This is a genomic window from Pseudomonas sp. Ps21-P2 (genome assembly GCF_039672565.1).
GTDB lineage: Bacteria > Pseudomonadota > Gammaproteobacteria > Pseudomonadales > Pseudomonadaceae > Aquipseudomonas.
In genome coordinates, this window is the sequence record NZ_JBDFPL010000008.1 from 1 (window position 1) to 57671 (window position 57671).

At 59.8% G+C, this 57671-nt stretch carries 48 protein-coding genes, 1 tRNA gene, 2 rRNA genes and 1 pseudogene; 27 read left to right on the forward strand and 25 right to left on the reverse strand.

Translation table 11 applies throughout. The annotated features are described in order from the left end of the window. Together rrf (ABEH28_RS19795) and rrf (ABEH28_RS19800) are read left to right on the forward strand one after the other, a co-directional pair. Positions 1–96 (forward strand): 5S ribosomal RNA (rrf, locus tag ABEH28_RS19795); the annotation flags it as partial. Positions 97–203: 107 nt separating this feature from the next. After that, a 5S ribosomal RNA gene (gene rrf / locus ABEH28_RS19800) occupies positions 204–319 on the forward strand. A gap of 83 nt (positions 320–402) precedes the next feature. Here the strand turns inward: rrf (ABEH28_RS19800) and ABEH28_RS19805 are convergent. The 11 genes from ABEH28_RS19805 to ABEH28_RS19855 all read right to left on the reverse strand — a co-directional run bounded on the left by ABEH28_RS19805 (position 403) and on the right by ABEH28_RS19855 (position 13766). Next, positions 403–906 carry an SRPBCC family protein gene (locus ABEH28_RS19805; protein WP_244655954.1) on the reverse strand — a complete coding sequence of 168 codons (504 nt, stop codon included), beginning with the start codon at positions 904–906 and terminating at the stop codon, positions 403–405. A 41-nt stretch (positions 907–947) separates the two neighbouring features. After that, a complete protein-coding gene (locus tag ABEH28_RS19810; RefSeq protein WP_346630881.1) occupies positions 948–4406 on the reverse strand; it encodes a non-ribosomal peptide synthetase in 3459 nt (1152 codons plus the stop codon). Further along, positions 4403–5347 carry a diiron oxygenase gene (locus tag ABEH28_RS19815; RefSeq protein WP_192173075.1) on the reverse strand — a complete coding sequence of 315 codons (945 nt, stop codon included), beginning with the start codon at positions 5345–5347 and terminating at the stop codon, positions 4403–4405. The genes ABEH28_RS19810 and ABEH28_RS19815 overlap by 4 nt, the downstream gene beginning before the upstream one ends. A 49-nt stretch (positions 5348–5396) precedes the next feature. Then, positions 5397–6176 (reverse strand): DUF3050 domain-containing protein, encoded by a 780-nt coding sequence (locus ABEH28_RS19820; protein WP_192173074.1) that lies wholly within the window; start codon positions 6174–6176, stop codon positions 5397–5399. A gap of 741 nt (positions 6177–6917) precedes the next feature. Beyond that, the gene (locus ABEH28_RS19825) at positions 6918–7673 is read right to left on the reverse strand and encodes an alpha/beta fold hydrolase (protein WP_192173073.1); all 756 of its coding nucleotides are present in this window, start codon (positions 7671–7673) and stop codon (positions 6918–6920) included. A 152-nt stretch (positions 7674–7825) separates the two neighbouring features. After that, on the reverse strand, positions 7826–8569 hold the full coding sequence (locus tag ABEH28_RS19830; RefSeq protein ID WP_346630882.1) for a GntR family transcriptional regulator: 744 nt from the start codon (positions 8567–8569) through the stop codon (positions 7826–7828). Between the two features lie 227 nt (positions 8570–8796). Next, positions 8797–9801 (reverse strand): aldo/keto reductase, encoded by a 1005-nt coding sequence (locus tag ABEH28_RS19835; protein WP_192173071.1) that lies wholly within the window; start codon positions 9799–9801, stop codon positions 8797–8799. Positions 9802–9973: 172 nt separating this feature from the next. Continuing rightward, positions 9974–11158: an MFS transporter gene (locus ABEH28_RS19840; RefSeq protein ID WP_192173070.1), complete on the reverse strand. Its 1185-nt coding sequence runs from the start codon at positions 11156–11158 to the stop codon at positions 9974–9976. 99 nt (positions 11159–11257) lie between these two features. Beyond that, positions 11258–12079 carry an ABC transporter substrate-binding protein gene (locus ABEH28_RS19845; protein ID WP_282372120.1) on the reverse strand — a complete coding sequence of 274 codons (822 nt, stop codon included), beginning with the start codon at positions 12077–12079 and terminating at the stop codon, positions 11258–11260. Between the two features lie 22 nt (positions 12080–12101). Continuing rightward, a complete protein-coding gene (locus ABEH28_RS19850) occupies positions 12102–12866 on the reverse strand; it encodes an amino acid ABC transporter ATP-binding protein (protein WP_192173068.1) in 765 nt (254 codons plus the stop codon). Positions 12867–12887: 21 nt separating this feature from the next. Beyond that, the gene (locus tag ABEH28_RS19855; protein WP_192173067.1) at positions 12888–13766 is read right to left on the reverse strand and encodes an amino acid ABC transporter permease; all 879 of its coding nucleotides are present in this window, start codon (positions 13764–13766) and stop codon (positions 12888–12890) included. Between the two features lie 304 nt (positions 13767–14070). Between ABEH28_RS19855 and ABEH28_RS19860 the strand changes: the two genes are divergently transcribed. Continuing rightward, complete coding sequence (locus tag ABEH28_RS19860) at positions 14071–15036, forward strand: LysR family transcriptional regulator (protein WP_192173066.1); 966 nt, start codon at positions 14071–14073, stop codon at positions 15034–15036. Positions 15037–15044: 8 nt separating this feature from the next. On the opposite strand, the gene ABEH28_RS19865 is transcribed toward ABEH28_RS19860, so the two are convergent. From ABEH28_RS19865 to ABEH28_RS19875, 3 genes are all read right to left on the reverse strand, one after another. Next, positions 15045–15347 (reverse strand): DNA-binding protein, encoded by a 303-nt coding sequence (locus ABEH28_RS19865; RefSeq protein WP_065990926.1) that lies wholly within the window; start codon positions 15345–15347, stop codon positions 15045–15047. Beyond that, a complete protein-coding gene (locus ABEH28_RS19870; protein WP_346630883.1) occupies positions 15344–15667 on the reverse strand; it encodes a type II toxin-antitoxin system RelE/ParE family toxin in 324 nt (107 codons plus the stop codon). The genes ABEH28_RS19865 and ABEH28_RS19870 overlap by 4 nt, the downstream gene beginning before the upstream one ends. A 143-nt stretch (positions 15668–15810) precedes the next feature. Beyond that, positions 15811–16503: an HAD-IA family hydrolase gene (locus tag ABEH28_RS19875; RefSeq protein WP_192173064.1), complete on the reverse strand. Its 693-nt coding sequence runs from the start codon at positions 16501–16503 to the stop codon at positions 15811–15813. Between the two features lie 215 nt (positions 16504–16718). Here ABEH28_RS19875 and ABEH28_RS19880 point away from each other — a divergent pair, with 215 nt between their 5' ends. Further along, the gene (locus tag ABEH28_RS19880) at positions 16719–18206 is read left to right on the forward strand and encodes a YdgA family protein (RefSeq protein ID WP_192173063.1); all 1488 of its coding nucleotides are present in this window, start codon (positions 16719–16721) and stop codon (positions 18204–18206) included. Positions 18207–18255: 49 nt separating this feature from the next. On the opposite strand, the gene ABEH28_RS19885 is transcribed toward ABEH28_RS19880, so the two are convergent. From ABEH28_RS19885 to ABEH28_RS19895, 3 genes are all read right to left on the reverse strand, one after another. Then, complete coding sequence (locus ABEH28_RS19885; RefSeq protein ID WP_192173062.1) at positions 18256–19386, reverse strand: mechanosensitive ion channel family protein; 1131 nt, start codon at positions 19384–19386, stop codon at positions 18256–18258. Positions 19387–19690: 304 nt separating this feature from the next. Next, positions 19691–20110, reverse strand: a complete 420-nt coding sequence (locus ABEH28_RS19890; RefSeq protein ID WP_192173061.1) for a DUF2628 domain-containing protein — start codon at positions 20108–20110, stop codon at positions 19691–19693. A gap of 264 nt (positions 20111–20374) precedes the next feature. Then, on the reverse strand, positions 20375–20599 hold the full coding sequence (locus tag ABEH28_RS19895; protein WP_244655953.1) for a hypothetical protein: 225 nt from the start codon (positions 20597–20599) through the stop codon (positions 20375–20377). A gap of 708 nt (positions 20600–21307) precedes the next feature. Between ABEH28_RS19895 and ABEH28_RS19900 the strand changes: the two genes are divergently transcribed. Further along, entirely contained in the window at positions 21308–23212 is a 1905-nt protein-coding gene (locus ABEH28_RS19900; RefSeq protein ID WP_192173060.1) for a methyl-accepting chemotaxis protein, read from the forward strand. Positions 23213–23269: 57 nt separating this feature from the next. Here ABEH28_RS19900 and ABEH28_RS19905 read toward each other — a convergent pair whose 3' ends face one another. Together ABEH28_RS19905 and ABEH28_RS19910 are read right to left on the reverse strand one after the other, a co-directional pair. Further along, on the reverse strand, positions 23270–23566 hold the full coding sequence (locus tag ABEH28_RS19905; protein ID WP_346630884.1) for a type II toxin-antitoxin system RelB/DinJ family antitoxin: 297 nt from the start codon (positions 23564–23566) through the stop codon (positions 23270–23272). 169 nt (positions 23567–23735) lie between these two features. Next, positions 23736–23812: transfer RNA gene (locus ABEH28_RS19910), tRNA-Arg, on the reverse strand. A gap of 365 nt (positions 23813–24177) precedes the next feature. On the opposite strand from ABEH28_RS19910, the gene gabD reads away from it, so the two are divergent. From gabD to ABEH28_RS19925, 3 genes are all read left to right on the forward strand, one after another. After that, entirely contained in the window at positions 24178–25620 is a 1443-nt protein-coding gene (gene gabD, locus ABEH28_RS19915) for an NADP-dependent succinate-semialdehyde dehydrogenase (protein ID WP_192173047.1), read from the forward strand. Between the two features lie 193 nt (positions 25621–25813). After that, positions 25814–27094, forward strand: a complete 1281-nt coding sequence (gene gabT, locus ABEH28_RS19920) for a 4-aminobutyrate--2-oxoglutarate transaminase (RefSeq protein WP_192135860.1) — start codon at positions 25814–25816, stop codon at positions 27092–27094. Between the two features lie 162 nt (positions 27095–27256). Further along, on the forward strand, positions 27257–28480 hold the full coding sequence (locus tag ABEH28_RS19925; protein WP_346630885.1) for an HDOD domain-containing protein: 1224 nt from the start codon (positions 27257–27259) through the stop codon (positions 28478–28480). 27 nt (positions 28481–28507) lie between these two features. Here the strand turns inward: ABEH28_RS19925 and ABEH28_RS19930 are convergent, their stop codons facing one another. Together ABEH28_RS19930 and desA are read right to left on the reverse strand one after the other, a co-directional pair. Continuing rightward, positions 28508–29485 (reverse strand): sensor domain-containing diguanylate cyclase, encoded by a 978-nt coding sequence (locus ABEH28_RS19930; protein WP_065990974.1) that lies wholly within the window; start codon positions 29483–29485, stop codon positions 28508–28510. A gap of 139 nt (positions 29486–29624) precedes the next feature. After that, entirely contained in the window at positions 29625–30809 is a 1185-nt protein-coding gene (desA, locus tag ABEH28_RS19935) for a delta-9 fatty acid desaturase DesA (RefSeq protein WP_133775675.1), read from the reverse strand. A gap of 177 nt (positions 30810–30986) precedes the next feature. Here desA and dibA point away from each other — a divergent pair, with 177 nt between their 5' ends. The 6 genes from dibA (at position 30987) to ABEH28_RS19965 (ending at position 37130) form a co-directional block, all read left to right on the forward strand. Beyond that, positions 30987–32909, forward strand: coding sequence for a phosphodiesterase DibA (gene dibA, locus ABEH28_RS19940; RefSeq protein WP_346630886.1), 1923 nt, complete (start codon positions 30987–30989; stop codon positions 32907–32909). Between the two features lie 199 nt (positions 32910–33108). Further along, positions 33109–33291 carry a sulfur starvation response protein OscA gene (gene oscA, locus ABEH28_RS19945; RefSeq protein ID WP_065990977.1) on the forward strand — a complete coding sequence of 61 codons (183 nt, stop codon included), beginning with the start codon at positions 33109–33111 and terminating at the stop codon, positions 33289–33291. A gap of 81 nt (positions 33292–33372) precedes the next feature. Next, the gene (locus ABEH28_RS19950; RefSeq protein ID WP_192173045.1) at positions 33373–34383 is read left to right on the forward strand and encodes a sulfate ABC transporter substrate-binding protein; all 1011 of its coding nucleotides are present in this window, start codon (positions 33373–33375) and stop codon (positions 34381–34383) included. A gap of 68 nt (positions 34384–34451) precedes the next feature. After that, positions 34452–35273 (forward strand): sulfate ABC transporter permease subunit CysT, encoded by an 822-nt coding sequence (cysT, locus tag ABEH28_RS19955; RefSeq protein ID WP_192173044.1) that lies wholly within the window; start codon positions 34452–34454, stop codon positions 35271–35273. Between the two features lie 12 nt (positions 35274–35285). Beyond that, positions 35286–36158 (forward strand): sulfate ABC transporter permease subunit CysW, encoded by an 873-nt coding sequence (gene cysW, locus ABEH28_RS19960; RefSeq protein ID WP_192173043.1) that lies wholly within the window; start codon positions 35286–35288, stop codon positions 36156–36158. Positions 36159–36161: 3 nt separating this feature from the next. Beyond that, the gene (locus ABEH28_RS19965) at positions 36162–37130 is read left to right on the forward strand and encodes a sulfate ABC transporter ATP-binding protein (RefSeq protein ID WP_192173042.1); all 969 of its coding nucleotides are present in this window, start codon (positions 36162–36164) and stop codon (positions 37128–37130) included. Between the two features lie 284 nt (positions 37131–37414). Here ABEH28_RS19965 and ABEH28_RS19970 read toward each other — a convergent pair whose 3' ends face one another. After that, the gene (locus tag ABEH28_RS19970) at positions 37415–37951 is read right to left on the reverse strand and encodes an Mpo1-like protein (RefSeq protein WP_192173041.1); all 537 of its coding nucleotides are present in this window, start codon (positions 37949–37951) and stop codon (positions 37415–37417) included. A 106-nt stretch (positions 37952–38057) separates the two neighbouring features. Between ABEH28_RS19970 and ABEH28_RS19975 the strand changes: the two genes are divergently transcribed. Then, on the forward strand, positions 38058–38768 hold the full coding sequence (locus ABEH28_RS19975; protein ID WP_192173040.1) for a Crp/Fnr family transcriptional regulator: 711 nt from the start codon (positions 38058–38060) through the stop codon (positions 38766–38768). 12 nt (positions 38769–38780) lie between these two features. Here the strand turns inward: ABEH28_RS19975 and ABEH28_RS19980 are convergent, their stop codons facing one another. Then, on the reverse strand, positions 38781–39788 hold the full coding sequence (locus ABEH28_RS19980; RefSeq protein ID WP_346630887.1) for an AraC family transcriptional regulator: 1008 nt from the start codon (positions 39786–39788) through the stop codon (positions 38781–38783). 110 nt (positions 39789–39898) lie between these two features. Here ABEH28_RS19980 and ABEH28_RS19985 point away from each other — a divergent pair, with 110 nt between their 5' ends. From ABEH28_RS19985 to ABEH28_RS20035, 11 genes and pseudogenes are all read left to right on the forward strand, one after another. Next, positions 39899–40969: a fatty acid desaturase gene (locus ABEH28_RS19985; RefSeq protein WP_192173038.1), complete on the forward strand. Its 1071-nt coding sequence runs from the start codon at positions 39899–39901 to the stop codon at positions 40967–40969. A gap of 294 nt (positions 40970–41263) precedes the next feature. Continuing rightward, positions 41264–41845, forward strand: a complete 582-nt coding sequence (locus ABEH28_RS19990; RefSeq protein ID WP_192173037.1) for an alpha/beta hydrolase — start codon at positions 41264–41266, stop codon at positions 41843–41845. Positions 41846–41979: 134 nt separating this feature from the next. Further along, positions 41980–42795 (forward strand): annotated as a pseudogene (locus tag ABEH28_RS19995) (sigma 54-interacting transcriptional regulator); the annotation flags it as partial. Positions 42796–43012: 217 nt separating this feature from the next. Further along, positions 43013–43801 carry a MetQ/NlpA family ABC transporter substrate-binding protein gene (locus ABEH28_RS20000; RefSeq protein ID WP_192173035.1) on the forward strand — a complete coding sequence of 263 codons (789 nt, stop codon included), beginning with the start codon at positions 43013–43015 and terminating at the stop codon, positions 43799–43801. A 304-nt stretch (positions 43802–44105) separates the two neighbouring features. Continuing rightward, positions 44106–44999, forward strand: coding sequence for a TauD/TfdA family dioxygenase (locus tag ABEH28_RS20005; protein WP_346630888.1), 894 nt, complete (start codon positions 44106–44108; stop codon positions 44997–44999). A 53-nt stretch (positions 45000–45052) separates the two neighbouring features. Then, complete coding sequence (locus tag ABEH28_RS20010; RefSeq protein WP_346631024.1) at positions 45053–45895, forward strand: ABC transporter ATP-binding protein; 843 nt, start codon at positions 45053–45055, stop codon at positions 45893–45895. Between the two features lie 39 nt (positions 45896–45934). Continuing rightward, positions 45935–46801: an ABC transporter permease gene (locus ABEH28_RS20015; RefSeq protein WP_122536747.1), complete on the forward strand. Its 867-nt coding sequence runs from the start codon at positions 45935–45937 to the stop codon at positions 46799–46801. 87 nt (positions 46802–46888) lie between these two features. After that, the gene (locus ABEH28_RS20020) at positions 46889–47923 is read left to right on the forward strand and encodes an ABC transporter substrate-binding protein (protein ID WP_346630889.1); all 1035 of its coding nucleotides are present in this window, start codon (positions 46889–46891) and stop codon (positions 47921–47923) included. Between the two features lie 551 nt (positions 47924–48474). After that, on the forward strand, positions 48475–49614 hold the full coding sequence (locus ABEH28_RS20025; protein ID WP_346630890.1) for an efflux RND transporter periplasmic adaptor subunit: 1140 nt from the start codon (positions 48475–48477) through the stop codon (positions 49612–49614). After that, positions 49611–50681, forward strand: a complete 1071-nt coding sequence (locus ABEH28_RS20030) for an efflux RND transporter periplasmic adaptor subunit (RefSeq protein ID WP_346630891.1) — start codon at positions 49611–49613, stop codon at positions 50679–50681. The genes ABEH28_RS20025 and ABEH28_RS20030 overlap by 4 nt, the downstream gene beginning before the upstream one ends. Further along, on the forward strand, positions 50678–53818 hold the full coding sequence (locus ABEH28_RS20035) for an efflux RND transporter permease subunit (RefSeq protein ID WP_346630892.1): 3141 nt from the start codon (positions 50678–50680) through the stop codon (positions 53816–53818). Before ABEH28_RS20030 ends, ABEH28_RS20035 begins: the two co-directional genes overlap by 4 nt. A gap of 71 nt (positions 53819–53889) precedes the next feature. Here ABEH28_RS20035 and ABEH28_RS20040 read toward each other — a convergent pair whose 3' ends face one another. Next, on the reverse strand, positions 53890–54336 hold the full coding sequence (locus ABEH28_RS20040; RefSeq protein WP_346630893.1) for a hypothetical protein: 447 nt from the start codon (positions 54334–54336) through the stop codon (positions 53890–53892). A gap of 306 nt (positions 54337–54642) precedes the next feature. Here ABEH28_RS20040 and ABEH28_RS20045 point away from each other — a divergent pair, with 306 nt between their 5' ends. Then, on the forward strand, positions 54643–56847 hold the full coding sequence (locus tag ABEH28_RS20045) for a glycoside hydrolase (protein WP_346631025.1): 2205 nt from the start codon (positions 54643–54645) through the stop codon (positions 56845–56847). Between the two features lie 43 nt (positions 56848–56890). Here the strand turns inward: ABEH28_RS20045 and ABEH28_RS20050 are convergent, their stop codons facing one another. Further along, entirely contained in the window at positions 56891–57517 is a 627-nt protein-coding gene (locus ABEH28_RS20050; protein WP_192173027.1) for a class I SAM-dependent methyltransferase, read from the reverse strand. Between the last annotated feature and the right edge of the window lie 154 nt (positions 57518–57671).

The window sequence follows — 57671 nt, forward strand, 5'->3', positions numbered from 1 at the left end:
GGAACCACCTGATCCCATCCCGAACTCAGCAGTGAAACGATGCATCGCCGATGGTAGTGTGGGGTTTCCCCATGTGAGAGTAGGTCATCGTCAAGATTAAATTCCAGAACCCCATTTGCGAAAGCAGATGGGGTTCTGTTTTAAGTGAAGGTCATACATTTTCGCTGGAACGTTACATCAGTAACGGATCGGCTACAGAATTTCTTGACGACCATAGAGTGCTGGAACCACCTGATCCCATCCCGAACTCAGCAGTGAAACGGTGCATCGCCGATGGTAGTGTGGGGTTTCCCCATGTGAGAGTAGGTCATCGTCAAGATTGAATTCCGAAACCCCAGTCTGCTTACGCAGACTGGGGTTTTGTCGTTTAAACCGCCGGCACTGAAACGCAGCAGGCCTAGGCTATGAGCGCATCACAGCTCCGGGCACATTCTTCATCGCACCATCAGCAAAGTCCTGTAAAAACTTTCTGAATCCCTCAGCGCTTATCGGGTTGGCATCTGTAGGCTCGGCAACGATGGTCCAAGTAGCGACGCAGCTTGCACGGCCTTTGGGGGCGACCGTCATCGCGGCCCAGAGCCTGCTAACACCTAGATTGTTGTAGATGGTCGTCCATGTCATAAACATCTCGTCGTCGTCACGAGAGTTGAGTTGCTCGACAACCCGCAGACCACCCTCCTTGAATTTCTTGTAACGTATCGACCCAGGACCTTCGCCAACCACTTCGATGCTTTCCAGTTGCGGTATGAAATGGGTGAAACCACCGAAATCGCCTACGATCTTCCAGACCTCACGCGCAGGTGCGTTGATCGAGATTGCAGAAACCACAGGTTCTCCTCCAGGATTGGTAATCAGCGTATCGGGCGAAAGGGAGCCAAGGGTGTTGAGCGGCTGAATAGCGTTCATGTTGTTCTCCATAACTTAAGGGGGAGTTGCGTTGGGGTGTATCAGATGAAGGCAATCTCTTTCAGGTACTCGCAGCCTTTGCGCAGCAGTGCCGGGGTTTTCGAGGGGTAGCTTTCGCCCATCCGTTGAACACCCGCATGGGCGTTCTGGTAGGCGATCATTGATATGTCTCCGATGTCTTCCTCAAACCCATCGAGGTAAAAGCCGAGCACGCCGAATAAAGCGTTGCCGCTGTCCACGCGGTTCAATTGGGTTTGCCACTCACTGACGCTGACCATCTCGAAATCACTGCCCGCTTCACGGAACGCGCTGACGTAATTGCTCCAGCTCAACGGCTCCGGGTTGTGGAGGTTGAAGACTGCGTGTGCCGGCTGGTAACGACTGGCGTGAAAGCCAATGAATCGGGCGAGGAAGTCGACAGGCATCAAGTCGAAGGTCATGGAGAAATCCGGGACCTGGCCCAGTTGCATCGACCCCTTGAGCATCAGCATCAGGCGATTCTTGTGCGGCTGGCAGACACCGGTGGTGCTGTTGAAGGCGATATTGCCGGGCCGGTAGATGTTCACCCACGCGCCTCGCTCACGGGCTTGCTGCAGGATCCGCTCGGCGACCCACTTGGAGAGGTTGTAGCCGTTCTTGATGTAGATTGGCGGAGTCTCGGCAGCAGGCGCTTCGAGGACGCGACCGTCAGTCCCGACGGCGCTTGAAGCAGAGAGCGTAGATACGAAGTTGAGCACCTTCTTGCTGCGCCCTTCACACAGCTTCAGGCATTCGAAAATCGGCTCGACGTTACCCTTGGCCAGCGTCTCGTAGTCCTGAACGTGGTTGACGTTGGCCGCGTTGTGCACCAGCGCGCCAAACTCGCGATCAAGCCGTTCGTATACCTCGTTGCTCAACCCGAGCTGCGGCTGCGTGACGTCGGCGGCATAAACCCGTACTCGCGCCAGATCCAGATGCTCGAGACGGTTTTCGCGCAGTGCCTGCATAAAGCGGTCTTGGACCGTCATCCCTGCGCTTTCACGTACCAGGCAGGCAACCTCGGTTGCGCCCCACGCCAACAGCGCTTCGACGATGTGAACACCGAGAAAACCATTGGCGCCGGTGACGATGACTTTGTGTACGTCGCCCATGCGCTCCACAGGCAGTACCGGCAGCTCGAAGGGCGCCGAAGCATCCCGGAAGGCTTGCGGGCTGACGGTCCATGAGGTGGTGCCGTCGCTGTCGAGCAGTGACGCCAGATTGGTCAGCGTTGGCGCCTCGATGAAGCGGTTGATCGGAATGCTGCGGCCGAACCGTTCGCGAATCCTCAGCAGCATCTGCGACAGCAGGATCGAATGACCACCCAGATTGAAGAAGCTCTCGTCAGTTGATATTTCGTCAGGCGGAAGCTCAAGCAGATCGGCCCACAACGTAAGAAGAAGCCTCTCGTTTTCGGTGTCGGGCAAACGGCGTGGGGCTTGCTCCAGCAGGTTCACTGGCAGCTGCAACAGCGCCTTGCGATCGACCTTGCCGTTGCTGGCAAACGGCATGCTCGCCAACTCCGTGAAGGCGGTCGGCCGCATATAGTCGGGCAACAACCCTGCGACATGGTCCTTGAGCAAATGCCGGGCGGCGTCCGGCTCCACGCCGTGCGGTTGCGCGAGAAAAGCCAGGATGCGTCGCTGGTCGTCAATCACCACCGCGACTTGTCGGTACAGCTGGCTGTCGCGCAGGCAGTGCTCGATCTCCTCAGGCTCTACCCTGAATCCGCGGATCTTTACCTGGTTGTCACGTCGCCCGGACAACTCGATGCCAGCGCTCGTCCATTTGCCGATGTCCCCTGTGCGATAGGCGCGCACGCTTTGGCCATCACCCAGCGCGACATTCACGTAGCGCTCATCGGTAAGTCCAGGATTGTTGATGTAACCGAGGCACACGCCTGGACCCACGATGTAGAGCTCGCCGGGTGTCTGGTCCGCGACGGGCTGCATATCCTCGTCGAGAATCAGAACTTGGCTGTTGGCGATCGGGCGACCCAGGTTGCGGTTGCTGCCGCCGGGTTGGAACCGGCCGGCGGTGATCAACACCGTGGCCTCGGTCGGGCCGTACAGGTTGTGGAAGTGACATTGCGCTGCCAGGCGCTCAATCACGTAGGGCTCGCAGACATCACCGCCGGTGCACAAGTGCTTGAGCTTCAGCGGTCGGTCAATCGGCAGGATGCTCAACAACGCTGGAGGCAGAAACGCGTGGCTGAGATTCTGATCCAGCAGCTCGAACAGTTGCAGCGGATCACGACGCTGATCGTCGTTCGCCACGATCAGTTCAGCGCCGCTGAGCAGGGTGGGGAATATGTCGATGACCGACGAATCGAAGCTCAGCGTCGAGAACTGCAGCACCCGGCTGTGTTCGGACAGCTCGACATAGTGGGCGTACCAGGCCGTGAAGTGGCTCAGGTTGCGCTGGCTGAGCATCACGCCTTTTGGGTGTCCGGTCGTGCCCGAGGTGTAGAGCGCCATGCACGGCGCGTCGGTCTCCGGGCGATAGCGCATCAGCGACTGCGCCGTCGGCACGATCTCGATGTGGCTGATATCCAGCCCCGGCACAGCAACCCCCGCCAGCGGGTGAGTCCCATCGTGCAACAGTAAACAGGCATGCGCGTTTTCGAGGATGTACTGCTGACGCTGGAGAGGCTGGCTGGGATCCAGCGGCAGATACACCGCTCCATTGCCCAGAATGGCAAGTATCCCGGCGAACAGCGCCGCAGATTTCGGCATACAAATGCCAATCACCACCGGTTCAACTGAAGCGCGCGGCAGCATGGCCTGAATCTGCGCCTGGATCGCGACGCCGTGTGCGCGGAGTTGGTCGTAGCTGATGCGCTCGCCGTCGATACTCAGCGCAGTGCGCCCTGCGAATTCGCTAAAGCTCCGATCCAGACGTGCGACCAGCGTCTCCTCGGCAACACGCAGCAACTCTGGCGCCGCAGTGAAGTTGAAGCAGTGCTCGAAGGCCAGTCGGTCCAGTCGTAGCAGGCTTTCCTGGCGCTCCCCGTGCGGCGGATCGATGCGTTCGGCACGCGCGAAGTACTCCGTATCACGCGAGAACCGGCTGATCAGCAGCGCTACGTTGTCCACCAGCGTTGCGACCGCCGCGTCCCGCAACCCGCGGCCGTTGCCGGAAAGCGTGGCAGCCACGGCATGGCGTGCGATCAAGCGCTGCGCCGTAGCTGTCCCGAGCCAGCACACTATTTCCAGTTCAGGCAGTGCCCGCTCGCTCCCCGGTGTAAGTCCTACCCGGAGACCAAGATGCACGGCTGCCTTGAACGCGCCCCATTCTGCATGGGGCAGTTCCAGCGTGCCGTCCTCAATGATGATCGACGCGTCCTTAAGCGCTGTCAGCGTCAGCTCCAGCGCGGCCGCATCGCGCAGGAGGTGTATCGAATGCCCATGGGCGTCCAGTTCTGCACTTAGCTCACTCATCGCCCGGCTGTAACCGATGAGCACAATTTCCAGGCGCTTCATTGCAAGCCTCCGGCCGGCAGATAGTCGGCAAGGGCGTGCTGGACGCAGAGGGAGTCGAGCATCGAGCTTGAGGTGAAGAAGCGCATGATGTTGCCCACCAGCGGATGGTGGCGATTGATCGGGAAGCACATCGCCCGTGTTTCTTGCTTCAGCGCCTGCTTGATCGGCTCGATGACCGGCAGGCTGTCGATCAGAACGAAGTCAAAAGACTTCTGGATGTCATTGGTCAAATACTGAGCAATGAACACGGGGAGGATCTGCGCGATCACTTCCTTGTCCTGTTGGGGCGCTGCGTGCCAGTAGATCCTGACCAGCCGCGACCAGAAGCCGGAGTGCCGTCCTTCATCAAGAAGGTGGTCGGCCATGAGGCCTTTGACGGACTGCTTCACCGTGTCGTCCTTGGCGAACGCGGCTACGTCGTTGGTCACGGTGTTCTCGGCAATCGCTACGCAGATAAGCTCGACCGCGCTGCGCAAGTGGCCAGGCGCCAATGCCAGTGCAGCGGGGATGGCTCTGCTGAGTTCGATTTCCTCCGGCAAAGGGATCGGCTGGATGCCGGTCAATGCGATGGTTTGCTGCATGAAGTCCATTGCCACCAGCGCGTGGTAATCCTCGTCGACGACCACGGTCATGGCGTCGTAGCGGCAAGCGAAGGGAAAGCGAATGGCGAAGTTGTCTTTGGCGATGCTTCGCGCGGTCTTGTCGACGATCTCGGTCTCGAAAATCACGACGTCGCTGATGAACTTGTACAGGCTCTGTACCAGCGCCAGATCGCGCAGATGAGCGCATTCGCGAGTGAACGTCTCGCTTAGCACCAGTGGCTGGCGGCTGAGCGGGTAGATCAGTTTTTCATCGTTTTCGACGATGCGGCGCGGGCGTGTCCGAATCGTCGCACGGCCTTCCCAGGCATCAACGAATGACAAGTAGTCTTCGGCTTTCATGATGGCGTCCTTGTGTGGGTATCGAGTCGGTGGCGGAGGAGGGAAGGGCTCATGCGCTGACTTCCCGCGCCGTTTCACGCAGGGTCAGTTGCACGGCGTCCCACAGCGCGATGCGGCTGTCGACTGCGGCGACGGCGGCGGCATAGACCTCGTGCTGGTGCTGTTCATTGCCCGCGACTAGTCTGGTCAGCAACGATTCCGCAGCCGGGCCGTGGTCTTCGGAGTCCACCTCAATGTGGCGTTCCAGGTAGTAGCGAAAGGTCGGTGCCTTGTCGGCAGTGATGCCCCAGTCGTCAAGAATCCGCTGGAACATCTGTGGGATAACGCTTTCGCGACCGTGCAGGAACGCGGCAGCCACGCAATGCGCCGGCGCATTCAGCGCGATGTCGAGGGTGTCCCGGACGAAGTGTGTGGCCGCTCGGCCTGCGCCGACGCTATCGAGCGCGGTTTTGTAGTGAATGCCTTCGCGCAACAGTTCGACGAAATGCTCAATGCGCGCGGTGCTTGCGCCGATCTCGCGCATGGCATCCAGGTAGAGCTCGAAGTGGCTGTAATGATCGTGGCGTCCCGGGCGATCATCCGACTCCTCACCCAACACGATTTCGTTGATGAGCCGTGCTGCCTTCGGGTCTCGCGGCGGCAACCAGGGGAGTCGGGTGCAGGCCAGTTCCTGCTGCAGCCGTTTGGTCAGTGACATAAAGTCCCAGACCGCGAAAACATGCACCTCCATGAACCGCTGCAGGGCGTGCAGCGAATCAATTTCGGAAAAAACAGGGTGCGCGCCGAGTACTGATTTCTTTGCGATAAGTTGCTGTTTTAACAGATCCATTTTACGTCCTTGATGAGATTGAGTGCGTCACACACTCTTTTAATTGCCGCAATTAACGGTCGTCTTAAGTGCCCGTAGAAGAGCGGCCGAAATGGACTCCCGTAACTATCGGGCAACAAGAGGCTGCGAACGTTACTTCGTTAATGGTCAACAATCGTGCAGGATTTAATAAGGCATGCTCACGCGGTCTATGCCCTCGCTGACCAGCGTTTGTGGACGAATGGCCCATAAGCGTTGCCGGCCAGAAAACGTTAGAACAGTTTCAAATGGTTTCGCAAATACTTTTTAATATAATTAACGGCCTATATAAATCGTGCCCGAGCGTAGCCGATAAAACTTCTTAATTAAGTTTTATTAGGGCGAACGCAACCCTTCCGGCTCATTAAGGCCAGAATTGAAATTAATGAACGAATACCTCGTTCAGCGTTGCGCTTTATCGGGCTAATACAGTTTTTTGAGATTTTTTGGTTTGGGCGACATTCGGGGTTTCACTTCAATGTCTCCGCCCAGGGCAATGCTCCTTTTGCCGCTCCATGAGAACTGCTTTCCCTGAACCGGCTGCAGACCGATTCGTCGTTCGAGTGTGCCTGAACACGGCGGTGCACCGCGTCAACGACGGCCAAGTTTTACGATAGGTGCATTAGCGACGGCCGAGTGTGGGACGGCCGGCTTTTAGTCGTAGGAGAGATCAGAAGGAGGGCGTGAGGAGTCGATGCAGAAGGAGAGGGCGGCGATGTTTCTTCAGCCGCCCAGCAAGCCGAGGTGCGTATTGATGATGTGCAGCAGGCGGTCGCGTTGCGAGCTGAGAAAGTCATGAGTGCCGCGGACTTCGATCAACTCGAACTCGCGACGCGTGAACTCCCGCCATTTCATCATGCTGGCGGCTGTAGCGACCGGATCATCGCTGCCGTACAGACCGGTCAACGGGATGTTTAGGCCCTCATCGGCGCAGTGCGACCAGATCTCCGACAGCTTTACGTCGCTGCGCACGACAGGCTCCAGCAGCTTGAGGCGTTTCTTATCCTGCGCGAACGTGTTCGGGAGCACGCCCAACTTGATAAGCGCTTGAATGAAGTCGTCTTGCGGCAGCGTGTGCAGATACGGCCAGGGTTGTCGGCTGTCAGGGCTGCGGCAGCCGGACACGAACAGATGGCGTGTCAGATTCGGGTAATGATTCTGCGCCAGCCTGGCCATTTCATAAGCGACCCGACCGCCGAAGCTATGGCCGTAAAACGCGTGGGGTTCGCTCAGATAGGGCTGCAAGGCGAAGAAGGTGTCTTGCAACAAGGGCGCCCACTGATCGTAGGGCGTTTCCTTGAGCCGACTGCCGTGACCGGGCAGGCGCAGCGTTACCAGCTCGATGTGATCGGCAAGTCCTTCGGACCAGTCACGAAAATGCTCAGGATCGCCTCCTACGTGAGGACAGCAAATCAGGCGTGTTCTGACGGGTTGTCCGGAATTGACGACCATCAGCCATTTGTTCTTTTCGGCTTGCACTCAGCTTCCCCGAGCCTTGATAAAGGCGTCATAACCGTGGAGCCGGGTCCTTCGGCGCATACGCCGTCATGAACGGCGTTCGTTGATCCCTTGTGCTTCTCGGCCGATTAGCCGGTAGCAAGCAAGGTCAAGATTGAATACAGCGGTAAATGTTACTGGGTGACGGCACGTTTTCGTGAGGCCGCTGCAGGTTTTGCTTCTTCCGCCTTACGGGCGCTCAAGTAGGCGTTGATGGCCTCAACACCCCGATTCAAGTGATGAGTCAGCGCCTCGATCGTGGCGTCCACGTCACCGGCACCGGCCATTTCCAGCAATTCGTAGTGGTCGTGCTGGGACACCTTGCCCAGGTTCATTTGCTTGAGATTGAAGCGCAGGAAACGCTCTTCCTCGTTCAAGCCGTCCTCGACCAGTTTGAGCAGACGCGTGTTGTGCGCCCTGGAATACAGCGCCATGTGGAACTGGCGGTTGAGCGTGCCCATGATGCTGTAGTCGGTTTCGACCTCAAGCTGTTCGATGTACCCACGCGCAGTGCTGATGTCTTCGCCGGTCAGGAGCGGGATCGACTGGCGCAAGGCCTCGGACTCCAACAGGATGCGCAACGCATAGGCATCCGTGGCATCCTCGTTGATCAACGGGGCAACGACCGCACCTTTGTGGGTTTCGACGCGCAGCAACGATTGAGCTTCCAGCTGACGCAGCGCCTCGCGGACGGGCATGCGGCTGACACCGAAAAGCGTAGCCAGCTCTTGCTGGCGCAGGGCGATGCCTGCCGGGAGGCGTCCTTCAAGAATGGCGCTGCGCAGTTTTTCTTCGATGAGTGCACGCGCCAGATGCGCAGGCGGCTGCTCATCACCCAGGGTTTCCCGCAGAAATTGCTCTTTCTCAGTCCTGCGCATGCTTGATCTTCTTCGGCTGACCAGTTATTGGATCCAATGAAACACTAGAGACCGCTGCTGCCCTTGTCAAACTTTGATACAAGTTTAGCAGGCGGTCTCGGCGCGGCATTCTACAAGGGATTGAGCGTACAGGTATTGCCATCAATCGGGGATTGAGAACGGGATGCCCGGCCTCGATGACGCAAGTCCTTCGCGGCAACCGAGGCTGGCTTCACAGTCAATCTGTGTCAGATATAACGGCCCGTCACGAAATGCTGCACATCATTGAAACCCGGCGTGGACGCATGCCCGGGTGTCACGAGGGAGTCGATGAACGCTTCGTCCTCGGCAGTGATGTTCACGCTGAGCGCTTTGGTGTAACTGTCCCATTGGTCCTCGGTGCGGGGCCCGACGATGGCAGAGGTCACGGCCTGATTGTTCAGCACCCAGGCGATCGCGAACTCCACCAGACCCACGCCTTTGGCCTGGGTATACGCCTGCAGTTTCTGGGCGATGTGCAACGACTCGCTGCGCCACTCGGTTTCCAGAATGCGCTTGTCCTGACGGCCGGCGCGGGTGCTGCTGTCCGGCGTTACGTCGGGGGCGTACTTGCCACTCAACACGCCGCGGGCCAGCGGGCTGTAGGGCACAACACCCAAGCCGTAGAACTTCGCCGCAGTGATCTGTTCCAGCTCGGCCTGACGGTTGACGATGTTGTACAGCGGTTGGCTGATCACCGGTTTGTCGACGCCCAGGCGCTGAGCGACGCTGACCACCTCAGCGATGCGCCAGCCGCGGAAGTTCGACACGCCCCAGTAACGGATCTTGCCCTCGCGGATCAGATCGCCGATGGCAGACACGGTCACCTCGAGTGGCGTGTTGTGGTCTTCCTTGTGCAGGTAATGAATGTCGATGTAATCGGTGTCGAGACGGCGCAGGCTGGATTCAATTTCATTGAAGATGTGCTTGCGATTAAGTCCACTGGAGTTAGGGGCGGTATTGCCCGAACTGCTGCCGACTTTGGTGGCGAGTACCCACTCGCTGCGCCGTTTGGCGATGGCCTCGCCAACGATTTCCTCAGACCGGCCGGCGTTGTAGACGTTGGCCGTGTCGATGAAATTGACGCCTTCATCCCAGGCCTTGTCGATGATGCGCAGGGATTCTTCGGTGCCCGTCTGCACGCCGAACATCATGGAGCCCAGTGTCAGCGTTGAAACCTGGAGGCCGGATTGGCCAAGGGTGCGGTATTTCATTGCTCGATATCCTTTTCGTCGGGGAAGTGGAAATCAGGACAGTCTGGGACAGGCTTGCAAGGCGTCTCGTAAAGACCGATCAGACCGACAGCTCAAGGCCGGACATACTCACCTGTTTGGGCGGGTTTTGAAAAGTGACAAATTGACGGAACTGCGTGTGGCGAGCGCGGGCTCAGAGCGCGATGTCTGCGTGAGCGAGCTTCGCGTGTCGTCCGGCCAGGAAGCACAATGTGCCGCCCATGGCCGTCAGGCACGCCAGGACATAAAACATGGTCGGAGCCGGGCTATTGATCAATAGGTAGCCGCAGATCACCGGGCTCAATGCTCCGCCGAAGGCCGCCAGATTCTGCGCACCCAGGTAGCTGCCGCGAAGGTGATCGGGCGCAATGGTGTCGACGAACAGGTATTCGGCGGGGTAGATGATCATCTCGCCTAACGTGAAGACGAACATCGCAGCGCACCAGGCCAGGGTCGTTTCGGCAAAACTGAAGCCGATGAGTCCGATCGCAAATAAAGCTGTGCCGAGGCAGATCCAGTACCGCAGTTGCTCGCGCTTCAGAAAACGGCCGATCTGGTACTGCATCAGGATGACTGTTACCGCGTTGCACGCCAACACGGCTGACAGGATTTTCAACGCCTGTTCCGCCGTATGCGTGACCAGCAGAAACTGCGACAGGTACAACGTATACCGGCCATGCACGATGGTGCTGAGCAAGCTGCCGCCCGTGAACAGAATCAGTGTGCGGTCGTTTTTCAGCGTGATCAGGGTGTCGAGAAAGCTGCGCGGTGGGTGTTCGGTATCAGCGACTGTGCGCGGGATGCCAAGCATCAGAAAAAGGCTGCAGAACGCGATGGCGCTGGCGATGAAAAACGGCGCCAGCGGCAGGTGCCCGGCAATGACCACGCCGAGCATCGGGCCTGTGGCGTAGCCGATGTTGGTGAGGGTGTAGCGCAGCGAGAACACCTTCGCCCGCTGCCCGATGGGCAGGTTTTCGCTGATGATTGCTTTGGAGCCGATGAGAAACAGCGCCGACGCCGTCTCAGTGATCACCAGCGTGAGTGTCGTCAGGTAGACGTTGTGGGCGAAGGTCAGCAGCGAGAAGCCCACGGCACTGGACAGCATCGCCAGGATCAGCAATTTGCGCTTTTCCAGCCGGTCGATGATGTAACCACCGTACAGCCCCAGCAGCGTAGCGATGAACACCGCGATGCCCATCAGCAGCCCGACGTCTTGCTGGTTGAGTCCCAGTCTTGTGCTGAGGAACAATGACAGCAACGGGCTGGTCATCGCCCGGCTCATGACGATGGTCAGCGAGCAGATCATCAACCGGCGGATGACGAGGGAGTAAGTGGCCACTGGTGTTTTTCCGTCCTTGTTCAAGCCTCGGTACAAATCCTTTGCGGGAGCACCGGTAAGGCGCTCCCACATGGGCGGCGTCCGCTGTCCGACCGTTTACTACTGACCTTGATTCATCCCGACCTTGGTCACCGCGCCCTGTTCCAGCTCCCACTTTTTGAGGATCTTGCCGTAGGTGCCGTCGTCGACCATGGCCTGCATCGCTTCGGCGATGGCCGCCGCCAGTTCAGGGTTGGACTTGCTGACGCCCAGGCCGGTGAACTGTTTCGAGATCGCCAGACCGAGCGGCTTGTACGTGTCCTTCTCCTGGGACATCAGGTACGGAATGGTTTCGCTGCCCTGCATCGCGGCGTCAAGCCGGCCCTGACGCAGTTGCGCGCGGGCATCGGCGGAGCCTTCGGAGCCACTGACGATGATCGCCGGCTTGCCTTTCGCTTCGCAGTTTTCCTTGCTCCACGCTGCGATTTCCGCAGGCCAGCTGGTACGGCGGCTGGTGCCGACTTTCTTGCCGCACAAATCGGCCGGCTCGTTCAGATCAGCGTTTTTGGTCAGCGTGTACAGCTGCGGGCCGCTGGCGAAGTAGTCAATGAACGTTACCGACTTCTGCCGCTCGGCCGTGTCAGTCATGCCCGACAGAATGATATCGAAGCGCTTGGTCACCAGGCCGCTGACCATCTGCTCGAAGGCGGTTTCCTGCCATTTGATCTTGACGCCAAGGCGCTCGGCCAGGGCGTTGCCGAGATCCACATCCAGGCCGGTCAGCATATTGGTGCTGGTGTCTTTGAAATCCATCGGCGGGTAGTTCGGCACGATGGCGGCGGTGATTTCGCCCTTGTCCTTGAGGCTGGCGGGCAGCGCGGCGAACACTGACGCGGACGCCATCAGGCCGGCGAGCAAACTGGGGATGAGGATCTTTTTCATGGTCGTTCTCGTTTGTTCTGGTTTAAGTGCGAACGGCAGAAATGAAGCTTTGGGTTCTTGGGTTTTGTGGGCTTATTAGTATGTCTTCCGGGGTGCCGGCCTCCACAATCTGGCCGCCGTCCATGAACACCATCCGGTTGGAAACTTCGCGGGCAAAGCCGAGTTCGTGTGTCACGACGATCATGGTCATGCCGCTGTGCGCCAGGTCCCGCATGACCGACAACACTTCGCCCACCAGCTCCGGATCGAGGGCGGAAGTGGGTTCGTCGAACAGCATCAGCTTGGGCCGCATCGCCAGTGCGCGAGCGATGGCGACACGCTGTTGCTGACCGCCGGAAAGCTCGACGGGATAGGAATGACGCTTGTCCGCCAGCCCGACGCGTGCCAGCAACTCGGTGGCTTCCTCGGTGGCCTCTTTGGGCGAGCGCTTGAGCACCTGGATCGGGCCTTCGATCACGTTCTGCAAAGCGGTCATGTGCGGGAAGAGATTGAAGCGCTGAAACACCATGCCGGTGCTCAAGCGCTGACGGGCAATCTGAGCGTCCGTCAGCTCGTGCAATTTATTACCGACGATGCGATAGCCCACCAGTTCGCCGTCGACCCACAAACCGCCCTTGTCGATTTTTTCGAGCTGATTAACGCACCGCAGCAGGGTGCTCTTGCCCGAGCCCGAGGGCCCGATAATGCACAAGACTTCGCCTTGCTCGACTTCAATGCTGACGTCTTTGAGGGCGTGGAACTGGTCGTAGTATTTGTTCAGGCCGACGGCTTTGACGATGCTTCTCATGCTGATTCTCCTGGGCCTGATTTACGAACGCTTGCCGGCGCCGCGGGCAAAGCGCAGCTCCAGCCGGCTTTGGCCGAATGACAGGACAGTCACCACCGCCAGGTACCAGATCCCCGCGACGATCAGCAGCTCCATGACCCGGGCGTTGGCGTAGTAGATGTTCTGCGCGTTGTGCAGCAATTCGGAATACTGGATGACGCTGGCCAGGCTGGTCATCTTCACCATGCCGATGAATTCGTTGCCGACCGGCGGGATGATTACGCGCATGGCCTGGGGCAGAATCACCCGGCGCAGAGCCTGCAGGCGCGGCATGCCGATCGACTTTGCGGCTTCGTACTGACCGGTGTCCACGGAGAGCAAGCCTGCGCGCACGACCTCTGCGGTATACGCGCCCTGATTGATGCTCAGGCCCAGCAGTGCGGCAACGAAGGGTGTCATCAGGCTGACCGTGTCGATCTCGAACACGCCGGGAATGCCGATGACCGGGAAGATAAGCGCCAGGTTGAACCATAGCAGCAACTGCAGAATCAACGGCGTGCCGCGAAACAGCCAGGTGTAGGTGATCGCGACGTAACGCAAAATCGGATTTGCCGACATGCGCATGATGGCCGTGACCACGCCGATCACCACCCCGAGCACCATCGCCAGAATCGACATGACGATCGTGTTCAGCAGTCCCCACAGAATGGCTTCGGAGGTCAGGAACTGGCCGATGTAACTCCACTCGATCTGCCCGTTGGCAAACGCGCGGGCCAGGCCGGCGAGGGCAATGATGATCAGGGCCGCGAAGAAAATGCGCCCGTAATAGCGGCGCGGGACGTGTTCGTACTGGGTGATGTCGAACGCATTTTCGGTTTTCCTGCGCTCGGCTTGCAGCTGCTCCGCCTGATTCTGATTCATGTGTCTCTCCGAAGCTGTATGCAGACCGCGCCTGCCTGATCTGGGCAACCCCACTCAGCCTCCCTGCCACGACGCAGTTCCGGCGTTGCAACATGGAATCGTCCTGGATAGGGGGCAGTTAGGTATTGAAAGTCCTGATCAAAGTGTCAGGTTAATTAATGTTGGATCCGCTTTCGGCTTATGAAGCGGAGTACCCCGTATGCGGTTGCCAATCAGGTTTTTCTGTGTTCATTATTATCAATCGGGCACGTATTTGTTGTGAGTCAGAGCCTGTTGAATCCAATAGGCGAGGTCAATAAGCATTATGGAAACTCCACTTTCCAATTCTGGAAACGTGCCGCCTAAGCCGGGAATACGCCCCCCTCTTACTCTCAGCGGAATGGACTTCAAGCTGTTGCGGGTGTTTCAGGCCGTGGTGGAGGCGGGTGGCTTCAGCGCCGCCCAGAACGAGCTGAACGTGGGCCTTGCAGCCATCAGCAAGCAGATTTCAGACCTTGAAATCCGTATTGGCATGCGCCTCTGTACACGCGGCCGGGAAGGGTTTCATCTCACTGAAGAGGGCAAGCTTGTCTATCAGGCGGCTATCGAACTGTTCGCCTCGGTGGACAGTTTTCGTGACCGGATTAGTTCAGCGCAGAATGAGTTGATTGGCGATTTGAGTGTCGGCGTAATTGATAACACTCTGACCGATAAAAGTTCGCCGCTAATTGCCGCGCTTAGAGTAATGCACGATGAAGCGCCCAAAGTCAGACTGCGCCTGCAAGCGTCCCAACTGGATGAAGTCGAGCGCGCAATGGTCGAAGGGCGGGTGAGTCTTGGCATCGTGCCGGTGTATCAGCGGCGCGAAGAGTTTGATTATTTCGAGCTGTACGAAGAGACCTCCCACGCGTATTGCGCAGTGGGGCATCCGCTGTTCGAGGCGGATGACAGCGCCCTGGGCATCGACAGCCTGCGCGCGTTCGACATCGTGAATCATCGCTATGCGATCCATCGCGACAAGGCGAGCTTCGTTAATTCGGACAGCCAGTGCGCATCAGCCTCTCAGGTAGAAGCGGTGGCCATGATGATCCTGACCGGCCGCTTCATCGGCTTTCTCCCCGAGCACTACACGCGCAATCTGATCCGCGACGGCCTACTCCGCGCCTTGCGCCCCGACCTGATCTTCCTGCGCACGCCTGTCAACCTCATCCTGAGACACAACGCCCCAAGAAGCCCGCTGGTCAAGGCGTTCGCGCGGGCGTTGGGGGTGGATTTGAGGGTGGGGCTGTAGGGTAAATGTCACGCGATTGCCGCGAACGTGAGCCCGGTGGCGTGTACCACTTGGCGCATGGTTTTCAACGTGGGATTGCCTTTGGGGGATAGCGCTCGACGAAGGCTTTCATGAGGTATGCCGGCTTTCTCTGCTATGAATGCTATTCCGCCTCGAGCCTCAACAACATGTCTTAACGCTGCAAGAAAGCCGGCATCGCCGCCTTCTTCGTCCAATTCTTCAAATGCAATTCGCAAATACTCCGCTGCGAATGCGGGGTCGTCCCGAATCATCGCAATGACTGTTTCGTCGTGATCACGTGAGCTCGTCATGGCCTTCTCCGCTGAAAGTCGTGCCAGCAATCAATGGCTTTAACAATGTCAGATCGCTGGTGGCGCTTATCGCCTCCCAGAAGCAGCAAGATTAGCTGCTTACCTGCCTGGGCGTAGTAAACCCTATAACCCGGTCCGTGATCGACCCGCAATTCCCACACGCCACTTCCCATAGGCTTGCAGTCGCCCAATGCACCTGCAGCGACCCGGTTGATGCGCGTGGTGATTCTGGCTTTCGCGGATCGGTCTTTGAGCTCATCAAGCCATTGCTGATAAAGATCGTCGCCGTTTGCGCTGAGGTAATGTCTGACCTGATTCATGGCGCGAACGATAGCGTTGAAGCAATCGATCAATATGCCCGTCTGAACGGATGTGCCCGGTAGGAATTTTCAGCGCGAACGCATGGCCTAGATTTTTCCCCTCCAGGAATCTAGGCCAACCGCGCCTCCGCATGCGCAGTTAATCAGCTGCTAAAGCCCGGTAAACCCCAATCTTCCAGCGGAAACTCCGTCAGCGAACCCAAAATCAGGTCGGCGTGCGCGTATTGCTCGATCGGCATGTGCGAGTCCGGCACGGCCACGGCGTACATCCCTGCGGTCTTGGCAGCGGTGACGCCGAAAGGCGAGTCTTCGAACACCACACAATCCTTCGGGTCCACGCCAAGGTGGCGCGCGGCAGCCAGGAAGATGTCCGGCGCAGGCTTGGCCGCCGTGACCTCGGCGTGATCCGCCGTCACCACGTCTTTAAACAGCTCAAACCAGGCGCGATGATTGCTCGTCTTCGCGTGGAAGTAGTGAAGGGAAGAACTGGTGCCCACCGCGATGGGGATGTTGTGCTCGGCAAGGTGACGCACCAGTGCCTCGGCGCCACGCATCGGCTTGGCGTGCGGAAAACGCTCGTCCAGCATCGGTTGGCGAACGGTCAGGAACTCCTCGGGAGACATCGGCAGCTCGAGCGCGCGGATCACGTATTCGGCGAAATCCTGGGAGCCGCGGCCAATGGAGTGCTGCTTCACGGCCCAGTCGAACGTCTTGCCGTGCCACTTGGCGATGGTGTCGGTCACTTCGGTGTAGATGCCTTCGGTGTCCAGCAGCAGGCCGTCCATGTCGAAGATCACCGCCTTGACCGGACCCTTGGGCTTTTGCACTTCGCTCATCTCATCGATCCCGTTAGCAAATTGGCGTCCAGCCTAACGCTTCGGCGAACGTCGTGGCTAGGCGCAACGGCTGCAAAACGTTCTCGCCAAGTGCTAATCTCGCCGGGCTCTCGGCAGCGCAAGGTGCTGCACGGCCGCTCTGCGTGGCGCCGAAACCCTCCGGGGTCAAGGAAGGCAAGACCTCTCTTCAAGAACGGACATCTTCGAGTCGACACATGAAAAAATCAGTCAACATCGCCGTAGGCGTCATTGTGGTTGCGGGCGTCCTCGTCACCGCTGGCGCCTGGTACACCGGAAAACGGCTGGAAGGCGCGCTCAACGACGCCATCCAGCAAGGCAATCAGCAGCTTCAAGCCGCCTTCGTCGGGCATGAAGGCAAGGCGAGTGTTGAGCTCCTTTCTCTGGACCGCCACTTCTTCACCAGCACCGCGCACTACAAGCTGAACATCCAGGACCCCCAATTCAATGAGGGCAAGCCGGTCGAGCTGCTGTTTGTCGACAACATCGAGCACGGGCCATTGCCGTGGAGCCGCGTGAAGTCACTGCAACTGGTGCCGGTGATGGCCGCCAGCAACGTGCAGATCGAGAAGAACGCCTTCTCCGAAAAATGGTTTGCCATGACTAACGGCCAGCCACCGCTGACCGGCCACTTCAGCATGGGCTACGACCGCGCCGCGTTGGGGCGTGTGGAGTTGCTCCCCTTTGAATTCACCGACCAGACCGGCGCGTTCAAGTTTTCCGGTTTCACCCTGAATGCCTCCGGCTCGGGTGATGGCCAGAAGCTTGAAGCCAACGGTGTGCTGGGCAGCGTCGACGTCACCGCTACTTCTGAAGAAGGTCCGGTGCACCTGACGCTCAAGGATTTCACTTTCAACACCGGTGGCACCAAGGGCAAATCGGGTTTCTACCTGGGCCACACCGACGCGAAAATCGCCTCGGCCACGTTCCAGGCGGCGGGCCAGCCGGCCATTCAGCTCAAGGACTTCGTCAACACCAGTCTGTTGCAGGAAGTGGAAGGCAACCTGAATGCTCAGGTGAGCTACGACATCGGCAATATCAGCTTCAATGGCAACGACATCGGCGCCATGCAGATGCTCTGGAAGTTCGGCAATTTCGACATCGCCTCAACCCAGGCGCTGATGAAGATCTATCAGGAGAAAGTGCAGCCTCAAGCCCAGGCCGCCGCGGCGGTGGGTGAAACCTACACGCCACATTTGAGCCCGGCTGATCAGGCGCTGGTGCAGGCCGAAGTCAGTAAGCTGCTGAGTGCCAAGCCACACATCGAGCTGGAAAAGCTTTCGCTGAAAACAGCCAGCGGCGAGAGCCAGTTCAACCTGTCGATGGACTTGGGCAACCCTTCGGCGCTTGATCAGCCGGGCGCGGAATTGCTCAAGCAGTTGCTGACCCAGCTGGACGCCAAACTGGTGCTCTCCAAGGCGATGATCAAGGACCTCGCCGCACTGCGCGCCAAGTCTGCCGGCCTGACCGATCCCGCCGCCGTCGCGCAACAGGCGCAGGCAGCAGCAGAGTCGGTGGGCGGCATGGCGGTCATGTTCCAGGTGGGCAAGGTCGAGGGCGACAACATCGTGTCCAGCCTGCATTACGCCAACGATGTGGTGGACTTCAATGGCGTGAAGATGCCGGCGCAGCAGTTTGCCGCCATGATGATGGGCAAGTTCGTAATGTTCAGCGGCGGCCAGTGAGTCTGTTCCGGCCACCACTAGTGGCCGGGCAATTGGGTCTTATCTGTCTTCAGACTGGCGGCTGACGAGCAATTTCTGTCGGCGCTTCGTGGCCTTCGCGCTCTGGCTGTACGGTGCGCGAAGACATCTCCGCACGTAGTTGCGGCAGGCATTGCGGATATTGCCGGGCAACGAAACTGATCAAGCGCTCGCGCATGTGGCATCGCGCATCCCAACTGCGCGATGAATCCGCCGAGCTCAACAACACCCGCAGTTGCATCGCTTTGTCGGTGGTGTCCGTGACCTGCAACACGCAGACGCGGCCATCCCAGAGGTGCGGAATTTCCTTGCAGATACGCTCCGCTTCCTCGCGCAACTCCTCCAGCGGCAACGCGTAATCCACCCACAGAAACACCGAGCCAATCAGGCTCGACGTGCTGCGCGTCCAGTTCTGGAAGGGCTTTTCGATGAAGTACTGCAACGGAATCACCATCCGCCGCTCATCCCAGATCTTCAGCACCACGTAGGTGCCGCTGATCTCTTCGATGCGTCCCCACTCGCCCTCAACGATCACCACGTCATCCAGGCGAATCGGCTGAGAGATTGCGATCTGCAGGCCCGCGATCAAGTTGCCGAGCACCGGCTTGGCGGCGAAACCGGCGGCAAGACCCGCGAGCCCTGCCGATGCCAGCAGGCTCGTACCAATCTGCCGCACCGGCGGGAAGCTCATCAGAATCAGTCCGGTACCGAACAGCAGCACCAACACATTCAGGCAGCGCACCAGCACCCGCACTTGCGTCTGGATGCGGCGGGCTTGCAGGTTGTCTTCGATGTCCAGCGGGTTGCGGATCGCGACCGCTTCGCCAATGGCCTTCACGCAACTCAACGCCAGCCAGGTAAATCCGGCCACCACCAGCATGCCGTTCAGGTGCCGAACGCCGTTGATGAACATCAGATCATCGGGGGCAGAGGTCCAGACGGTTTGCAGGGCCAGCAGTGGAATCAGCCACAACGTCGGCGGCTCGGCACGATGAATGAGCTGTTGAGCGAAGACGAAGGACTTGGCGACGCGACGGAGCAATATCAGCGCAATCCAGCGCCCCAACAGCGCGATGCCAATGGCGACGGCGGCGGCCACGAGGGTATTGAGCCAGGGCAACGGCAGCGCGTTCAGCCAGGCTTCCGGGAGTACGTGTTCCATAGAGGGGGTCACCAACAGGACGGTTCAAAGGCAAGAGGTGTGAGCTCCCTCGTTGCTCAATGTTCCCTGATCCACCCGCCGCCGCTGAAATCGTGACGGGCTGGAATCAGCGAGCCAGAGCATCCGACACGTTTACTACATGTCGAATGCGCTGACCAGTTCAGGCTAATGTCGGGCGACGCCTGAATGTCTGGCTCATGCTGTAGCGGCCATGGCATTGCTTGCTCGCAACACCATGGCGAAGGCTCGTCTTTCACGCACGCTGAGCAATGAAAGTTACGACGCTCTTTGGTCTGTCTCAGCCTCAGCAGCCTTTGAACGGATTCCAGCCTTGTTCGCCTTTAATTTCCTTGAGGTAATAGGCGTAGTTTGTGGTCCTTGCATAAAAGGCGTTTATGGCGATACCTACAGCAAGATCCAACTGTTTGGCGTAGGCAAAGTCGGTGGCCGAATAGAAGATTTCCGACACGACACTGACGGCCAGCAAAATGCCGATCATCGTCAGGTTTTTTTTCCACAACCCCAGAACGAACAGGTAAATCGGGCCGAAAAAAAACGCAATGATGTTCGCGTTGATCTTGATCCTCTGCCGGAGAGGCAGCTTCAGCCATGCGGGCTTGAACGTTGGTGAATTCGGCGCGCCATGCTCGTCAAAAAATGCGAAACGTTGCTGCCATTTCTCGCTGTAGCCTTCACGGCTTTGTACCTGATCTGTCGTGCTCATTTGAGATCTCCTTATGGTCCTTGAGTGGTGTTTTTCTTCCCGGATATCCTGGATGTTGCTTGTTGTTATGCGTGGCTGACTCCTCGAAGTTCTTGAAGAGCGGCGAAACGCTCACGAGCGTGGCGAAGGCTCCATCGCGCGTCGCTGCAGCCTCATGAGTAGGAATATTCCTACAGGTGGGGAATTTTTTCTCATTTTTTTTACAGATTACAAAAGCGTCCAGACGCCGGCCAGGCGTGGCCCTCGCCGAAGCCCGCGAGGCCTTTACCGCAGCAGACGAAAGGTCTCACGCACATGCTCGGTGAGCGTTGCTGGGTTCTCCATGGCAGCGAAGTGCCCGCCGTGCTCGGCCTCAGCGAAGAATCGCAGGTCGTCGAACCAAGCCTCTGCCCAGCGCCGTGACAGGCGGAGCTGCTCGCCCGGGAACATGCTCACCGCCGCTGGGATGGGTACGGCGGTGACAGGGCCTTGCTGCTGCATTTCGCTCATCCCTTCCCCATGTGGGCCACGGCATTCTCGAACATGCGTTGCAACCCGATACCCTGGCAATGATGTGCGCCTGATGATAGCCACTTCCAGTCGGAACCCGCTGCTGGATGGAGACCGGTTGGCGTTGGTTCAGGCCGCCGGTTTGCTGGAGTAAATGTTCCGGGCTCTAACGGCTGACCAAACAATGGGTCTGAACGCTAGAAACCTCGCGGGAGTTAAGGGGATATCAACTAATGGCGACCAGTGTGAGGACTGATTTGTTCAACACTCGCGGCACTAAATCTTTAAGTTAAAAGTTGCCATGTGGTGAGCGGTACCCACACTTACTGGAAAGAGTAAGTGTCTTTCGGGTCTGGCTTAACTTGTCCCATCCACTGAATGGGAAAGTTTCATGAGTCATCAGCCCTGAGAGGCGCAATCCTGCCGCCTCTGGCTTGGGCCGAGCACCGGTCGAATCCGCCAAAGCCCGGCTGGATCCGAAGTCTCCGGCCAACACAGCCGTTCAGTGGGCTCACAAAAAAATGGCGAATAGGTTGAACTTATTCCCTGAAATAGTTTCGGCGATGAAAATAAATTATTAGTTCGATAGCCTCTTAAAAAGATGCTTTTTCACTAAAGTTTCTTTGCGGGTGGCCGAATGTTATGGGGTTAGGAATGGCATGGAGTGGCCCTCTCCTATGTGAATACCTATAACTTTCAGAGGGCGCCATGCTAAAGAATATTTTGATCAATATGACCGTCAGGTCAAAGCTCGTACTCGGCTTCACCCTGGTGATCATATTTACTGTCCTTATTGCCCTCACGGGTTGGACAGGAATCTCCTCACTCAGTGAGCGAAGCGAGCGCGTGTCTGATATTGCGAAGCTCACAACCCTGACCCGGGACATGCGCATCGCCCGGCTGGTCTACGGCCAGAATTCTGACGACGCTAACGCTGCCACCTGGCTAAAAGCCTATGACAACCTCGACAGTCATTTGGCGTATTTGCGCGAAATACTCGACTCCGAGCTCAATATTCCCCACGTTAAAACCGCGACCGCCGCGATGACGGTTTACAAGGGCTTTTACAACGACATCATCAATGCGACCCATACGCGCGAAACGAGCCGAGCCGTGTCTGGCAGCGCCGCTGATGAGGCATTGGAGGTGCTGCTGCGCTTAGACACGCTCTCCAATTCGCCCGAGGGCACGGCCGCACAGCGAGATGCAATCGGACAAGCGCTGACGCTTTTTCAGAAAATGCGCTTTGATGTGCGTGGGTACACCTTCACGCTAAAGCCTGACGCGCAGCAGCTGGCGAACGCTTCAATCGCTGCGGCCGTAAACAACGCCCAATCCCTGCAAGCCGCTGGATTTCAACCCGACGCCATCAAAGGCTTTCAGGCTTCACTGAATAGATACCAGGCTGCCATTGCCCAGTTTTCGGAAGCACAGGCCGCCATTAATCAGGGCCAGGCAGGTATTACCAAAAACATCGAAGTCCTGCTGGCCTCCGCCGATCAGTTGGCACAGAACCAGGTCTCGCTGCGTATTGAGGACGTGGGTCAAGCCAACAAGATGTTGATCATATGGCTCAGCATTGCGCTCATCATCAGCGCACTGGCTGCATGGGTCATCACCCGCCTCATCGTGGGTCCGCTTCGCGAAGCGCTGCAATTGGCTGATCGGGTCGCCAACGGCGATCTGACCTACAGCGAAGTAACGGCGAGGCGAGACGAACTGGGCCTGCTGCAAATCAGCATGCAAAAAATGACCACCAACCTGAGGCAGTTGATTGGCGGCTTGCGTGATAGCGTCACTCAAATTGCGAGCGCTGCCGAACAGTTGTCGGCGGTGACCGAGCAGACCAGCGCGGGCGTTAACAGCCAGCGAACCGAAACTGATCAGGTCGCCACAGCCATGAATGAAATGGCCGCTACTGTTCAGGAAGTCGCCAGGAACGCAGAGCAGGCGTCAGATGCGGCGGTCAGCGCCTCGAAAGAAGCTCGCGATGGCGACGCAGTTGTGGCCAAGGCAGTGCTCCAGATTGAAAAGCTCGCAACCGAAGTGGGTCATTCGAAAATCGCCATGGATGAGCTCAAGCAAGAGAGCAACAAGATCGGCGGCGTGCTTGACGTGATCAAGGCGGTCGCCGAGCAAACCAACTTGCTGGCACTCAATGCGGCCATTGAAGCCGCGCGGGCTGGCGAAGCCGGACGAGGTTTTGCGGTTGTAGCGGATGAAGTAAGAAGTCTTGCGCAGCGCACCCAGGCGTCGACCGAAGAAATTGCGACGTTGATTGGTGGTCTGCACAGCCGAACCGCACAGGTTGCGACCACCCTGGAAAACAGTCGCCTCTTGACTGACAACAGCGTGGAGCTGGCGCGGGATGCAGGGGCTTCGATCGGCAACATTAGTCGCTCAATTTCAACCATCGAGTCGATGAACCAGCAAATCGCCGCTTCTGCCGAGGAGCAAAGCGCAGTGGCTGAAGAGATAAACCGCAGTGTTCTCAGTGTGAGGGACATCTCCGAGCAGACCGCGTCCGCCAGTGAACAGACAGCAGCGTCAAGCGTTGAATTGGCGCGCTTGGGTGTGCATTTGCAGGGGTTGGTGAGCAAGTTTGTGGTGTGAGCGGCTGGGAAGGTGATCATCCAGTCACTGGGAGATCGGGGAGCATCAAACTCCAGCCTATAACTCATCCAGCGAAACCTTAACCCGCTGCGGCGCGGCAAGGCGCTCGCGCGCCACGGAGATCAACGCTTCGTCTTCTTGAGTGAGGAGGACCGGCCGGAACGGGAGTTGACCACGCTCGGCGACGTACTGCAGGGCTTGGCGCATAAGGTCGGACGGAGTAACGCCTAGACGCTCCAGCTCTCGGTAGGCGCGAGCCTTGAGTTCGTCGTCGACGCGAACATTAATGGGAAGCCATAGTTTGAGCTCGTAAAGACAAGTGTCGTTACGGTAGATGCATCGTACATCGTCCATCGTTGGCAAGGCGGTGCGACGGATAGCGCGTACCTTTGAGGATGGATCTAGCGTGGGATTGAGCCGGACACCTTTTACGAACGCTCAGGTACAAAAAAGCCCGCTCAATGGCGGGCTTCTTCGTCTGTAGCGGATTTCCAGAACGCATTGCGCGAACTGGAATCAATAATGGTGCACCTGACGGGATTCGAACCCATGACCCCTGCCTTCGGAGGGCAGTACTCTATCCAGCTGAGCTACAGGTGCAATGCGGGCGCCATAATACTCATCTGGCCCTCGTGCGTCCATGCCGATGACCCGCCGTTCACAATTTAGTGGGACCACATCCAACCGCTTAGGCACCCGCGCATGACGACCGCATACGCATGCTCCCGGTTACGCTCATCCGATTAACCCCCACCCCAAGCCCCACCCGTTCTTTTTTTCGAACGCACTATTGTCCTTTACCCCTGTTGTCCCTAGGATTCGTTTGAGATTTCAAACGCCCCGCCCGGCCTTTCTTCTCTTCTTCACCCTGGGCCGGCGACAGTTATACCCGGCGGCGGCCTCGTCCGAGGCGCCCGCACACAACCATTCGCTCCGCCGCGCGCGGTGCTGTTCAGGAGGCCGCAATGCAGCTCAAAGACTCGAAGTTGTTCCGCCAGCAGGCGTACATCAATGGCGCCTGGGCTGATGCCGACAGTGGCCAGACCATCAAGGTCAACAACCCGTCGACCAACGAGATTCTCGGCACCGTGCCGAAGATGGGCGCTGCTGAAACCCGTCGCGCCATCGAGGCCGCTGACAAGGCGCTGCCGGCCTGGCGCGCGCTGACCGCCAAAGAGCGTGGCGCCAAGCTGCGTCGCTGGTTCGAACTGATGATTGAAAACCAGGACGACCTCGGTCGCCTGATGACCCTGGAGCAGGGCAAGCCGCTGGCCGAGGCCAAAGGCGAAATCACTTACGCTGCTTCCTTTATCGAATGGTTCTCTGAAGAAGCCAAGCGCGTCTATGGCGACGTGATTCCGGGCCATCAGCCGGACAAGCGCCTGATCGTGCTCAAGCAGCCGATCGGCGTGACTGCAGCGATCACGCCGTGGAACTTCCCCGCTGCGATGATCACCCGCAAGGCCGGCCCGGCGCTGGCGGCAGGCTGCACCATGGTGCTCAAGCCTGCTTCGCAAACCCCGTATTCTGCACTGGCGCTGGCTGAACTGGCCGAGCGCGCGGGCATCCCGGCTGGCGTGTTCAGCGTGGTGACCGGCAGCGCCGGCGATATCGGTAGCGAGCTGACCAGCAACCCCATCGTGCGCAAGCTGTCGTTCACCGGCTCGACCGAGATCGGTCGCCAGTTGATGGCTGAATGCGCCCACGACATCAAGAAGGTGTCGCTGGAACTGGGTGGCAACGCGCCGTTCATCGTGTTCGACGACGCTGACCTGGATAAGGCCGTTGAAGGCGCGATCATTTCCAAGTACCGCAACAACGGCCAGACCTGCGTGTGCGCCAACCGCATTTATGTGCAGGACGCGGTCTACGACGCGTTCGCCGAGAAGCTGCAGGTTGCCGTCGCCAAGCTGAAAGTAGGCGATGGCCTGGCTGAAGGCACCACCACCGGTCCCCTGATCGATGAAAAAGCCGTGGCCAAGGTCAAGGAACACATCGCTGATGCCTTGAGCAAAGGCGCGAAAGTGTTGAGCGGCGGCAACAGCCTGGAAGGCAACTTCTTCGAACCGACTATCCTCGTCAACGTGCCGAAAAACGCAGCCGTCGCCAAGGAAGAAACCTTCGGTCCGCTGGCTCCGCTGTTCCGCTTCAAAGACGAAGCCGAAGTGATCGCCATGGCCAACGATACCGAGTTCGGGCTGGCGTCGTACTTTTACGCGCAGAACCTGAGCCGTGTGTTCCGCGTGGCGGAAGCGCTTGAGTACGGCATGGTGGGCATCAACACCGGCCTGATCTCCAACGAAGTCGCGCCGTTCGGTGGCATCAAGGCGTCCGGTCTTGGCCGTGAAGGCTCCAAGTACGGCATCGAAGATTATCTGGAAATCAAATACCTCTGCCTCAGCATTTGAACCGGCTGAGTGGCAGAGTGAAGTAACTGTTCTACAACCTGCGGGACGCGAGAGCGCCGTTTCGCAGGTTTCAGTGGCACCAACTTATTGGTGGCCGGGAGGCCGCGACAGTCGATCATCGTATGCTGTTGCTGTTGACCCCGCTGCTTGATCCTTGAACCGCGCCGCCCGATGAGCGGCGAATGAGGAAATGATGAGCAAAACTAACGCATCCCTGATGAAACGCCGCGAAGCTGCTGTCCCACGCGGCGTTGGTCAAATTCACCCGATCTTCGCTGAATCCGCGAAGAACGCCACCGTCACCGACGTCGAGGGCAATGAGTTCATCGACTTCGCGGGCGGCATCGCGGTACTGAACACCGGTCACCTGCACCCGAAAATCGTCGCCGCCGTTCAAGAGCAACTGACCAAGCTGACCCACACCTGCTTCCAGGTGCTGGCGTACGAGCCCTATGTAGAGCTGTGCGAGAAGGTCAACGCCAAGGTCCCGGGCGATTTCGCCAAGAAAACCCTGTTGGTCACCACCGGTTCCGAAGCGGTTGAAAACGCCGTCAAGATCGCCCGCGCCGCGACAGGCCGTGCAGGCGTCATCGCCTTCACCGGCGCCTACCACGGCCGCACCATGATGACCCTGGGTCTGACCGGTAAAGTCGTGCCGTACTCGGCCGGCATGGGCCTGATGCCGGGCGGTATCTTCCGCGCCATCTACCCGAACGAGCTGCACGGTGTCAGCGTTGACGATTCGATCGCCAGCATCGAGCGCATCTTCAAGAACGACGCCGAGCCGAAAGACATCGCCGCGATCATCATCGAGCCGGTGCAGGGCGAGGGCGGTTTCTATGTCGCGCCGAAGGCGTTCATGGCGCGTCTGCGTGAACTGTGCGACAAGCACGGCATTCTGCTGATCGCTGACGAAGTGCAGACTGGCGCTGGCCGTACCGGCACCTTCTTCGCCATGGAACAGATGGGCGTGAGCGCCGACCTGACCACCTTCGCCAAATCCATCGCCGGTGGTTTCCCGTTGGCCGGCGTGTGCGGCAAGGCCGAGTACATGGACGCCATCGCCCCGGGCGGTCTAGGCGGCACGTACGCGGGTAGCCCGATCGCATGCGCGGCTGCGCTGGCGGTCATGGAAGTGTTCGAAGAAGAGCACCTGCTGGATCGTTGCAAAGCGGTTGGCGAGCGTCTGGTCACTGGCCTGCGCGCCATCCAGGCCAAGTACCCGGTCATCGGCGAAGTCCGCGCGCTGGGCGCCATGATCGCCGTCGAGTGCTTCGAGAATGGCGACACCCACAAGCCGAACGCTGCTGCCGTCGCACAAGTGATCGCGAAGGCCCGTGACAAGGGGCTCATCCTGCTGTCCTGCGGCACCTATGGCAACGTATTGCGCGTGCTGGTCCCGCTGACCTCGCCGGACGAGCAGTTGGACAAAGGCCTGAAGATCATCGAAGAATGCTTCGCTGAAATCGCCTGACTTCATGCCGATGAGCTGCGGCACGTTTGATCAAATGTGACCGCTTCGTCAGAAAAAACCTGCTTCGGCAGGTTTTTTTGTTTTTGACGTCAGGAAATTCTCTTTCGGTTTGTCTCCCTGCGCAGTCTTTGACTATGGTGAAGAGACTGATGCCGGAGAGTCATGATGACCGTTGTAGAGGCGCTAGCCGTTCCCCGCGTGTTGATCGCTGAATCGGACCCTTGGGCCCGCGAGATGCTCAACGAATTGGTCCTGGATGTGCGTTGTGACGCGCAGCTGGACATCTGTTCCAACGGCCGGGAGGCCATCGAGCGGATGAGCGGGTACATCCCCGACCTGGTCATCGCCTCCCGCGAGCTGCCGGGCGTCGATGGGCTCAGCCTGCTGCGCGGGCTGCGGCAGCTGCGCCGTCAGCCGCCGGTTCGTTTCATTCTGCTGAGCAGTCGCAGCGACAGCGTCAGCGTGCGTGAAGCCGTGCAGCTGGCGCCCACGGCCTACCTCACCAAACCCCTGAACCTGGAAGGCCTGCGCCAACGGCTGGAAACGCTGCTGTTGCAGGACGGTGCGCAGGTTGCCTGTGCGGTGCCAGGTCTGGCGCCGGGCGTCGGGCTGGATGCGTTTCTGGAACAGCGCCGGGAAGTCGCAGACGGCGGACCCCTGTTCGTTGACGTGGCTGCGGCGGTGGCCAGCAGTCGCGGGGCGTCGGGCGTTGATCTGACGTTGCTGGAACAGGCGTTGACTCACGATCCCCACGTCACCGCGCTGTTGATCGCCGCGGCCAACAGCGCGTCCCACCATCAGGGCAAGCCCGTGCAGACGCTGGCGCAGGCGCTCGCCCTATTGGGCGGTACCCAGAGCGTCAATCTGGTTCAGGGTCTCGCTCTCAAGCGTGGCGCGGTGCTCACGGATGCAGCGTTGCTGCTGCAAGCCAGCGAAATCTGGGATGTCTCGCAACGCACCGCCGAATGTGCGCGGACGCTGGCGCTCAAGCTGGATCTGAATCACGAGCGCTGTTACTGCGCCGGTTTGCTCAGGGGCCTGGGCGAATTGACGGTGTTGCGCTGTTTGCAGGACTGGCTGATCGCTGGCGGCGCGCTGGATGAGGCCACCATTCGCCGCACGTTGGCGCAGTATTCGGCCTCGTTTGGCTCGGCATTACGGACGCGCTGGCGCTTGCCGTTGGAGCTGCGTGAGCTGATTGCGGCGGTGTACCAATACAACACCGGCGTGTTCACTCGCGAGGTCCTGGCGATGAATGTGGCGGGACAGATGGGATCACTCGGACTTGAAGACCCGCTGGAGGCACTGGCGAAAAGCAAATCGGCGCGGCTCTTGAAGGTCAGCAGGTCAGATCTGGAAGGGGTGCGCAGCAAGACGGTGGCTTAGCCGGGATGTGGATTCGGAAAAGCAGGCTTACACCAGCACGATCTGATTCTTGCCCTGGCGCTTGGCCTGGTACATCGCAGCGTCCGAGCGTGCGTAAAGCGCTTCGAGGCTCTGGTCCTGGTCGCCGAGGTTGGTCAGCCCCTGGCTGGCAGTGATGCCGAAGGTTTTGTCATTGCACTGAAAGCTCAGGCGCTGAATCTCCCGCTGCAACCGCTCGGCAATCTGCTGGGCCATTTCCGGCGCACAGCCCGGGAACACGGCGGCAAATTCCTCACCCCCAATTCGTCCGAACAGATCACCACGCCGCAGCGTCTTGCGCCCGCATTCGGCAATGCGTTGCAGCACGAGATCGCCTTCCTGATGGCCGTAGGTGTCGTTGACCAGTTTGAAATCATCCACGTCCAGCAACAGGAATGCCATCGGCGTGCCCTGCAAACGGGCCTGCTCGAATTCCCGCTGAGCGCATTCGAAGAAGTGCCGGCGGTTACTGCTCTGGGTCAGAACGTCGGTGGTGGCCAGGCGCTGCAGCTCGTCTTCGAGGTGCTTCTTCTCGGTGATGTCTTCGGCGATACCGACCACGATCAGGCGCTGGCTGTGCTCGGCCTGATGACTGACGAAGCACTTATCACTCAGCCAACGGACCTGGCCGTCGGCGCGAATGATGCGGTACTCGCGGTCTTCGATGGAGCCCTTCTCAAGCACTTCGCTCAGGCTGCGCTCGGCGTAGTCCAGATCGTCGGGGTAGATACTGTCGCGCCACTCGCTGTAATCGGCGAGCAGCAAACCGGCGGAACGGCCGAAAATGCGCTCGTAGGCGGGGCTGACATAGATCATGCGTTGCGTCTGCCAGTCGAACGCCCACAACACGGCGTTCACGCTGACCAGCAGGGAACTGAACAACTGCTCGCGCTCGCTGAGACGCGCCACTTCCGCCTGGGCATGCATCAGCGCCAGAAGGGTTTCTGCTGCGGCGGGGGTCTCAACGTGGGGAGTCTGGTTGTCCATGAGCACTGCATCTCGGAATAAGGTGCGGCGCATGCCACAACATGTCACACAGCATAGTGCGAAGGTGTTAATGAGATAGGAGTAATGGCACTAAGTTCCGATCGGTGTCACTCGGACGAATGGTCACCGATCAACGGCATCAGGCGTGATGAGGCCGCAGCGAGTAGGTTTTGAGCTGATCGGCGAAGTCACGCAGCGACTGAATACCGCTGGCTTCCGCTTCGTGGACCCAGTCCTTGATGGCCGCCAGCATGTCGTGACCATTGCTGCTGGTCTTTGCCCAAATCTGCTGCAGCGCCAGGCGTTTTTCGTAGATCACTTTCAGTGCCTGACTGTGCTCCAGCATGGTCTGGATGCGCGCCTGATGCTTGTCTTCCAGCAGGCTTGGCTCGCGGGAAAGCAGGCGTTTGGCGCGGCGGAACTGGTGACGCACGGAGGCATCGGCTTTGGCCAGTTCCTGCGCGACCAACGGCGCGATGACCAGCTTGCGGTACTGAGCCATGATCTGGAAACGGTTATTGAGGATGGCCATCGCCGTGTCCATGTCCAGATGGCCTTTGCCTTCCACACGGTGCGCGATCGGCGCGACCCGCTGCACTTTCGCCAGGCGCAGCCAGCTGAACACTTTGATCCACGCCCAGCCCATGTCGAACTCCCAGCGCTTGACCGACAGCTTGGCCGAGTTGGGGTAGGTGTGGTGATTGTTATGCAGCTCTTCGCCGCCGATCAAAATGCCCCAGGGCACCAGATTGGTGGCAGCGTCCCGGCATTCGAAGTTGCGATAGCCGACCGCGTGGCCGAGGCCATTGACCACACCCGCTGCCCATACAGGAATCCACATCATCTGGATCGCCCAGACGGTGATGCCGATGACGCCAAACAGCGCCAGATCGATCACGCCCATGAGCGCGACGCCTAGCAGTGGATAGCGCGAATACAGGTTGCGCTCGATCCAGTCCTCGGGGCAGTTTTTACCGTAGATGCGCAGCGTCTCGGGGTTCTCCGCTTCGGCGCGGTATAGCTCGGCGCCTTTGCGCAGCACGGTCGACAGACCCTTGATGACCGGGCTGTGCGGATCATCGACGGTTTCGCATTTGGCGTGGTGCTTGCGGTGGATAGCGGTCCACTCGCGGGTGTTCTGCGCCGTGGTGAGCCACAGCCAGAATCGGAAAAAGTGCTTGAGCCCTGCGTTGAGTTCCAGGGAGCGATGCGCTGAATAGCGATGGAGATAGACCGTGACGCCGACGATGGTGACGTGTGTCATCGCCAGGGTGACTGCGACCAATTGCCAGACGGAAAGGTCGAGCAGACCGTTGTTCCACATAGGCTGAGTTGCCCTCGGTTGTTACGCGTGCAATGTACGGATCCGCCTGAGCAGACCCTGAGACAGAAGCGGGCATTATCACTTAGCTCACAGATAAAAACAGTCGGTCTTTCAGAGAAGCGTCGCAAGATGTTTCTTGTTCTATAATTTCCGACTTTCGCAAGGTTGTTTCTTTCTATGTCGAGCATTACCCGGGATGCGCTACGCACCGCAACGTTGTACGGGCTTTTGTCGATGGTGTGGCTGGCGATCAGTGACTACTTACTGCCGCGGCTGATCGAGGACGCGACCGTGCTGGCGCGAGCGCAACAGACCGGCGGTTATCTCTGGCTGGCCGTCAGCGCAGTGCTGATCTATCTGGCTCGCTCGCGGCTGCTGCGATTCATGGGCGTCACCGAGCTGGCGCGCCGGCATGAGGACATGCAGCGTCTGCGACTGGCAGCGGCCGTATTCGACACCACGCTGGAAGGCGTGCTGGTCACTGATGCCACGGGCGTGATCGTCCACGTGAACCGTGCCTTCAGCGAGATCACCGGGTATCAGCAGGACGAAGTGGTGGGTTTGCGGCCGAGCACGTTCAAGTCAGGCCGCCATGGCCCCGAGTTCTACGAACGGATGTTCAAGACCATCCTCAGCGCCGGGCAGTGGAGCGGCGAGATCTGGAACCGGCGTAAAAGCGGCGAGATCTACCCGCAGTGGCAGAGCATTCGTCCGATCCGGGACGAGGAAGGCGAAATCACACAGTTCGTCGCCGTGTTTTCCGATATTTCTTCGATCAAGCATTCCGAGCGAGAGCTGGCGCATCTGGCCCATTACGATCCTTTGACCGGTCTGCCCAATCGCCTGCTGTTCACCGACCGTGCCGAGCAGGCTCACACCCACGCACGCCGCAATAAACGCACCCTGGCGCTTCTGCTCGTCGATCTCGATCACTTCAAGCACATCAACGAAAGCCTCGGCCACAACGCCGGGGACGAAGTGCTGAAAGCCGCCGCCGAGCGGTTGCAAATCCATCTGGAAAAGGGCGTCACGCTGGCGCGGCTGGGCGGCGACGAATTCGCGATTCTGCTCGAAAATGCCCAGCAGGTCGCGCAATCCGCCGAACTGGCGCAGAGCATTCTGGAAGGGCTGCGCGAGCCTTTTCTGGTCAGCGGGCAATCGCTGTTTCTCACCGCCAGCGTCGGCATCAGCATCTTTCCCCAGGATGCGCTGACCGCCGAGCAGTTGCTGCGTAATGCCGACGCCGCGCTGTCACAGGCCAAGCATCAAGGCCGTGAAAGCTACGCGATGTACACCGCTGAACTGACCGCCCACGCCCAGCGCCGCGTCGAGTTGGCGGCCGAGCTGCGGCAGGCCGTCGAGGAGAACGAGCTGCGGGTGTTTTATCAGCCGATCCATAACCTCCACAGCCGCTGCATCGAGGGCGTCGAGGCACTGGTGCGCTGGCAGCACCCCGCGCGCGGCATGGTCTCGCCGGGTGAATTCATCCCCATCGCCGAGCAAAGCGGGCTGATCGCCGACATCGACAACTGGGTGCTGACAGAAGCCTGCCGGCAGATGGGCGAGTGGCTGGCGGAGGGTGTGAATATCGCCTTCGTCGCGGTCAACGTGTCCAGCCGGTTGTTCGGACGCGGTGATCTTGATCGGCGAGTGGCCAAGGTGTTGAACGAAACTGGTCTGGCACCGGAGTTTCTGGAGCTTGAGGTGACCGAAAGCGCGATCATGGACGACCCTGATCAGGCCATCGAGCAGATGCACCGTCTGCGGGATCTGGGTCTGAAACTGTCCATCGACGATTTCGGCACGGGGTACTCGTCACTGCTGCGGCTCAAGCGCATGCCGGTGCAGAAACTGAAAATCGATCAAGGGTTTGTGGCCGGGTTGCCGGACGACGATGACGACATCGCGATCGTCAACGCCATCATTGCCCTGGCGCGCGCCATGGGCATGCGCGTGCTGGCAGAAGGCATTGAGCAGGCCAGTCAGGCCGGTTTTCTGCTGAAGCACAACTGCGAACTGGGGCAGGGCTATTGGTTCGCGCGCCCCATGCCGGCGGAACAGATCAACTGGCAGCATGCGCCGGTGTTTGTCTCTGCCTGACACAGCCGTGTGGCGCGCGCCACACGTTCAGAACCGCTTTCTCGGTCGTTCCCGGCCAGCCTCAGGCGCAAATGCCTTTTGGTTATATCTGCATTCTTAAATAGTATTTTTAAGAATATCTCTGCCTCTCTAATATCGCGCTCACGCCACAAGCAGCGTTTGCCCCCACGCTGCGGCAAATCTTTCAAGGAGCACGAACATGAGCGCATCTCTACGTAGCGTTGACGGCCAGGACGAAGCAAGCATTTTGCGTGAAATTCAAAGCGCGCTGCGTGACCTGCGTTTTGGCGCGGTTGAAATCACGGTGCACAACGCGCAAGTGGTCCAGATCGAGCGCAAGGAGAAATTCCGTCTGCAAAACCCGAGCAACAAGCAGGGCTGAGGCACGCTCCCGCATAACGAACACCGCATGACCTAAAACTAGAAAAAGCCAACAACACACATTTGTCCAGGAGCCTGATTCATGTCCATTCGTCGTTATGCGCTGGCCGCGCTCGCCAGTGCGGTGTTTGCCGGTTCTGCTGTCGCCAAGGATTTCACCCTGCTGAACGTCTCGTACGACCCGACGCGCGAGCTGTATCAGGACTACAACGCCGAATTCATCAACTTCTGGAAAAAATCCCATCCGGGCGACACCGTGAAGATCAACCAGTCCCACGGTGGCTCGGGCAAGCAGGGCCGCTCGGTGATCGACGGCTCGCCTGCCGACGTGGTCACCCTGGCCCTGGCCGGCGACATCGACGAAATCGCCAAACTGGGCAAGACCATTCCTGAGAACTGGCAGACCAAGTTGCCGGACGCCAGCACCCCGTACACCTCGACCATCGTGTTCCTGGTGCGCAAGGGCAACCCGAAAGGCATCCATGACTGGGGCGACCTGATCAAGGACGGAGTATCGGTGATCACGCCAAACCCGAAAACCTCGGGCGGCGCGCGCTGGAATTTCCTGGCGGCTTACGGTTACGGTCTGAAATCCAATGGCGGGGATGAAACCAAGGCCAAGGATTACATCGGCAAACTGTTCAAGCACGTTCCGGTGCTGGATACCGGCGCACGCGGTTCGACCATCACTTTCGTCAACAACGGTCAGGGTGACGTGTTGCTGGCGTGGGAAAACGAAGCGTTCCTGGCGTTGAAAGAAGACGGCGGCGCGGACAAGTTCGACATCGTCGTCCCTTCGCTGTCGATTCTGGCCGAGCCTCCAGTGGCCGTCGTCGAGAAGAACGCCGAGAAGCACGGCACCACCGAAATCGCCACCGAATACCTCAAGCACCTGTACAGCAAGGAAGGTCAGGAAATCGCGGCGAAAAACTTCTATCGTCCTCGTGACACGGAAGTGGCCGCCAAGTACGAAAAGCAGTTTCCTAAACTCAATTTGCTGACCATCGACAAAGACTTCGGTGGCTGGAAATCGGCTCAGCCCAAGTTCTTCGATGACGGTGGTGTGTTCGATCAGATCTACATTCCGCAGTAACCGCAGCGCCCCACGGAATAAATGGACCCGGACTTGTTCCGGGTAACGTGTGTAAACCAAGGACTTTTATGTCTCGACGCATATCCCCCGTCATACCCGGCTTCGGGCTGACGCTGGGCTACACATTGGTGTACCTCAGTCTGATTGTGCTGATACCGCTTGCGGTCATGTTCATCCACGCCTCCCAGCTGAGCGCCGTTCAGTTCTGGAATGTTGTTACGGCGCCTCGCGTGCTTGCAGCACTCAAGCTGAGTTTCGGCACAGCGTTTTTCGCGGCGATCATCAACGGCATCATCGGCACGCTGCTGGCCTGGGTGCTGGTGCGTTACACCTTCCCCGGTCGCAAGATCATCGACGCGATGATCGATCTGCCCTTCGCATTGCCCACCGCCGTTGCCGGTATCGCGCTGACCGCGCTGTACACGCCGACGGGTTTCATCGGCCAGTTCGCTGCCGATATGGGCATCAAGATTGCCTACACCCCCTTCGGTATCACCCTGGCGTTGACCTTCGTCACCATGCCCTTTGTGGTGCGCACGGTTCAGCCGGTGCTGGCGGACATCCCCCGGGAAGTCGAAGAAGCCGCGGCCTGCCTTGGCGCCAAACCTCTTCAGGTGTTCCGTCACATCCTCGTCCCGGCCTTGTTGCCTGCCTGGCTGACCGGCTTCGCGCTGGCCTTCGCCCGGGGCGTGGGTGAATACGGCTCGGTGATTTTCATCGCCGGCAACATGCCGATGAAGACCGAGATCCTGCCGCTACTGATCATGGTCAAGCTCGACCAGTACGACTACACCGGCGCCACGGCGATTGGCGTGATGATGCTGCTGGTGTCGTTCGTGCTGCTGCTGCTGATCAATCTGTTGCAGCGACGCATCGAAACCCCTAACTGAGGAGGCGCACGTATGTCTGGTTCATCGCTCATTGCTGCGTCCTCCGCCAATGCTGCCCGTCGTGGCAGCGCGGTGTCGCGGCGCATTCTGATCGGCCTTGGCTGGCTGGTCTTCGCGTTCTTCCTGCTACTGCCGTTGGTGGTGGTGATCGGCCAGGGTTTGAGCAACGGCCTCGGCGGATTCTTCGCGGCCATCCTGGAGCCCGATGCGCTGTCAGCCCTCAAGCTGACCGTGTTCGCGGTGCTGATTTCGGTGCCGCTCAACGTCGTCTTCGGCGTCGCGGCGGCCTGGTGCGTGAGTAAATACTCGTTCCGCGGCAAGGCGATTCTGGTCACCCTGATCGACCTGCCGTTCTCGGTCTCGCCGGTCATCGCCGGTCTGATTTACGTGCTGATGTTCGGCGCCCGTGGCGTGTTCGGCCCCTGGCTGCAGGAGCACGACATCCAGATCGTCTTCGCCCTGCCGGGCATCGTGCTGGCGACCATCTTCGTGACCGTGCCGTTCGTGGCCCGCGAGCTCATCCCGCTGATGCAGGAGCAGGGCACGCAGGAAGAAGAAGCCGCGCGCCTGCTCGGTGCCAATGGCTGGCAGATGTTCTGGCATGTGACCGTCCCCAACATCAAATGGGGCCTGATCTACGGCGTGGTGCTGTGTACCGCGCGGGCCATGGGTGAGTTCGGTGCGGTGTCGGTGGTCTCGGGCCACATTCGCGGCGTGACCAACACCCTGCCGTTGCATGTCGAGATTCTCTACAACGAGTACAACCACGTGGCTGCATTTGCCGTGGCGAGCCTGTTATTGATCCTTGCGCTGTTCATCCTGCTGCTCAAGCAGTGGAGCGAAGCGCGCATTAGCCGTCTGCGCAAAAACGCGGCGGAGGAATAATTCATGTCGATCGAAGTCCGTAACGTCAGCAAGAATTTCAACGCCTTCAAGGCCCTCGACGGCATCAGTCTGGATATCCAGAGTGGCGAGCTCGTGGCGCTGTTGGGCCCGTCCGGCTGTGGCAAGACCACGCTGCTGCGCATCATTGCCGGGCTGGAAACGCCGGACAAAGGCAGCATCGTGTTCCACGGCGAGGATGTCTCCGGCCACGACGTGCGCGATCGCAACGTGGGGTTCGTCTTCCAGCATTACGCGCTGTTCCGCCACATGACGGTGTTCGACAACGTCGCCTTCGGCCTGCGCATGAAGCCGAAGAACCAGCGCCCGAACGAAAGCCAGATCGCGGTCAAAGTGCATGAGCTGCTGAATATGGTGCAACTGGACTGGCTGTCGGATCGCTATCCGGAGCAATTGTCGGGCGGTCAGCGTCAGCGGATTGCCCTGGCCCGCGCCCTGGCGGTGGAGCCCAAAGTGTTGCTGCTGGATGAGCCGTTCGGCGCGCTGGACGCCAAGGTACGCAAGGAGCTGCGTCGCTGGCTGGCGCGGCTGCACGAAGACATCAACCTGACCTCGGTATTCGTGACCCACGATCAGGAAGAGGCGATGGAAGTCGCGGACCGCATCGTGGTGATGAACAAGGGCGTGATCGAGCAGATCGGTTCGCCCGGGGATGTTTATGAGAACCCGTCCAGCGATTTTGTTTATCACTTTCTGGGTGACTCGAACCGTCTGCATCTGGGCGAAGACAACCACGTGTTGTTCCGCCCCCACGAAGTGTCGTTGTCACGGCATGAAGTGGAAGGGCACCACGCGGCGGAAGTGCGGGACATTCGCCCGTTGGGCGCCACGACGCGGGTAACGCTGAAGGTCGAAGGGCAACCCGAACTGATCGAAGCCGAAGTGGTGAAAGACCACGACAGCCTGACAGGGCTGGCGCGGGGAGAAACGCTGTTCTTCAAGCCGAAGGCCTAGCAGAAGCGGGAGAGTATTTAGGGCGCTCTCTGATCAAGAGTATTTAAGCGCTCTCTAATCAAATGGACAGCTCGGCCACCGCGCTGTCTGGGGATAAATACACATCTTGTGGGAGCGAGCTTGCTCGCGAAGAGGCCATTACATCCGCTAGATTTTCAGCGGCTGGAATCCAGCCTTCGTGAGCAAGGTGGAGCGCCACCCCGGTCACTCCCACATTCCTTCATCCGCAGGGAAATCAGCGATGTCCTTCGACGATCGATCTGATTGGTTGTTAAAACACAGTTCTAGACCGTCGCTTTTTTCAAATCCCGCCGGTGCGTCTTGCCCACCCGCGCCTCGATGGCGTGTTGCAACTTCTTTCTCATTCCCAACAAAAAAGCCGCTTCGGCAACGACAAACAGCGGGCCGATGATCAGGCCTGTGAGGTCGTCGACAAACGCCGGCTTGCGGCCCTCGTAATAATGGCCCACAAACTGAATCGCCCAACCGAGCACGAACAGCCCGACGCCGGCGCTGAGCCAGACCATGGTGGTCTTTTGCGCCAGGCTTGCGCCGAGCCACAGGCACAGCGCGAGCAGAGCGCCCATCAGCACGCCGAAGAAGGCATCCAGCCGCAGGTAGAAAAACGTCGCCGCCAGACTCACCAGCAAGGCCGGCGACACCCAAAGCCCGCCGAGGGACCAACTGGTCCAGCCGGGGCGTGACAACAGTACGGCCACGGCGATCACGATCAGGGGAATGCCGACGAAGTGGGTAACGATATTACGGGTGTCGCGGTGGTAGGCCGCGTACTGGCTGAGGTGATCGACGAGGTTTTTCATTGTTATTCCTCTCTGGATACATGGATCATGCCGCTGATTTTTTTTGGCTGAGGCCGCTGCACGGCTCAGCCTGCAACAAAACGCCGGCTATCAAAAGGAGATTCACATGACGAATGGAACCCAATGGCGCTCATGGTTTATCAACGACCGATGGTTCCGCGATCTGCCTGCGTTGTTGCAGGATAGCTTGCTGATCGGCATGCGACAGCGCCGGGTGACGCCCGGCAAATCGATCTTCCAGCGCGGCGATCCCTCGCCCGGCCTGTATGCGTTGCTCACCGGCTCGTTACGCATCAATCCCCTTAAACCGCAGCAAGCGGACATGCCCCCGGCAGAAGGCTATCGACCGTTCTGGTTCGGCGAAGCCTCGTTGTTCGACGACTTGCCCGCGACCCACGATGTCTTCGCTCAAGGCGCGGTCATTCTCCTGCGCATGCCCCATGCGCCACTCAAGCAACTGCTGGCTGAACACCCGGCCTTGTGGCGGCATTTCCGTGATTTGCTGGGGCGCAAGCTCGGGCTCGCCGTCCCCGCCCTTGAAGACATCACCCTGATGCCCACCGAGGAACGCGTGGCGTTTCGGCTGCTGATGCTGGCCGAAGCCTACGGCGAGATGGATCGTTCGGTGCGCAGCGTGCCTCTGTCCGACATGGCCTCCAATCGCTGCCTCGGGCTGAGCGCTGAGGTGGTCGAACGGGTACTTGGGGAGTTCGCCGAACGGCAAATCGTGCGCCGCGATCACGACCTGATCCATGTGCTGGACACCGAATGGCTGCGCGAGACGGCGCTTCATCGCCTGACCGGCGCAGGCGCGTGATGGCGTCACCGGTCAGCGATTCATCCCTTCGCGGTACTGGCTGGGCGTCATGCCGGTCCAGCGCTTGAACGCGCGGCTGAAACTGCTGGTGTCAGCGAAGCCGAGCAGGTAGGCCACTTCACTGAGCGAGCAGCCGGGGTCGCGCATGTGTTGCAGCGCCAGATTCTGCCGGCACTGATTGAGCAGCAGATCGTAGCGACAACCCTCGTCGGCCAAATGGCGCTGAAGACTGCGCAGGCTCAGGTGCAGAGTGTGGGCGATGTGCTCGGCGGACGGCTCGCCTTCCGGCAATTGAGTTTCGATGGCGCCGCGCACCTTGCGCTCCCAAGTCAGCGCGCTGAGTTGCTCGAGGGTGCGGTTGAGCACGGCCTCGTTGTGCTCGGCCAGCTCGGGATTGGCGTCGTCCAGATGGCTGTCGAAATCCTCACAGGAGAAGATCAGCAGATTCTCCGCCGCACCGAAGAACAGCGGCGCACGGAAGACGGCATGCCAGGGCTGCGGATCTTCCGGTTGCGGCCGCATCAGGTGAACGGCCAGCGGCGCGTAATGACGGCCCAGGCGGTTGCGGCAGGTGCGCACGTAGATTGCGGCGAAGGCGTCCATCGCCTCATTGGCCGGCATCGGGCTGCCGTCGGGCACGCGGAAACGAAATTCGTAACGCTCGTTCACGCGTTCAAAACTCATGACCAGCGCGTCGCTCACCACCGGGTGATAACGCACGATGCGCTCGAACACCTCACGCAACGACCCGCTGGCAACCAGCGCATAACCGAGCGCATGAAAGGTCGTCGGGCTGACGAACCGTGACACTCGCAAGCCCAGCGCCGGATCGCCGCTGGCCTGCACGGCCAGTTCCCAAAAACGGGTGGTGACCGTCACCGGGTATCGCGCGTTGGGATCATCCATCAGCTGCGGATCCAGGCCCGCAGCCCGGCTCAGTGCGAGGCTGTCGAGGCCGAGGGCATCGAGTTGCTTGCGCAGGGCGCGGGTCCAGCTGGCGAGGATGCTCGGCTCAGACATACAAGTTGGCGCTTCCGGTCTACAGATTGGCGTTCACGGTCAGGCAGCTTCCGGCTTGAAGCGGCACAGTGGTGCCACGTTTTTCTATCCTGAAACCGGAGAATGGAAGCATGCACGACACTTCTGCAAGTGCTGCCGGACTGAATGCACAACAACGATCAGCGCATATTCGTGCGGTGGTTTCCGCCCATGGCGCCGCGCTGCGAGAGCGCTATCCGCTGCTGCGGCACCAGGATGCCATCGGCGCCGGCATCCTGTGCTTCGCACTCGCCGGCATGATTGGCAGCGCGACGCTCTATATCGGGGGTTACCTGGCCTGGTGGGCGTGCCTGCTGCTGAATGCGTTCTTTGCGTCGCTGACCCATGAGCTTGAACACGACCTGATCCACAGCATGTATTTCCGCAAGCAGCGCGTGCCCCACAACCTGATGCTGGCGCTGGTCTGGATGGCGCGGCCGAGCACGATCAATCCCTGGATTCGTCGGCACCTGCACCTCAATCATCACAAGGTCTCCGGCACCGAGGCCGATATGGAAGAGCGCGCCATTACCAATGGCGAGCCGTGGGGCCTGGCGCGGTTGCTGATGGTCGGCGATAACGTGATGTCGTCGCTGATCCGCATGCTGCGGGCGAAAACCTGGGCGCATAAATTCAGCATTCTCAAGCGCACCCTGCGTGTTTATGCGCCGCTGGCGCTGCTGAATTGGGGCGCGTGGTACGTGTTTCTTGGCTTCCATGCCGCCAATGGCATTGCCGGTCTGATGGGCAGCTCGATTGACTGGTCGGCGAACACGCTGGCGGTCATGCACGTCATCGACGTCGCTGTCGTGGTCCTGGTCGGTCCGAACGTGCTGCGTACCTTCTGTCTGCATTTCGTCAGTTCCAACATGCATTACTACGGCGACGTCGAACTGGGCAATGTCATGCAGCAGACCCAAGTGCTCAATCCGTGGTGGATGTGGCCGATGCAGGCGTTCTGCTTCAACTTCGGCAGCACCCATGGCATTCATCACTTCGTGGTGAAGGAGCCGTTCTATATCCGCCAGATGACGGCACCCGTTGCGCACAAAGTGATGGCTGAAATGGGGGTGCGGTTCAATGATTTCGGCACCTTCGGGCGGGCCAACCGCTTTGAACGAACGACTGAAAACGACGCGGTCCTCAAGCCTGCACGCGGTTGATACCTGGCGGCCCATTGCGCCAGTCTCGCCGGCTTGTGGGAAATTTCTCCGGATAAAAATTTCTGTAACAACCGCCCCTTAATCTCTGCTCATCCCCGGCGAGCTGGGGGCAGACAGCGTGATTCTCAGGGTCACCCCTTTAAGGCAGGGGGTGGCCCTCTTTTTTTTGCGCCTTTCCCTGAAGCTGCGGCATATATTTTCGAGCTATTAATAAATAGCTTCTTATTCTTTTTCGAATATATGTCCGATCCCTATACTCGCCCCCATGAACGCAACATGCAGGAGGCGAAGGCCATGCATAACGAATCGATCCGTTACCTGATCGTGCCAGGCTGGCAAGGATCTGCCGACGACCATTGGCAAACCCATTGGCAGAACAGTCTGCCCAATAGCGTGCGTGTGGAGCAGGCCGACTGGCTCAAGCCGCGCCGAGAAGATTGGGTGGGCGAGCTGCAACGCGCTATCGCCTCTGCCAGCACCCCGGTGATTCTCATCGCTCACAGCCTGGGGTGCGTGACCGTCGCCCATTGGGCGCAGCTGGCGCCACTGGCGAGTTTGCGTCAGGTGCGCGGGGCCCTGCTGGTGGCGCCCGCTGACGTCGAGCGCCCCAATTGCCCGCCGGCGATCCGCAATTTCGCGCCGATTCCCGAGCACCTGCTGCCGTTCCCGACCCAAGTGGTCAGCTCCGATAACGATTCAGCCGTCAGCGCATTGCGTGCGATGGAAATGGCCCGCAACTGGGGCGCCGAAATCGGCATTCTCAGCGGCGCGGGTCATATCAACGTGAAGTCCGGGCATCAGCGCTGGGAACAGGGTTTCGCTTATCTGTATCGGCTGCAAGGGCGCATCGAGCATTTCAACCGCCGCCGCGCATGACCATCGCGTTTGCAACGGTCGTTGCGCCTGAGACCTCTTTTCTCACGATCACTTTCGCCGCAGTGAACCGACAGGCGCTGCGGCCTTTTTTTTAAAACGCTTCGGTCAATGGATGGCCGGGGCGGGAGCCTGCCATGAGCCTTTCCGACCTATCGAGCAACCCGCTGTTGACCTTCCCTGATGCTGAAAAAAGCCCGCTGAGCATCCGCGCCAAGGCCTTGGTGTTCATCGATCCACGATCGCGGCAATTGCGCGAAGAGATGGAACTGCTGGCGCCGCTGGACTTGCCCGTGTTGATCCGCGGCGAATCCGGCACGGGAAAGGAATTGCTGGCGCGTCATATTCATCGAGGTAGCGACCGGGCCGGGTTATTCGTGTCGGTCAACTGCGGCGCCATCAGCTCGACCTACGCCGACGCCGAGCTGTTCGGTTACGCCGCCGGCGCCTACAGCGGGTCCGCCAGCAGTCGGGCAGGCTGGTTCGGCTCGGCAACGGGCGGCACGTTGTACCTGGATGAGATCGCCGACCTGCCGATGGCGATCCAGATCAAGTTGCTGGCAGCGCTGGAAAACCACGAAGTCACCCGCGTCGGTGCTACGCAACCCAGCCAGGTCGACGTCAGACTGGTCGCCGCGACCAGCATCGATCTGCGCCTGTCAGTCGCCGCTGGCAAATTCCACGAGCGGCTTTATCGCTACCTGAACGAAGGGCGCCTCGACCTGCCGGCGTTGCGCGAACAGCCCGGCAACATCCTGCCGTTGGCCGAGTACTTCCTGGGGATTTACAGCCAGCGCTTCGATTTTGAGATGCCGCTGATCAGCGAAGACGCGCAACGAGTGCTCGAAGCCCATTACTGGCCGGGCAACACACGGGAGCTGGAGAATGTCATTCACTTCGCGTTGCTGGTGAGCAGCGGCGCGGAGATCCTGCCTGAGCACCTGAATCTGCCGGTCCGGTAATGGCTCTTGAGCTCACTGAGCAGGTAGCCGGGTGGCAAAATGCCCGCTGATAGCGAAAAGGCATAACCATCCGACTAAAAAGTATTGTCTCGGAATAAAAAATCTCGGTACTGTCCGCATCAGCCGCTCCCCTGCCAAGGGTCGATCCCGCGGCAGACCGAAAACAAAGTCGCCCACGAGGCGACCCGATTTCTATTAAGGACATCGCATGAAGAAGACGTTTTTGTTCACCGCACTGGCGGCTGCTCTCTCTCTGGGCATCAGCGCTGCACAAGCTGCCGAGAAGCTCGTCGTGGGCGCCACCGCTGTTCCGCACGCCGAGATCCTCGAGCTGATCAAGCCTGAACTGGCCAAAGAAGGCGTGGACCTGCAAATCAAGGTCTTCACCGACTACGTGCAGCCGAACGTGCAACTGAACGAGAAGCGTCTGGACGCCAACTACTTCCAGACCAAGCCTTACCTGGACGGCTTCAACAAAGGCAAGGGCGCTACCCTGGTGACCGGCGTCGGCGTACACGTCGAACCGTTCGGCGGCTACTCGAAGAAGTGGAAGTCCATTGACCAGTTGCCAGAAGGCGCAACCGTTGCCATTCCGAACGAAGGCAGCAACGCCGGTCGCGCTCTGCTGCTGTTGCAGAAGAACGGCCTGATCACCCTGAAAGACCCGACCAACGCCCTGTCGACGCCGAAAGACATCGCCACCAATCCGAAGAAACTGAAGTTCCGCGAACTGGAATCGGCTCTGCTGCCCCGCGCGCTGGATCAGGTCGACCTGGATCTGATCAACACCAACTACGCGCTGGAAGCCAAGCTCAGCCCTAAAAAGGATGCGCTGATTCTGGAAGGCTCCGACTCGCCGTACGTGAACTACCTGGTCACCCGCACCGACAACGCTCACACCGACGCGATCGAGAAGCTGTCCAAGGCGCTGACCAGCCAGCAGGTCAAAGACTTCATCAACAAGAAGTACGACGGCGCAGTTATCCCGGCGTTCTGATGAAGGCTTGAATGCGCGATTGCAGCGCATTCGTATACAAAACGCGCTTGCCCGCCGTTGCTCCCGCTCCGCTGACGTACTGTCATCGGGTGCATGGAAGTGACGGCGGGCAAGTGCGTTTTTGCGTTTCGAGCGTAGCGCCTGTGCATAAGTCGGCTTTTAGCTGCCTCGCTGATCAGTAATGGCCAACGGCCGTCGCTAGGTCGTTCGGCGCTATGCATATGCTCTAACGATATTTAAAATTCGCTTCTTATAGCTTTAAAGTCCTCCCTCCTCAGCCACACCTTTTGGAGTCGGAGTTCTCATGCCAGCAGCCTCCCACGCTTCGTCCGCGCAAGCGCCCGGTCAGCAGTTCGATGTGCGTCCATTCGCCGAAAAGGTGGGCGCGGAAATCGTCGGTCTGGATCTGTCCCGTCCGCTCAACGACGCCGATTTTGCCCGTGTGCATCAAGCGCATCTCGATTACCACGTGGTTGTTTTCCGCGGTCAGCACATCACCCCGCAGCAGCAGATCGATTTCAGTCGCCGTTTTGGCGTCCTGCAGATTCATGTGCTCAAGCAATTCCTGCTCGCCAATCATCCCGAGATTTTGATCGTCTCCAATATCGTCGAGAACGGCCAGCCGGTCGGGCTGGGCGATGCCGGCAAATACTGGCACTCGGACCTGTCCTACAAAGAACTGCCGAGCCTGGGCTCGATGCTCTACGCCCAGGAGCTGCCAAGCGAAGGCGGTGACACCCTGTTCGCTGACATGCATTTGGCCTGGGACACGCTGCCCGAGCATCTGCGCAAAGCCGTCGAAGGTCGCAATGCGGTGCACAGCTATACGTCCCGCTACAGCCATGGGCATAACGCTGATAACTGGCGCCCGACCCTGAGCGCTGAACAGTTGGCCCAAGTCGCAGTGGTCAGCCATCCGATCGTGCGCACCCACCCGGAAAACGGGCGCAAGGCGCTGTTTGTCAGCGAAGGCTTCACCACCCACATCGTCGGCCTGCCGGAAGACGAGAGTCAGGCAATTCTCACAGAGCTGTACGCCCACAGCGTTCGCCCGGAAGGCGTTTACCGCCACAAGTGGCAGGAGAACGACATGGTGTTCTGGGACAACCGCTCGCTGATTCATCTGGCCGGCGGCACGCCCGATCACCTGCGCCGTCGCTTGCACCGCACCACCATTCAGGGCGATGCGCCGTTCTGATCCAGGAGAGCTCCATGAATGCTGTTCTGCAAAGCCACACGGCTAGCGATCGCTTGAACGCGCACCAGGCCAATCAGCCCACCGCTGAAGCGCTGCTGCAAGTACAAGGCGTCAGCCTTGAATACCGCACGCCGGAACGCGTGGTGCGGGCCACCCATCAAGTCAGTTTTGAAATCGATCCTGCCGACCGTTTTGTCCTGCTCGGCCCGTCGGGCTGCGGCAAGTCAACGCTGCTCAAGGCCGTGGCCGGGTTTATCCAGCCCAGCGAAGGGCAGATTCGTCTGGCCGGCCAGGAAGTAAAGGAGCCGGGGCCCGACCGCATCGTGGTGTTTCAGGAATTCGACCAGTTGCCGCCATGGAAGACGGTGATCCAGAACGTCATGTTTCCGCTGCTGGCCTCGCGCACCCTCAAGCGTCGTGAAGCCGAGGAACGTGCGCGATATTACCTGGATAAAGTCGGCCTGAGCGCTTTCGCTGACGCTTACCCGCACACCTTGTCCGGCGGCATGAAGGCACGCGTGGCAATTGCCCGGGCGCTGGCGATGCAGCCCAAGATCCTGTTGATGGATGAGCCCTTCGCCGCGCTCGACGCGTTGACCCGCCGCAAGATGCAGGAAGAGCTGCTGGAGCTGTGGGAAGAGGTGCGCTTCACGCTGCTGTTCGTGACCCACTCCATCGAAGAAGCGCTGGTGGTGGGCAATCGGATTCTGCTGTTGTCGCCCCATCCGGGCCGCGTGCGCGCCGAGATCAACAGCCATCAGTACAACTTGAAAAGCCTCGGCGGCGTCGAGTTCCAGGCGTCTGCCCAGCGGATTCACCGGCTGTTGTTCGACGAGGGCGAAGCGCCTGCAGTCGAGCCGGATCTGCGGTTTCAGGATGTTCGAATTGCCTACTGATAGCGGTTCGCCAAGCTGCCCCATCGAGAGATTGCACCCATGAGCCTTTCACCCCCTCTGCGGGAAGAATACGAAGTCGTGCTGGAGCCTTTCACTCAGGAAGATCTGGCCCGCGACATTCCCCTCGCGCAACGCATCTGGCAGGTGAGCTGGGTGCGCAAGGCCGTCATCCTCGTCGCCCTGGCGATCATCTGGGAAATCGCCGCGCGCATTCAGGGCAACGACCTGCTGCTGCCGAGCTTTCTGCAAACCGCTTCGGCGTTTATCGACGGCATCGCCAGTGGCGAATTGCTGACCAAGGTCTGGATCTCCCTGACGGTCCTGGTCAAGGGTTACCTGATCGGCATCGTCCTGGCGTTTGGTCTGACCACGCTGGCGGTGTCGACCCAACTGGGTCGCGACCTGCTCGGCACGCTGACGGCGATGTTCAACCCGTTGCCGGCCATCGCGCTGCTGCCGCTGTCGCTGCTGTGGTTTGGCCTCGGTGAAAACAGCCTGATTTTCGTGCTGGTGCATTCGGTGCTCTGGGCGTTGGCATTGAACACGTACGCGGGGTTTCTCGGTGTTTCGGAAACCCAGCGCATGGCCGGGCGCAATTACGGCCTCAAGGGCCTGCGGTTCGTCTGGTACATCCTGATTCCGGCGGCGCTGCCTTCGATTCTCGCGGGCCTGAAAATCGGCTGGGCCTTTGCGTGGCGAACCCTCATTGCCGCAGAACTGGTGTTCGGCGCGTCCTCGGGCAAGGGCGGTCTGGGCTGGTACATCTTCCAGAACCGCAACGAGCTGTACACCGACAAGGTATTCGCGGGTCTGGCGGCGGTGATCATCATTGGTCTGCTGGTGGAAAACCTGCTGTTCAGTAACGTCGAGCGCCTGACCGTGAAGCGGTGGGGCATGCAGCGCTGATCTGCTTTATCAAACGAACGCTCCGCCTTGTGGCCGCTGAATGGGCCATGAGTCCGTCACCCCTTTCGCCTTCATCGTGAGAAATGTATGGAATTTCTGAAAACAGCTGCACCTTTCAAGCGCCCGACACTGACCGCGCTCGCCGCCGCCCTGGGTCTGGCTGGCGCGTTGTTGAGCAGCGGCGCTCACGCTGAAGGCAAGATCAGCATCGCCCAGCAGTTCGGCATCGGTTATCTGATTCTGGACGTCGTTCAGCAGCAGAAGCTGATCGAGAAACACGGCAAGGAGCAGGGCCTGGACATCAAGGTCGACTGGAACAGCATCTCCGGCGCCACCGCGATGAATGAAGCCCTGCTGGCTGGCGCGCTGGACGTGGTATCGGCGGGCGTACCGCCGATGCTGACCATCTGGGACCGGACCAAGGGCAAGCAGAACGTCAAGGCCATCGCCTCGCTGGGCTCGATGCCCAACTACCTGCTCAGCAACAACCCCAACGTGAAGACCCTCAACGACTTCACTGAAAAGGACCGCATCGCGGTGCCGGCGGCGGGCGTGGGGTTCCAGTCGCGTACGTTGCAGATCGAAACCGCCAAGCTGTTCGGGAACGACAATTTCAAGAAATTCGACAACATCTCCGTCAGCCTGCCGCACCCGGACGCCACGTCGGCGCTGATTGCCGGCGGGTCGGAGATCAGCGCGCACTTCTCCAGCCCTCCGTTTCAGTACCAGGAGCTGGAAAACCCCAACGTGCATAAAGTGCTGAGTTCTTACGATGTGCTGGGCGGCCAGGCAACGTTCAACGTGCTCTACACCACTCAGAAATTCCACGACGAAAATCCGAAGACCTACAAAGCGTTTTACGACGCACTGGCGGAGGCCGAAAAAATCATCAAGGCCGACAAACCTGCGGCGGCGAAAACCTACATCGACGTCGAGAAATCGAAACTGCCGTTGCCGCTGGTGGAGAAGATCGTCTCCGACCCGGAAATCGACTTCACCGTCGTGCCCCAGCGCACATTCATCTACGCCGAAAAGCTCCACGAGCTGGGTGTGCTGAAAAACAAGGCTGACGGCTGGAAGGACTTCTTCTTCGAAGAAGCCCACGGTGGTGCCGGAAGTTGATCCTCAGCGTTGGTCGGGCTGTTTAGACCGGCCTGATGGGGGGCGGTGTGTCAGCCACACCGCCTTCGCGACCGTCGTAACCTCCGATGGCTCCTACAGTGGATTTGCGTGCGACCCAGATATCTGGCGCGCCGCGAACCTGTGGCATATCCCGTCGTCCAGACGACGCGCTGTCTGGCATCAAACACACCCCCTGTGGGAGCGAGCTTGCTCGCGAAGGCGGCGATTCAGGCGCTAAAGATGCAGCGGGGTGTCTCGACCCCTTCGCGAGCAAGCTCGCTCCCACAATTTTTGTGTCCACAGGTAGAACTGCGGCGTTGTCATGTTCATGAGAGTGAGCTTGCTCGCGAAGCCAGTGTGTCTGCCAACATCGATGTCACAGACTCCCCCCATCGCGAACAGGCGTGCTCTAGCGTAGATTGGCGTGCGCTGTAGATGCCGGCAGAGTTCGGTGCCTCAAGGAACCCTGATGTAAGCTCACAGTCGCATGATCACATCGCAACGGCGTCCGGCGGCGCGGTGTCGCAACGGCATTGGCACAAGGAGCTTGCATGCCCGCCCAACCCTTCTTTTTTCATGGTCGTCTGACCGTTCTTTCCCTCGGTCTGTGCCTGGCCGTGCTTGCTGGCTGCGGGAAGGAAAAGCCCCAGGAACCGGTGCGCGCACGCGTGCAGGCCCAGGAGGTCAAGACGGCCGATTTCGCTGCGGACGTCGCGCTGACCGGCGATGTCCAGGCGCGGGTGCAGACCCAGCTTTCATTCCGGGTGGGCGGCAAGATCATTCAGCGCACGGTCGACGTGGGCGATCGGGTGTCGGCCAAACAAGTGCTGGCCAAACTCGACCCCAAAGACCTGCAGACCAACGTCGACTCCGCCCTCGCTGCCGTTGCCGCCGAGCAGGCGCGCGTGAAACAGACTTCCGCCGCCTTCGTGCGTCAGGAAAAGCTCTTGCCCAAGGGCTACACCAGCCGCAGTGAATACGATTCCGCCCAAGCCCAGCTTCGTGGCAGTCAGAGCGCGCTCAAAGCCGCCCAGGCGCAACTGGCCAACGCCCGCGAGCAACTGGGTTACACCGCATTGATCGCCGATGCGCCGGGCATCATTACCGCGCGGCAGGCCGAAGTCGGCCAAGTCGTGCAGCCCACCGCGCCGATCTTCAGCCTGGCCCGCGATGGCGAGCGCGACGCCGTGTTCAACGTTTACGAGTCGCTGTTCGTCAACCCGCCGACCGACCAGCCTGTCGAAGTGACGCTGCTGGACAACCCGAAGGTCAAGGCCGTCGGCAAGGTGCGCGAAGTCACGCCAGCCGTATCGGCGCAGACCGGCACGCTGCAAGTGAAGATCGCCCTAACCTCGCTGCCGCCGGGCATGGACCTGGGTTCGGTGGTCAGTGCCGCGCTGAGCGTGCCGGCCAGGACCAGCGTCGAGCTGCCGTGGTCCGCGCTGACCAAAGGCCTGGGCGATCAGCTCGGCAAGCCGGCGGTGTGGGTGGTCGATGGGGATAACAAGGTCAGCCTGCGCAGCGTCACGGTCGGGCGCTACCTGACCGGCAAAGTGATCATTGTCGACGGTTTGAAGAATGGTGAAAAAGTGGTCGTTGCCGGTAACCAGTTGCTGCACCCGGACATGCAGGTGGAGCTCGCCGACGTGTACCCCGATGCCTCGAAACAGCTGACAGGAGCCCAGCAATGAAACGATTGTCGGGGGTTGTGCTGGCGGGCCTGTTGTTGAGCGCATGCAGCAAGGAAGAGCCGGCACCCGAGCCGGTTCGGCCGGTGCTGTTCATTGAGGTGAAACCCCAGGCTCAGGAAAGCCTGGGTCGTTTCGCCGGCAACATCGCCGCGCGCTATGAAAGCACTCTGGGCTTTCGCGTCTCGGGTCGCATTGCCCAGCGCAGCGTCGACGTCGGCGCACAGGTCAAGAAGGGCGACATGCTCACCGTGCTCGACCCGACGGACCAACAGAACCAAGTGCGCTCAACCCAAGGCGATCTGGCCCGGGTCGAAGCCCAGTTGATCAACGCCCAGGCCAACGCCCGTCGGCAACAAGAGTTGTTTGATCGCGGCGTTGGCGCCCAGGCCGCGCTGGATGTCGCAGTCACCGACCTGAAAACCACGCAGTCTTCCTACGATCAGGCCAAGGCCGCGATGCAACAGGCCAAGGATCAGCTGAGCTACAGCGAGCTGCGCGCCGATCACGATGCCGTCGTCACCGAATGGAAAGTCGAGGCCGGCCAAGTGGTCAGCGCGGGCGAGCAGGTGGTGACACTGGCGCGCCCGGACATCAAAGAGGCGGTCATTGATTTGCCGGCGCAACTGAGTGATCAACTGCCCAGCGACGTCGTGTTCAAAGTCGCCAGCCAGCTGGAGCCAGAGATCAACACCACCGCAACCGTGCGAGAACTCGAGCCCCAGGCCGAAAGCACCACCCGCACCCGTCGCGCACGTTTGACCCTGGCGGATACACCGGCGGCCTTCCGTCTGGGCACAGCGATCAGCGTCACCCTGAGCTCGGCGATCAAACCGCGCATCGAATTGCCCGCCACGACCGTTCAGGAGATCGACGGCAAGACGCAGATCTGGGTCATCGACATGCAGAACCAGACCGTTTCCCCACGCGTCGTCACGGTCGTCAGCCGCAGTGATGATTCAGTGGTGCTGGCCGGTGGGGTCAACAACGGCGATCGAGTTGTGACCGCCGGGGTCAATAGCCTCAAGCCGGGGCAGAAAATCAAAGTCGATAAGGAAAGCCCGCGATGAAAGGGAAGTTCAACCTCTCCGATTGGGCGATCAAGCATCAGTCTTTCGTTTGGTACCTGATGTTCGTCGGCCTGCTGATGGGCGTGTTTTCCTACATGAACCTGGGTCGTGAAGAAGACCCTTCGTTCACCATCAAGACCATGGTCATACAAACCCGCTGGCCGGGCGCGACCGTGGATGAAACCCTGGAGCAGGTCACCGACCGCATCGAGAAAAAGCTCGAAGAGCTCGACTCCCTCGATTACGTGAAGAGCTACACCCGGCCGGGCGAGTCCACTGTTATGGTTTACCTGCGCGACACCACCAGCGCTGAGGCCATTCCCGAAATCTGGTACCAGGTTCGCAAGAAGATCGATGACATTCGCGGGCAGTTCCCCCAAGGTATTCAGGGCCCGGCGTTCAACGATGAGTTCGGCGACGTTTACGGATCGATTTACGCCTTCACCTCCGACGGCCTGACCCTGCGCCAGTTACGCGACTACGTGGAACAAGTGCGCGTCCAGATTCGCGACGTGCCGGGTCTGGGCAAAGTCGAAATGATCGGCGAGCAGGACGAAGTGCTGTACCTGAACTTCTCCACTCGCAAACTGGCGGCACTGGGCCTTGATCAGCGCCAGGTCGTGCAGAGCCTGCAATCGCAAAACACCGTGACGCCCGCCGGGGTTATCGAGGCCGGTCCGGAGCGCATTTCCGTGCGCACCTCCGGCCAGTTCGCCTCGGAAAAAGACCTCGAAAACGTCAACCTGCGCCTCAACGATCGCTTCTATCGCTTGAGCGACATCGCCGAAATCACCCGCGGCTATGTGGATCCGCCCAAGCCGTTGTTCCGCTTCGACGGCAAGCCTGCCATCGGCCTGGCCATCGCCATGAAGAAGGGCGGCAACGTTCAGGAGTTCGGCAAACAGCTGCACGAACGCATGAGCGCCGCGACCGCCGACCTGCCGATTGGCGTCGGCGTGCATGTGGTGTCCGATCAGGCGCAGGTGGTCGAGAAGGCCGTCGGCGGCTTCACCAGCGCGCTGTTTGAAGCGGTGGTGATCGTGCTGATCGTCAGCTTCATCAGCCTTGGCATGCGTGCGGGGCTGGTGGTGGCCTGCTCGATTCCGCTGGTGCTGGCGATGGTCTTCGTGTTCATGGAGTACAGCGGCATCACCATGCAGCGTATTTCCCTGGGCGCCCTGATTATTGCCCTTGGCCTGTTGGTCGATGACGCGATGATTACGGTGGAGATGATGGTGTCGCGCCTTGAAAAAGGCGAAACCAAAGCCCAGGCCGCGACCTACGCCTACACCTCGACGGCCTTCCCGATGCTCACCGGGACGCTGGTGACGGTTGCGGGCTTCGTGCCGATCGGCCTGAACGCCAGCTCGGCGGGGGAATACACCTTCACCCTGTTCGCGGTGATTGCCGTTGCCATGCTGGTGTCGTGGGTCGTTGCCGTGCTGTTCGCCCCGGTGATCGGCGTGCACATCCTTAGCGAAAACGTGAAGAAGCACGACGAAAACGCCAAGCCCGGACGCATCGCCAGAGCCTTCAACGGGTCGATGTTCTGGGCCATGCGCCATCGCTGGCTGACCATCATCATTACGATTTTGCTATTTGCCACGTCGCTGTTCTGCATGCGCTTCGTGCAGAACCAATTCTTCCCGTCATCGGACCGCCCGGAGATTCTGGTCGACCTCAACCTGCCGCAGAACGCATCGATCAACGAGACGCGCCGCGCGGTGGACAAGCTCGAGGCGACCCTCAAGGACGATCCGGACATCGTCAGCTGGAGCACCTACATCGGCGAAGGCGCGGTGCGTTTCTACCTGCCGCTGGATCAGCAGCTGGAAAACCCGTATTACGCACAGTTGGTGATCGTCAGCAAAGGGCTGGAAGAGCGCGGCGCGTTGACCGAGCGCTTGCAAAAACGCTTGCGTGACGACTTCGTCGGGATCGGCACTTATGTGCAGGCGCTGGAAATGGGGCCGCCGGTGGGGCGCCCGATTCAGTACCGGGTCAGCGGCGAGAACATTGATGAAGTGCGTCAGCACGCCATCGAACTCGCCACGCTGTTGGACAAAAACCAGCACATCGGCGAGATGATCTACGACTGGAACGAGCCCGGCAAAGTCCTGCGCATCGACATCAACCAGGACAAGGCGCGGCAGCTGGGCTTGTCGTCCGAGGACGTTGCGCAGTTGATGAACAGCGTCGTAACCGGCTCGGCGGTGACCCAGGTGCGCGATGACATCTACCTGATCAACGTCGTTGGTCGCGCGGTGGATGCCGAGCGAGGGTCACCGGAAACCCTGCAAAACCTGCAGATCGTCACGCCCCGGGGCACGTCGATTCCGCTGCTGGCGTTTGCCAACGTGCGCTACGAGCTGGAACAGCCGCTGGTGTGGCGTCGTGATCGCAAACCGACGATCACGCTCAAGGCGGCCGTGAGCGACGACATGCAGCCGACTGACCTGGTCAAGGAGCTCAAGCCCGAGATCGACAAATTCGCCGCCGGTTTGCCGGTGGGCTACAAGGTCGCCACGGGCGGCACGGTCGAGGAGAGCGGCAAGGCCCAAGGGCCGATCGCCAAGGTCGTGCCGTTGATGATTTTCCTGATGGCGACGTTCCTGATGATCCAGCTGCACAGCGTGCAGAAGATGTTCATCGTCGCCAGTGTGGCGCCGTTGGGATTGATCGGCGTGGTGCTCGCGCTGGTGCCGACCGGAACGCCGATGGGCTTTGTGGCGATCCTCGGGATTCTGGCGCTGATCGGCATCATCATCCGCAACTCGGTGATTCTGGTGACCCAGATTCATGAGTACGAGGTGGCGGGCTATCTGCCGTGGGATGCGGTGGCGGAAGCCACGGAACACCGGCGCCGTCCGATCCTGCTGACCGCTGCGGCGGCGAGCCTGGGCATGATCCCGATCGCCCGCGAAGTGTTCTGGGGACCAATGGCTTACGCAATGATCGGCGGGATCATCATCGCGACCCTGCTGACGTTGCTGTTCCTGCCGGCGCTGTACGTGGCCTGGTACAAGATCAAGGAGCCGAGTGAGGAGGAGCGGCGCAAACATCAGGAACGCCAGCAGGAAGAGCAACACCGCCGTGATGACGATACGGACGACGGCGCCTCCTCTCCCGCGCATTAATACCTATGGTTCAGGCGGAAGCGGTCGGGTGGCCACTTCCGCTTTTTATCGGCGCACCGGTGAGGGGGTTGTCAGGTCAGCTCGAAATCTTTGAAATGCACCTGCCCTGCCTGAGTTTTCAACTTTTCCGGATCAGAGACGGTGTGTACCTGCACGGTCACCGTAGTGGCAGGGATCGGTTTGCGCTTCATCTCGAGAGTGACTTTCTTCCACTCCTCGGTTGCTACCGAAATGTCACCAAACGCCTCGGCGCTCCCGACCGTACTGATCAGCACCCCATAACTGAATAGTATGGAATCGCCGGGCTTTATGATTTCCCCGGCCCGCACATAAAAACTAAATTTGCTGGGTTTATAATTGCCCTCCGGGAGGGACTGGGACAGACCGGCTGCCTTTGCCAGCTGCACGTAGTAAACCGACCCCTCTTCCTTGATCTCTCCAGTGACCTCACTGGAGGTGATGGTCCAGGGTTCTAATTCGCCGGATGCGAAGTCATTGTTTTTCAATAAATTACTCATCGTCATTCCCTTGCTGATTGGCGATTGGCAGCCTGTGTTCATCAGGCAACCGGATCGTGGTTGGCACTCATGGCGCGGGTCCAGTGTGTGCGCGGGGACAGGAAGGGGCTACTGTCAGAAATGACAGTCCCGGACCCCGTCAATTGAGCGAGCATTTGCGAGGTGGGGCAAGGCCAGTCGTGATTTAGGAACGGTCCGACAGACACTCGTCGGTCCCTGCCTTACTGTGCCCCGCTGAATCGCTTCGCGGGGCTCGACATGTCTTTTTCCTTGGTACGCTTGTGTGTCTGCCTCTTGTTGGGCTGGATGCTCCCATTCGGCAGTTCGGCTGAAACGTTGGAAAACGACTTCTGGCGGGTGGACGTTGATCCGCAGACACTCGCGGTCCGCGTCTCGCCGAGCGGGCAACCTGCCTTGCAAGCGTCAAGCGGGGTCAAGGCGCATCGCGTCAGTGAGCTCAAGACTTCGCAGGACTACCTCGCGTGGCAGTGGGACGAGGGCGCCTGGCATCTCGAAGTCCGGCTGCAGCAACGTGACCTCTTGCTGACCATCAAGGCCCGGAATGCGGGAGTGCTGGAGTTCCTGAATCAGCCGGGCGACGCCATGGGCAAAGCGCTGATCTGGCCGATGGCCGAGGGGCATTATGTCCCTCGGGGGAACACTGTCTGGCAGCAGTTTCTTGCGACCCGGGGCGAGATCAACACCACACAGGACTTGAGCCTGCCGCTGTGGGGCATGGACCACGGCGCATTCACCCTGACCTGGCTGTTGACCCATCCATTCAACAACCGCCTTCGTTTGCATCCCCAAGGTGACGCCCTGGGTTTGTCCGCCCGACATGAGTTCACGGCGCTGGATCTCAGCACGCCAATGACCTTTCGCCTGTCGCTGGATGCCGCCGATCCGCTCGCTGGCGCAAGTCGTTACCGGCAGTGGCTCATCGACAATGGCGAATATCAGACGCTGGATAGCAAGTTCGAGAAAACCCCAGAGGGGCGCAAGCTGCTCGGCGCCGCCCACGCCTATCTGTGGGGCAACGACCTGTTGGCCCTTGATGATATTCAGTCCTGGGGCCGTCTGACTCAGGTCCTTGCGTCCGACGACCCACTGGCCGTGCAGTTGCGCAACCGGCTCGATAAAGAAGCCCTGGTTTTGCTGAGTGACAGCCAGGGACAATTGCAGCGCTGGCAACAGGTCGCCCTGTTGCGCAGTCTGAACAGCGCGTTCAACTCGGTCGCAAGACAAGCATGGCAACGTGATGCCCAGCCCGACGTGTCGCGGTTGACGTCGCGTTACGGTGAGCTTCGCGGGGAGGTCTCCCGTCTGTTTGCCGGCGCTCTCGCGGATGACCCCTCGACATGGGGCGGCGTGCTGTCCCTGAAGGGTATCGAGAGCCTGCAAGCATCTGGTTTGCCACGACGGTGGCTGGGGCTCGGCGAAGGTTGGGAGGGAGGTCTCTGGCATCCCGAAGCCGTTCGCGCCGCTGTGCAGGCGGGGTATCTGATTGCGCCTTATGACTCCTACGAAACGGCTCTGGCGACCCATGAAAACCCGGACTGGGTGACCGCTCACCTGGGCAGCGACGCACACCGTCAATGCGCCATTGTGCTGAAGGACGGAACGTTCAAAGCCGGTTTTCAACAGTCCGGGCATTACACCGATCCGCATTGTGTCCGGCCTTTAATGGAGGCGCGGGTTACAGCTGTCCAGGCCGCTGCCGGTTTCAATAGCTGGTTTCTGGACGCCTATGCCACGGGGATGCTGTTCGACAGCTATCGGCCCGGCGCGACCATGACCGAGATGCAAAACGCCGCCGCTAATGTCAGTGCTTCGCAGTGGCTGGCTGAAGCCCGAGCGCTGCCCTCAGGTTCCGAGGACGGCAATGCCGTCACCGCCCAAGGCATCCTTTTCGCCCACGGCATGCAGACGCCGGTGATCGGATGGGGCGATCCGGAGCTCAGCCAGCACAAGTCCTCCCGCTGGTACCTGGGCAGTTGGTACCCGCCGGAGCAGCCGGACGTGTTCTTCAAACCGGTACCGATCAAGGAGCCTTATCGCACCATTCACTTCAATCCGACGACCCGCCTGCCGCTCTATCAGGCCGTGTTCCATGGATCGGTCATCACAACTCACCACTGGCTTTTCGACAGCCTGAAACTGGTCAATGTCAGGCAGGAGAACGAGCTCGCTCAGTTGCTCTACAACGTGCCGCCGCTGTATCACCTGAGCAGCGCGACGCTGGGCGAGCGGTTGCCGGTGATGCAGCGTCAGGACCGGTTTTTCCGGCCACTGCATGAGCGCCTTGGTACCCAGGCGATGACGGCGTTCAGTTGGCTGACGCTTGATCGCCAAGTTCAGCAGACCACGTTCACGGACGGAACCAGACTGGTGGCGAACTTCGATGGTGGGACCCGTGAGGTAGGGACGACCCGGTATGCAGGGCATAGCGTGACGGCGGTTGCGCCTGACGGAGCGGTCAGCGTCTATCACGCAAGGGACGAGGGCGGCTGATACGCCAGGTTTTCCGAGTCTCGCTACGGGAGACCTGCAGCGGTCAGACCTTGCGCCACACGCTCGCCAGCCACGGCTGTTGATCTCTCGGCAATCCCGGCGGTCGGTAGTAATGCTCGACTTCGGTGAACCCGGCCTCGGTCAGTAACGCGCTCCACGACTCCAGATCATGGAACGCGCCATAGCGCTCGCCTTTCCAGCCTTCCTGATTGTCGCCTCGGGGATTGGAGCTGAACAGCACGCCGCCGGGCTTGAGTGCGGCGCGCAACTCACGCAGCACCCGAGGCAACTCCTGACGCGGCACGTGGAACAGTGAGGCATTGGCGAAGATGCCGTCGAAGCGTTCGGCGGGCAGATCAAGTTCCAGGAAGTTCTGGTGCAGCACCTCGCAGCCGCTGTCGGCGCGGGCCATCTCGGCAAAGCGTTCGGAGCCATCCAGGCCAGTGGCGATGTGGCCCATGGCAGTGAAGGTCTGCAGATCACGGCCAGGCCCGCAGCCGAAATCCAGAATCTGAAACGGCGCCGGGCCTGTGATATTGCGCAGCAGCGCATCAATGTTCTGGCTCACATCATGGTCGCGGGTCCCTTCGCGAAAACCCTCGGCGACATCGTTGTAATTGCCGAGAGTAGTGGCCGTGATCTGGGCGAGGTCGGTTTGATCAAGTTTCATGAGGTGGTTGTCTGGGCGAATAAGGCCGCCAATATACCCCGCTCCCGAATTGCAATCTCCTGGCGGGAATGCATGCCGTTAGTAGGACCGGCTTCAGCCGGGAAGGGGCCCGTGTCAGCGCCATCAACTTTGCAGGGTGACGCCTGACGCTTTC

Bases quoted from the DNA above. Each gene is read 5' to 3' on its own strand.
- ABEH28_RS19805 (WP_244655954.1), bottom strand. From the start codon at position 906: ATGAACGCTATTCAGCCGCTCAACACCCTTGGCTCCCTTTCGCCCGAT.
- ABEH28_RS19810 (WP_346630881.1), bottom strand. From the start codon at position 4,406: ATGAAGCGCCTGGAAATTGTGCTCATCGGTTACAGCCGGGCGATGAGT.
- ABEH28_RS19815 (WP_192173075.1), bottom strand. From the start codon at position 5,347: ATGAAAGCCGAAGACTACTTGTCATTCGTTGATGCCTGGGAAGGCCGT.
- ABEH28_RS19820 (WP_192173074.1), bottom strand. From the start codon at position 6,176: ATGGATCTGTTAAAACAGCAACTTATCGCAAAGAAATCAGTACTCGGC.
- ABEH28_RS19830 (WP_346630882.1), bottom strand. From the start codon at position 8,569: ATGCGCAGGACTGAGAAAGAGCAATTTCTGCGGGAAACCCTGGGTGAT.
- ABEH28_RS19835 (WP_192173071.1), bottom strand. From the start codon at position 9,801: ATGAAATACCGCACCCTTGGCCAATCCGGCCTCCAGGTTTCAACGCTG.
- ABEH28_RS19845 (WP_282372120.1), bottom strand. From the start codon at position 12,079: ATGAAAAAGATCCTCATCCCCAGTTTGCTCGCCGGCCTGATGGCGTCC.
- ABEH28_RS19850 (WP_192173068.1), bottom strand. From the start codon at position 12,866: ATGAGAAGCATCGTCAAAGCCGTCGGCCTGAACAAATACTACGACCAG.
- ABEH28_RS19855 (WP_192173067.1), bottom strand. From the start codon at position 13,766: ATGAATCAGAATCAGGCGGAGCAGCTGCAAGCCGAGCGCAGGAAAACC.
- ABEH28_RS19860 (WP_192173066.1), top strand. From the start codon at position 14,071: ATGGAAACTCCACTTTCCAATTCTGGAAACGTGCCGCCTAAGCCGGGA.
- ABEH28_RS19865 (WP_065990926.1), bottom strand. From the start codon at position 15,347: ATGACGAGCTCACGTGATCACGACGAAACAGTCATTGCGATGATTCGG.
- ABEH28_RS19870 (WP_346630883.1), bottom strand. From the start codon at position 15,667: ATGAATCAGGTCAGACATTACCTCAGCGCAAACGGCGACGATCTTTAT.
- ABEH28_RS19875 (WP_192173064.1), bottom strand. From the start codon at position 16,503: ATGAGCGAAGTGCAAAAGCCCAAGGGTCCGGTCAAGGCGGTGATCTTC.
- ABEH28_RS19880 (WP_192173063.1), top strand. From the start codon at position 16,719: ATGAAAAAATCAGTCAACATCGCCGTAGGCGTCATTGTGGTTGCGGGC.
- ABEH28_RS19885 (WP_192173062.1), bottom strand. From the start codon at position 19,386: ATGGAACACGTACTCCCGGAAGCCTGGCTGAACGCGCTGCCGTTGCCC.
- ABEH28_RS19890 (WP_192173061.1), bottom strand. From the start codon at position 20,110: ATGAGCACGACAGATCAGGTACAAAGCCGTGAAGGCTACAGCGAGAAA.
- ABEH28_RS19895 (WP_244655953.1), bottom strand. From the start codon at position 20,599: ATGAGCGAAATGCAGCAGCAAGGCCCTGTCACCGCCGTACCCATCCCA.
- ABEH28_RS19900 (WP_192173060.1), top strand. From the start codon at position 21,308: ATGCTAAAGAATATTTTGATCAATATGACCGTCAGGTCAAAGCTCGTA.
- ABEH28_RS19905 (WP_346630884.1), bottom strand. From the start codon at position 23,566: ATGGACGATGTACGATGCATCTACCGTAACGACACTTGTCTTTACGAG.
- gabD (WP_192173047.1), top strand. From the start codon at position 24,178: ATGCAGCTCAAAGACTCGAAGTTGTTCCGCCAGCAGGCGTACATCAAT.
- gabT (WP_192135860.1), top strand. From the start codon at position 25,814: ATGAGCAAAACTAACGCATCCCTGATGAAACGCCGCGAAGCTGCTGTC.
- ABEH28_RS19925 (WP_346630885.1), top strand. From the start codon at position 27,257: ATGATGACCGTTGTAGAGGCGCTAGCCGTTCCCCGCGTGTTGATCGCT.
- ABEH28_RS19930 (WP_065990974.1), bottom strand. From the start codon at position 29,485: ATGGACAACCAGACTCCCCACGTTGAGACCCCCGCCGCAGCAGAAACC.
- desA (WP_133775675.1), bottom strand. From the start codon at position 30,809: ATGTGGAACAACGGTCTGCTCGACCTTTCCGTCTGGCAATTGGTCGCA.
- dibA (WP_346630886.1), top strand. From the start codon at position 30,987: ATGTCGAGCATTACCCGGGATGCGCTACGCACCGCAACGTTGTACGGG.
- oscA (WP_065990977.1), top strand. From the start codon at position 33,109: ATGAGCGCATCTCTACGTAGCGTTGACGGCCAGGACGAAGCAAGCATT.
- ABEH28_RS19950 (WP_192173045.1), top strand. From the start codon at position 33,373: ATGTCCATTCGTCGTTATGCGCTGGCCGCGCTCGCCAGTGCGGTGTTT.
- cysT (WP_192173044.1), top strand. From the start codon at position 34,452: ATGTCTCGACGCATATCCCCCGTCATACCCGGCTTCGGGCTGACGCTG.
- cysW (WP_192173043.1), top strand. From the start codon at position 35,286: ATGTCTGGTTCATCGCTCATTGCTGCGTCCTCCGCCAATGCTGCCCGT.
- ABEH28_RS19965 (WP_192173042.1), top strand. From the start codon at position 36,162: ATGTCGATCGAAGTCCGTAACGTCAGCAAGAATTTCAACGCCTTCAAG.
- ABEH28_RS19970 (WP_192173041.1), bottom strand. From the start codon at position 37,951: ATGAAAAACCTCGTCGATCACCTCAGCCAGTACGCGGCCTACCACCGC.
- ABEH28_RS19975 (WP_192173040.1), top strand. From the start codon at position 38,058: ATGACGAATGGAACCCAATGGCGCTCATGGTTTATCAACGACCGATGG.
- ABEH28_RS19980 (WP_346630887.1), bottom strand. From the start codon at position 39,788: ATGTCTGAGCCGAGCATCCTCGCCAGCTGGACCCGCGCCCTGCGCAAG.
- ABEH28_RS19985 (WP_192173038.1), top strand. From the start codon at position 39,899: ATGCACGACACTTCTGCAAGTGCTGCCGGACTGAATGCACAACAACGA.
- ABEH28_RS19990 (WP_192173037.1), top strand. From the start codon at position 41,264: ATGCATAACGAATCGATCCGTTACCTGATCGTGCCAGGCTGGCAAGGA.
- ABEH28_RS20000 (WP_192173035.1), top strand. From the start codon at position 43,013: ATGAAGAAGACGTTTTTGTTCACCGCACTGGCGGCTGCTCTCTCTCTG.
- ABEH28_RS20005 (WP_346630888.1), top strand. From the start codon at position 44,106: ATGCCAGCAGCCTCCCACGCTTCGTCCGCGCAAGCGCCCGGTCAGCAG.
- ABEH28_RS20015 (WP_122536747.1), top strand. From the start codon at position 45,935: ATGAGCCTTTCACCCCCTCTGCGGGAAGAATACGAAGTCGTGCTGGAG.
- ABEH28_RS20020 (WP_346630889.1), top strand. From the start codon at position 46,889: ATGGAATTTCTGAAAACAGCTGCACCTTTCAAGCGCCCGACACTGACC.
- ABEH28_RS20025 (WP_346630890.1), top strand. From the start codon at position 48,475: ATGCCCGCCCAACCCTTCTTTTTTCATGGTCGTCTGACCGTTCTTTCC.
- ABEH28_RS20030 (WP_346630891.1), top strand. From the start codon at position 49,611: ATGAAACGATTGTCGGGGGTTGTGCTGGCGGGCCTGTTGTTGAGCGCA.
- ABEH28_RS20035 (WP_346630892.1), top strand. From the start codon at position 50,678: ATGAAAGGGAAGTTCAACCTCTCCGATTGGGCGATCAAGCATCAGTCT.
- ABEH28_RS20040 (WP_346630893.1), bottom strand. From the start codon at position 54,336: ATGAGTAATTTATTGAAAAACAATGACTTCGCATCCGGCGAATTAGAA.
- ABEH28_RS20045 (WP_346631025.1), top strand. From the start codon at position 54,643: ATGCTCCCATTCGGCAGTTCGGCTGAAACGTTGGAAAACGACTTCTGG.
- ABEH28_RS20050 (WP_192173027.1), bottom strand. From the start codon at position 57,517: ATGAAACTTGATCAAACCGACCTCGCCCAGATCACGGCCACTACTCTC.